This window comes from Psychroserpens mesophilus, from assembly GCF_000826645.1.
Taxonomy (GTDB): domain Bacteria; phylum Bacteroidota; class Bacteroidia; order Flavobacteriales; family Flavobacteriaceae; genus Psychroserpens; species Psychroserpens mesophilus.
The window spans coordinates 173,015-230,685 of sequence record NZ_JXJP01000014.1 but is presented as its reverse complement, the minus strand read 5'-3'; the positions used below and the strand labels follow the sequence as shown (position 1 = coordinate 230,685).

Annotated in this window: 54 protein-coding genes (2 of these 54 running past the window's edge); 9 read left to right on the top strand and 45 right to left on the bottom strand. The window is 32.9% G+C overall.

Annotated features, from left to right (window positions below; genetic code table 11):
* From atpB to TD18_RS12170, 7 genes are all read right to left on the bottom strand, one after another.
* Positions 1 to 725, bottom strand: the 5' portion of a protein-coding gene (gene atpB / locus TD18_RS12195; RefSeq protein WP_040252949.1) for a F0F1 ATP synthase subunit A. The gene continues 397 nt to the left of window position 1, outside the view; 725 of the gene's 1,122 nt are visible here — the first part of the coding sequence; its start codon is at positions 723 to 725; its stop codon lies off the left edge, out of view.
* A gap of 117 nt (positions 726 to 842) precedes the next feature.
* Positions 843 to 1,229 carry a DUF6168 family protein gene (locus tag TD18_RS12190; protein ID WP_040252947.1) on the bottom strand — a complete coding sequence of 129 codons (387 nt, stop codon included), beginning with the start codon at positions 1,227 to 1,229 and terminating at the stop codon, positions 843 to 845.
* Positions 1,230 to 1,502, bottom strand: a complete 273-nt coding sequence (locus TD18_RS17530; protein WP_084205914.1) for an AtpZ/AtpI family protein — start codon at positions 1,500 to 1,502, stop codon at positions 1,230 to 1,232. It abuts the gene before it with no gap.
* Positions 1,420 to 1,881, bottom strand: a complete 462-nt coding sequence (locus TD18_RS12185; protein WP_040252945.1) for a bactofilin family protein — start codon at positions 1,879 to 1,881, stop codon at positions 1,420 to 1,422. The genes TD18_RS17530 and TD18_RS12185 overlap by 83 nt, the downstream gene beginning before the upstream one ends.
* Before the next feature lie 12 nt (positions 1,882 to 1,893).
* Positions 1,894 to 4,434, bottom strand: coding sequence for a type IX secretion system periplasmic lipoprotein PorW/SprE (gene porW / locus TD18_RS12180; RefSeq protein WP_040252943.1), 2,541 nt, complete (start codon positions 4,432 to 4,434; stop codon positions 1,894 to 1,896).
* A gap of 178 nt (positions 4,435 to 4,612) precedes the next feature.
* Positions 4,613 to 5,320, bottom strand: a complete 708-nt coding sequence (locus TD18_RS12175; protein ID WP_040252940.1) for an ABC transporter ATP-binding protein — start codon at positions 5,318 to 5,320, stop codon at positions 4,613 to 4,615.
* Positions 5,321 to 5,344: 24 nt separating this feature from the next.
* On the bottom strand, positions 5,345 to 6,817 hold the full coding sequence (locus TD18_RS12170; protein ID WP_040252937.1) for a DUF5687 family protein: 1,473 nt from the start codon (positions 6,815 to 6,817) through the stop codon (positions 5,345 to 5,347).
* A gap of 133 nt (positions 6,818 to 6,950) precedes the next feature.
* Between TD18_RS12170 and TD18_RS12165 the strand changes: the two genes are divergently transcribed.
* On the top strand, positions 6,951 to 8,006 hold the full coding sequence (locus TD18_RS12165) for a ferredoxin--NADP reductase (RefSeq protein WP_040252935.1): 1,056 nt from the start codon (positions 6,951 to 6,953) through the stop codon (positions 8,004 to 8,006).
* A 204-nt stretch (positions 8,007 to 8,210) separates the two neighbouring features.
* On the opposite strand, the gene TD18_RS12160 is transcribed toward TD18_RS12165, so the two are convergent.
* The gene (locus TD18_RS12160; protein ID WP_052461157.1) at positions 8,211 to 9,230 is read right to left on the bottom strand and encodes a glycosyltransferase family 9 protein; all 1,020 of its coding nucleotides are present in this window, start codon (positions 9,228 to 9,230) and stop codon (positions 8,211 to 8,213) included.
* Between the two features lie 93 nt (positions 9,231 to 9,323).
* Positions 9,324 to 9,932, bottom strand: coding sequence for a DUF4254 domain-containing protein (locus TD18_RS12155; RefSeq protein ID WP_040252929.1), 609 nt, complete (start codon positions 9,930 to 9,932; stop codon positions 9,324 to 9,326).
* Positions 9,933 to 10,003: 71 nt separating this feature from the next.
* On the opposite strand from TD18_RS12155, the gene upp reads away from it, so the two are divergent.
* A complete protein-coding gene (gene upp, locus TD18_RS12150) occupies positions 10,004 to 10,663 on the top strand; it encodes a uracil phosphoribosyltransferase (RefSeq protein ID WP_040252926.1) in 660 nt (219 codons plus the stop codon).
* Here upp and TD18_RS12145 read toward each other — a convergent pair.
* Positions 10,652 to 11,575 carry a DUF6427 family protein gene (locus TD18_RS12145; RefSeq protein ID WP_040252925.1) on the bottom strand — a complete coding sequence of 308 codons (924 nt, stop codon included), beginning with the start codon at positions 11,573 to 11,575 and terminating at the stop codon, positions 10,652 to 10,654. The two genes, upp and TD18_RS12145, sit on opposite strands and share 12 nt — an antisense overlap.
* A gap of 126 nt (positions 11,576 to 11,701) precedes the next feature.
* Between TD18_RS12145 and TD18_RS12140 the strand changes: the two genes are divergently transcribed.
* Complete coding sequence (locus TD18_RS12140) at positions 11,702 to 11,929, top strand: DUF6341 family protein (RefSeq protein WP_040252923.1); 228 nt, start codon at positions 11,702 to 11,704, stop codon at positions 11,927 to 11,929.
* Here the strand turns inward: TD18_RS12140 and purD are convergent.
* Entirely contained in the window at positions 11,924 to 13,195 is a 1,272-nt protein-coding gene (gene purD / locus TD18_RS12135; RefSeq protein ID WP_040252922.1) for a phosphoribosylamine--glycine ligase, read from the bottom strand. The two genes, TD18_RS12140 and purD, sit on opposite strands and share 6 nt — an antisense overlap.
* An 84-nt stretch (positions 13,196 to 13,279) precedes the next feature.
* Between purD and TD18_RS12130 the strand changes: the two genes are divergently transcribed.
* Both TD18_RS12130 and TD18_RS12125 read left to right on the top strand, forming a co-directional pair.
* Entirely contained in the window at positions 13,280 to 14,599 is a 1,320-nt protein-coding gene (locus tag TD18_RS12130; RefSeq protein ID WP_040252919.1) for a phenylacetate--CoA ligase family protein, read from the top strand.
* A complete protein-coding gene (locus tag TD18_RS12125; RefSeq protein ID WP_040252917.1) occupies positions 14,599 to 15,759 on the top strand; it encodes a glycosyltransferase family 4 protein in 1,161 nt (386 codons plus the stop codon). The genes TD18_RS12130 and TD18_RS12125 overlap by 1 nt, the downstream gene beginning before the upstream one ends.
* Here TD18_RS12125 and TD18_RS12120 read toward each other — a convergent pair.
* The 8 genes from TD18_RS12120 to TD18_RS12085 form a co-directional block, all read right to left on the bottom strand.
* A complete protein-coding gene (locus TD18_RS12120; protein ID WP_040252915.1) occupies positions 15,756 to 17,114 on the bottom strand; it encodes an undecaprenyl-phosphate glucose phosphotransferase in 1,359 nt (452 codons plus the stop codon). The two genes, TD18_RS12125 and TD18_RS12120, sit on opposite strands and share 4 nt — an antisense overlap.
* Position 17,115: 1 nt before the next feature.
* A complete protein-coding gene (locus tag TD18_RS12115) occupies positions 17,116 to 18,105 on the bottom strand; it encodes a UDP-glucuronic acid decarboxylase family protein (protein WP_040252913.1) in 990 nt (329 codons plus the stop codon).
* 1 nt (position 18,106) lies between these two features.
* On the bottom strand, positions 18,107 to 19,414 hold the full coding sequence (locus TD18_RS12110; protein WP_040252909.1) for a UDP-glucose dehydrogenase family protein: 1,308 nt from the start codon (positions 19,412 to 19,414) through the stop codon (positions 18,107 to 18,109).
* A gap of 38 nt (positions 19,415 to 19,452) precedes the next feature.
* The gene (locus tag TD18_RS12105; protein ID WP_040252905.1) at positions 19,453 to 20,703 is read right to left on the bottom strand and encodes a hypothetical protein; all 1,251 of its coding nucleotides are present in this window, start codon (positions 20,701 to 20,703) and stop codon (positions 19,453 to 19,455) included.
* Entirely contained in the window at positions 20,687 to 21,778 is a 1,092-nt protein-coding gene (locus TD18_RS12100) for a DUF1972 domain-containing protein (RefSeq protein ID WP_040252903.1), read from the bottom strand. The genes TD18_RS12105 and TD18_RS12100 overlap by 17 nt, the downstream gene beginning before the upstream one ends.
* Positions 21,753 to 22,850 carry a hypothetical protein gene (locus tag TD18_RS12095; protein ID WP_152611369.1) on the bottom strand — a complete coding sequence of 366 codons (1,098 nt, stop codon included), beginning with the start codon at positions 22,848 to 22,850 and terminating at the stop codon, positions 21,753 to 21,755. Before TD18_RS12095 ends, TD18_RS12100 begins: the two co-directional genes overlap by 26 nt.
* Positions 22,851 to 23,058: 208 nt before the next feature.
* Positions 23,059 to 24,225, bottom strand: coding sequence for a glycosyltransferase family 4 protein (locus tag TD18_RS12090; RefSeq protein ID WP_040252898.1), 1,167 nt, complete (start codon positions 24,223 to 24,225; stop codon positions 23,059 to 23,061).
* 23 nt (positions 24,226 to 24,248) lie between these two features.
* Positions 24,249 to 25,004 (bottom strand): glycosyltransferase family 2 protein, encoded by a 756-nt coding sequence (locus TD18_RS12085; protein ID WP_052461156.1) that lies wholly within the window; start codon positions 25,002 to 25,004, stop codon positions 24,249 to 24,251.
* A 165-nt stretch (positions 25,005 to 25,169) separates the two neighbouring features.
* Here TD18_RS12085 and TD18_RS12080 point away from each other — a divergent pair, with 165 nt between their 5' ends.
* Positions 25,170 to 26,096: a sulfotransferase family protein gene (locus TD18_RS12080; protein WP_040252895.1), complete on the top strand. Its 927-nt coding sequence runs from the start codon at positions 25,170 to 25,172 to the stop codon at positions 26,094 to 26,096.
* Between the two features lie 3 nt (positions 26,097 to 26,099).
* Here the strand turns inward: TD18_RS12080 and TD18_RS12075 are convergent, their stop codons facing one another.
* The 17 genes from TD18_RS12075 to TD18_RS11995 all read right to left on the bottom strand — a co-directional run bounded on the left by TD18_RS12075 (position 26,100) and on the right by TD18_RS11995 (position 42,889).
* Positions 26,100 to 27,419, bottom strand: coding sequence for a flippase (locus tag TD18_RS12075; protein WP_040252893.1), 1,320 nt, complete (start codon positions 27,417 to 27,419; stop codon positions 26,100 to 26,102).
* Positions 27,420 to 27,508: 89 nt separating this feature from the next.
* On the bottom strand, positions 27,509 to 28,045 hold the full coding sequence (locus TD18_RS12070) for a hypothetical protein (protein ID WP_040252891.1): 537 nt from the start codon (positions 28,043 to 28,045) through the stop codon (positions 27,509 to 27,511).
* Between the two features lie 10 nt (positions 28,046 to 28,055).
* A complete protein-coding gene (locus TD18_RS12065; protein ID WP_040252888.1) occupies positions 28,056 to 29,312 on the bottom strand; it encodes a sulfate adenylyltransferase subunit 1 in 1,257 nt (418 codons plus the stop codon).
* 17 nt (positions 29,313 to 29,329) lie between these two features.
* The gene (gene cysD / locus TD18_RS12060; protein WP_040252885.1) at positions 29,330 to 30,235 is read right to left on the bottom strand and encodes a sulfate adenylyltransferase subunit CysD; all 906 of its coding nucleotides are present in this window, start codon (positions 30,233 to 30,235) and stop codon (positions 29,330 to 29,332) included.
* Positions 30,235 to 30,831, bottom strand: a complete 597-nt coding sequence (gene cysC, locus TD18_RS12055) for an adenylyl-sulfate kinase (protein ID WP_040252883.1) — start codon at positions 30,829 to 30,831, stop codon at positions 30,235 to 30,237. Before cysC ends, cysD begins: the two co-directional genes overlap by 1 nt.
* Positions 30,806 to 31,261, bottom strand: a complete 456-nt coding sequence (locus TD18_RS12050) for a DUF2061 domain-containing protein (protein WP_040252882.1) — start codon at positions 31,259 to 31,261, stop codon at positions 30,806 to 30,808. Before TD18_RS12050 ends, cysC begins: the two co-directional genes overlap by 26 nt.
* Positions 31,261 to 32,067 (bottom strand): 3'(2'),5'-bisphosphate nucleotidase CysQ, encoded by an 807-nt coding sequence (cysQ, locus tag TD18_RS12045; protein WP_040252880.1) that lies wholly within the window; start codon positions 32,065 to 32,067, stop codon positions 31,261 to 31,263. Before cysQ ends, TD18_RS12050 begins: the two co-directional genes overlap by 1 nt.
* Positions 32,045 to 33,091, bottom strand: a complete 1,047-nt coding sequence (locus tag TD18_RS12040; RefSeq protein ID WP_040252877.1) for a GDP-L-fucose synthase family protein — start codon at positions 33,089 to 33,091, stop codon at positions 32,045 to 32,047. The genes cysQ and TD18_RS12040 overlap by 23 nt, the downstream gene beginning before the upstream one ends.
* A gap of 8 nt (positions 33,092 to 33,099) precedes the next feature.
* Positions 33,100 to 34,218: a GDP-mannose 4,6-dehydratase gene (gene gmd / locus TD18_RS12035; RefSeq protein WP_040252875.1), complete on the bottom strand. Its 1,119-nt coding sequence runs from the start codon at positions 34,216 to 34,218 to the stop codon at positions 33,100 to 33,102.
* Between the two features lie 177 nt (positions 34,219 to 34,395).
* The gene (gene rfbD, locus TD18_RS12030; RefSeq protein ID WP_040252873.1) at positions 34,396 to 35,262 is read right to left on the bottom strand and encodes a dTDP-4-dehydrorhamnose reductase; all 867 of its coding nucleotides are present in this window, start codon (positions 35,260 to 35,262) and stop codon (positions 34,396 to 34,398) included.
* On the bottom strand, positions 35,256 to 35,804 hold the full coding sequence (gene rfbC, locus TD18_RS12025) for a dTDP-4-dehydrorhamnose 3,5-epimerase (RefSeq protein WP_040252871.1): 549 nt from the start codon (positions 35,802 to 35,804) through the stop codon (positions 35,256 to 35,258). The genes rfbD and rfbC overlap by 7 nt, the downstream gene beginning before the upstream one ends.
* Complete coding sequence (gene rfbA / locus TD18_RS12020) at positions 35,804 to 36,670, bottom strand: glucose-1-phosphate thymidylyltransferase RfbA (protein WP_040252869.1); 867 nt, start codon at positions 36,668 to 36,670, stop codon at positions 35,804 to 35,806. Before rfbA ends, rfbC begins: the two co-directional genes overlap by 1 nt.
* A 2-nt stretch (positions 36,671 to 36,672) precedes the next feature.
* A complete protein-coding gene (rfbB, locus tag TD18_RS12015; protein ID WP_040253049.1) occupies positions 36,673 to 37,728 on the bottom strand; it encodes a dTDP-glucose 4,6-dehydratase in 1,056 nt (351 codons plus the stop codon).
* Complete coding sequence (locus TD18_RS12010; RefSeq protein WP_040252867.1) at positions 37,718 to 38,791, bottom strand: hypothetical protein; 1,074 nt, start codon at positions 38,789 to 38,791, stop codon at positions 37,718 to 37,720. The genes rfbB and TD18_RS12010 overlap by 11 nt, the downstream gene beginning before the upstream one ends.
* A gap of 12 nt (positions 38,792 to 38,803) precedes the next feature.
* Positions 38,804 to 40,492, bottom strand: a complete 1,689-nt coding sequence (locus TD18_RS12005) for a DUF6909 family protein (RefSeq protein ID WP_040252864.1) — start codon at positions 40,490 to 40,492, stop codon at positions 38,804 to 38,806.
* Between the two features lie 28 nt (positions 40,493 to 40,520).
* On the bottom strand, positions 40,521 to 42,023 hold the full coding sequence (locus tag TD18_RS12000) for a GH3 auxin-responsive promoter family protein (RefSeq protein WP_040252861.1): 1,503 nt from the start codon (positions 42,021 to 42,023) through the stop codon (positions 40,521 to 40,523).
* Positions 42,023 to 42,889, bottom strand: coding sequence for a M23 family metallopeptidase (locus TD18_RS11995; RefSeq protein ID WP_040252859.1), 867 nt, complete (start codon positions 42,887 to 42,889; stop codon positions 42,023 to 42,025). The genes TD18_RS12000 and TD18_RS11995 overlap by 1 nt, the downstream gene beginning before the upstream one ends.
* Positions 42,890 to 43,005: 116 nt before the next feature.
* Between TD18_RS11995 and tatA the strand changes: the two genes are divergently transcribed.
* A complete protein-coding gene (tatA, locus tag TD18_RS11990) occupies positions 43,006 to 43,197 on the top strand; it encodes a twin-arginine translocase TatA/TatE family subunit (RefSeq protein ID WP_040252857.1) in 192 nt (63 codons plus the stop codon).
* Between the two features lie 48 nt (positions 43,198 to 43,245).
* Here the strand turns inward: tatA and TD18_RS11985 are convergent, their stop codons facing one another.
* The 3 genes from TD18_RS11985 to TD18_RS11975 all read right to left on the bottom strand — a co-directional run bounded on the left by TD18_RS11985 (position 43,246) and on the right by TD18_RS11975 (position 47,154).
* Entirely contained in the window at positions 43,246 to 44,223 is a 978-nt protein-coding gene (locus tag TD18_RS11985; protein ID WP_040252855.1) for a DUF4837 family protein, read from the bottom strand.
* Between the two features lie 16 nt (positions 44,224 to 44,239).
* Positions 44,240 to 45,832 carry a LysM peptidoglycan-binding domain-containing protein gene (locus TD18_RS11980; RefSeq protein ID WP_052461155.1) on the bottom strand — a complete coding sequence of 531 codons (1,593 nt, stop codon included), beginning with the start codon at positions 45,830 to 45,832 and terminating at the stop codon, positions 44,240 to 44,242.
* A gap of 134 nt (positions 45,833 to 45,966) precedes the next feature.
* Positions 45,967 to 47,154 (bottom strand): phosphoglycerate kinase, encoded by a 1,188-nt coding sequence (locus tag TD18_RS11975; RefSeq protein WP_040253045.1) that lies wholly within the window; start codon positions 47,152 to 47,154, stop codon positions 45,967 to 45,969.
* A gap of 117 nt (positions 47,155 to 47,271) precedes the next feature.
* On the opposite strand from TD18_RS11975, the gene TD18_RS11970 reads away from it, so the two are divergent.
* A complete protein-coding gene (locus TD18_RS11970) occupies positions 47,272 to 48,423 on the top strand; it encodes a DNA polymerase III subunit (protein ID WP_040252853.1) in 1,152 nt (383 codons plus the stop codon).
* Positions 48,424 to 48,463: 40 nt separating this feature from the next.
* Here TD18_RS11970 and TD18_RS11965 read toward each other — a convergent pair whose 3' ends face one another.
* The 5 genes from TD18_RS11965 to TD18_RS11945 form a co-directional block, all read right to left on the bottom strand.
* Entirely contained in the window at positions 48,464 to 48,982 is a 519-nt protein-coding gene (locus TD18_RS11965) for an OmpH family outer membrane protein (RefSeq protein WP_040253043.1), read from the bottom strand.
* 212 nt (positions 48,983 to 49,194) lie between these two features.
* Positions 49,195 to 50,052, bottom strand: a complete 858-nt coding sequence (locus TD18_RS11960; protein ID WP_040252851.1) for a class I SAM-dependent methyltransferase — start codon at positions 50,050 to 50,052, stop codon at positions 49,195 to 49,197.
* Positions 50,053 to 50,130: 78 nt separating this feature from the next.
* Entirely contained in the window at positions 50,131 to 52,002 is a 1,872-nt protein-coding gene (gene mnmG, locus TD18_RS11955; RefSeq protein WP_040252849.1) for a tRNA uridine-5-carboxymethylaminomethyl(34) synthesis enzyme MnmG, read from the bottom strand.
* Between the two features lie 78 nt (positions 52,003 to 52,080).
* Positions 52,081 to 52,491: an rRNA maturation RNase YbeY gene (ybeY, locus tag TD18_RS11950; RefSeq protein ID WP_040252847.1), complete on the bottom strand. Its 411-nt coding sequence runs from the start codon at positions 52,489 to 52,491 to the stop codon at positions 52,081 to 52,083.
* On the bottom strand, positions 52,478 to 55,960 hold the full coding sequence (locus TD18_RS11945; protein ID WP_052461154.1) for a DUF4175 family protein: 3,483 nt from the start codon (positions 55,958 to 55,960) through the stop codon (positions 52,478 to 52,480). The genes ybeY and TD18_RS11945 overlap by 14 nt, the downstream gene beginning before the upstream one ends.
* A gap of 120 nt (positions 55,961 to 56,080) precedes the next feature.
* Here TD18_RS11945 and TD18_RS11940 point away from each other — a divergent pair, with 120 nt between their 5' ends.
* Entirely contained in the window at positions 56,081 to 57,121 is a 1,041-nt protein-coding gene (locus tag TD18_RS11940) for an alkane 1-monooxygenase (protein ID WP_040252845.1), read from the top strand.
* A 45-nt stretch (positions 57,122 to 57,166) separates the two neighbouring features.
* Here TD18_RS11940 and TD18_RS11935 read toward each other — a convergent pair whose 3' ends face one another.
* Positions 57,167 to 57,671: the 3' portion of a toxin-antitoxin system YwqK family antitoxin gene (locus tag TD18_RS11935; RefSeq protein ID WP_040252843.1), read on the bottom strand. The gene runs 584 nt beyond the window's last position; 505 of the gene's 1,089 nt are visible here — the last part of the coding sequence; the start codon falls outside the window, past its right edge — the gene reads right to left on this strand; its stop codon occupies positions 57,167 to 57,169.

Below are 57,671 nucleotides of genomic sequence, written 5' to 3'. Positions count from 1 at the left end.
GTCAGTAAAAATGTTAATATCGCTAAAGAAGCAGTTACTGCTAAATTACCAGTAACATTAACTCCTAATGGTGTTAATCCAAAAATGTTTAAAAACCAGATAAAAAAGAATACCGTTAATAAAAATGGCATATACTTCATATATTTTTTCTCACCAATATTTGGAATCGCGATATCATCTCTAATATATAGTACGATTGGCTCGAAGAAACGTCCAAATCCTTTTGCAATTCCACCATTATTAGCATAAGATTTAGCTAAGCCTCTAAATAACAAGAACATTAGCAAACCCGTAATGATGATCATTACCACACTTTTAGTGATTGAAAAATCTAAAGGTTTTACGTTTGTTGGATGATGCTCTTCATCATAATTGATTGTGCCTTGAGCGTCTGTTTTGTAAATTTTGCCGTGATATTGTTTGTAATAATTACCATCAACCTCAGCAAGTGTTTCACCATGATGAAATTTTGAAGATGAAAATACTTTCAAACCATTATCCCAAAGAATAACAGGCAGAGGAAATCCCCAATGCACTTTTTCTCCAGCATCATTAGTGTATGATGTTAAACTAAAATCATACGAATCTTTCAAGTGATGTTGAATGTATTCCTTAATTTCAGTTTTTTTATCTCCTTTAGCAGCATCCTTGTTTTCGCCAAACGAAACGAATGAAACTAAACACAGTAATAAGGTAATTGTCTTAACGGTCATTTTTCTTTGCATATCACTCAAAATAATAGTGGCCTAAAAATCGCTGCAAAGGTAGGTTTTTATCTCAAAAACAAAAACAATTTTAAACTTTATTTTCGGGTGGTATTTTTAGAATTAGAAAGAAAGTAATTATTCCATTTTATTGAGCCATTTTGCCAGACTAAGTGTTTCGAGAATCAAGCTCAATATATAAGGCACAAAAAAAGCGGCAAACTCCAATTTTGAAATCGACCCATCGGCTTTATAAACTGGATAAAATACAATAAAAAAGACAGCAAATTTAAGAACACTTCCTCCTAAAAACAGAAAGCCAAGTTGTTCTTTGTATTTGTCTTTCATTTTAAAAAGAAATCCGAATATTACGATTGCCAAGAGTGCATTAATAATGTAAGCAAGCACAATTTTGTTGTCGTATAAAGGCAATGATTTTGAGCTTAAAACAAACAAATGAATTGCTAAAGCAAATGATAGTATTAGAATAAGCTTTATAGCGAATAAAGTAAATGCGTTTTTCATTTAATATTTAATTCGGTTGAGTTGTTTTATGACTACAAACAATGAAATCCCAACGCCTAAGAGCGTGCAGATGACGACGAAAAGTTTACCATTATCATTATATGAAGTGTCCAGCCATTTTCCGAGCATCACAAAGACATAGATGATGACACCCATTTCGATGCCAATTCCAGATAGGATGGCTACGTTTTTAAGCGGACTGACCTTTTTCTGGTTGTCCTCCTGTTTGTTCTGGTCTTTGAGTTGTGGATTGCTGTCCTGTTCTTGAGCCATTATTAAGTTCTTTTAGAGCACCTTTCATCGAGCAAGTTGCATTAAATGTGGCTCCAGGCTCGACTGCTAATTTACCCACAATAACTTCTCCTTCGACGTGAGCAGAAGATTTTAAAGACAAGGTATCTGATAAAAATAATTTACCAGAAAATTTACCTTCAATATCTGCATTTGCACTTTTAAGTGTTCCGTTGATATTTCCTGTTTTGCCGATTACAACTTTTCCTGGTGTTTTTATATTACCTTGAACTGAACCTTCAATTCTAAAATCGCCTTCACTAATAATATCACCTGTAATGGTTGTTCCTTTAGCAATAGTATTTTGCTGTGAGATAGTTTCTGTTGCCATTTTTCCTGTTTTTTTATCTGAAGAAAACATAGGTTTTTTGTTTTATTGAGATGCTAAATAGTCATTTAAGTTTTTATGTCTTTGAATAATTTCATAGTTAGGTGATGAAATTGAATAGAAATCACGAACGATTTTATGTTTGTTCTCTTCAAGAATTTCTGCAAATCCGGAAGCTCCTTCCGCACTTTTAAGTCCGTGAACCACCACAAAAACTGTGTTAGCATCGTAGACATCTACAGAAGTTGTAAGATCAAAATACGTTACTTTAGAAACAGCGTCGTTAAGTTTTTTAACAAACTCATTGATCGCTTCTGTTTGACCAGCTTCAAAAGGATACAACACATTAAAGTGTTTTGCCACATTATTATCAACAAATTCTTTTCTTGCTAAAACAGGAATCACTTCACTTAATATGGTTTCTGCTCGTTTTCCTTCTACGGAATTAGGATAGGTTAACGCGATATAATTTACCCCTTCCTGATAAGCTTCAAAACCGTATAATCGTCCTTTTGCTGAAGCTTTTAAAATTTCAAATTTTGGAACAATTGGATCACCTTCAAAATCTATGATATTCTTTTCTGCACCACTAATGACCTCGGCATACTCTTGGTTATTGAATTTCTCATACAAGGATTCATAAATACGTTCCGGACTGTTTTCGTCTTTAGAAAATTCTGAAGAAGGATTTAATAAAATCTGAGCATATCTCGAATCTGAATGATTGGTGATAATCTCATTTTTCATGTTGTCTGCTTTTGCATCTAAACCAAGTTCAACATAAATTTTATACAAATTATACTTGGACGGAAGTATCAAACGCTCTTCAGGATTATTGAGTAGTAATTTTTCAAGCTTGTCCTGTGCTAATCCGTACTCTTTAAACTTTTCCTTATAAATAGACCCTAATTGGTAATACGCAAAATTTCGGTCTTTACTAATGCTGTCTATTACTTTTTGGTCTGTAGGAATTTGTGAAATGTAAAATTCAGGATCAAATAACTCTTCATTAGAAGCCAAGGCATCTATAGCATTTCCTTGTTGACCTTGAGCTTTGTTAATCGCTTTGCTTGAAAGCCTCCAATTATCCTTAAGTTCACGATCTCCCCAAATCTTTACAAATTCATTTCTTCCAAACGACAACGTCGTTTCATTGTAAAAATAGAATTCTTGTTTTCCACCAGGATCTGCTCTTTGAGTTTTATTTCCAACTTTATTTGTGGTTTGAGTCATTCCTGAGTTGACACGTTCGGCAGCTTCGGCTTTTTCTTTAGCTTCTTCTGCTTTTGTTCTTAGTTCGTCTGTATATGCTGTGAAAACGGCTAATCGATCAGCTTCAGATAAACTTACTAAATTTAAAATACTATCATTAACCTGAGCAATGTCTTCGTAATAGATGACATCATCTAAATTTTCTCGTTTCTTCTTAATAACTCGATAAGGCTTGGAGTTTAATTTCTGATTGGTCATCGTACTATCGTAATACGCACCTGCTACTCTATAGTTAGCACTATCAAAATTCATGTCACCAAGCGTAGAATAATCATACGCTTTTAATTGCTTGTCACCAGTATTAGTTCGTAATGATTTATTGTAATACACAACAGCCAAGGAATCTGAATTATTAGCTCTGTGGTATTCTGCAATACGATAGTAGATTTTATCCAGAAACGGTCGGTTTTCACGATTTTCTTCCAAGTCTGTCAGATACTCTTCAAACTCCAGTTTGTCACCGCTTTCAATATCAAAGTTTACTATTTTCGCTAAATGAGCGTTCACATAGTATGGTCTTGGAATTTTACGATGCATATCAATAATTTTATCAAACACTAAGTTGGCACTATCTTTTTGTCCAAACTCATTGTATAGTTGTCCGATGATAAAATTATATCGTGCTTTTTCTCGGTTCTTCTTTGTGTATTCTGCAGCGACCTTTAATTGTGCTAAGGCACTATCTTTTGCTTTAATATTAATGTATGCCTGAGCCATCATTGCTGTAGCATCAGCCAAATCCTGGTCCTCTAGCTCTTCCTGATCTAAAAGACGTTTTAAGTTTTTAAGAGCAAGTTCATTATTTTCTAATCGAATGTTTGTTTTTTCTCTCCAAACTTTAGCTGTATTGATTTTATCACTTGCAGGATACTTGTATAAAATATAATTAAAGGCTTCTAAGGCAGGAACAAATCGTTGATCAAAATAACGCGCTTCACCTAAAAGTAAGTAGGCTTCATCAATTTGCGGATTGTATTCTTTCCCTTTGATGTTCATACCATGCTTTTGCACAGCCTTTATGGCTTTTTCTTCAGCACGTTCAAAATCCTGATTTCGTGATTGACCTGGAAGAAAAACATCTTCCTCTAATTGCATGCGTTCAACAGGAAGTAGTTCCCAGAAGTTATCGGTTGCTGCATTATCAACGGTCTCACGGCCTTGTTCAAGTGCGATATAACCATTATAAAGAATATTATATTTGGTGCCTAAGGCATGAAAATTTCTATTTATGAATGTATTGTTTTTTCGAGAGCAACCTGTAACAAAAAGGGTCACGAAAAGTATAAAAATTATAATTTTAAACGATGTATTCAACGTGGTTGTATTTGGTTAAGTATAACTAAAAACGACTACAAATATTATGTAATGCTGTAAAAATAAGCATCTTTTTGAATTATCGGTATGTTGTGGAGTTGTTTTTTGCTGCGTTGATTGTTGCTAAGGAATTGTTTTACACCTCAACAACAAACAACTTTACAACAGGATATTCAAATTATACAGCTTCAGAACCTGCAAAGTGAGCCTCAAGTTCTTTTAATGTTTCAGTGCTAGTTGCTAAATCTTTAACTACTTCACCTTTTTCTAATACAACAATACGCTCGCAAACATCTGTAACATGTAGTAAATCGTGACTAGAAATTAAAACGGTTACACCTTGCTTTTCGGCTAAATTTTTAATGATGGATTTTAGTCTGATTTGTGTGGTTGGATCTAAGTTAGCAAAGGGCTCATCAAGAATGATAACTTCAGGATTACCAATAAGTGCGGCAACAATTCCTGCTTTTTTCTGATTTCCTTTACTTAAATCACGTAAGTATTTTTTCTGATTTAAAATTTCACCATGGAAAAAATCAGCAAACTGAGCTACTAAGGCATCGACATCAGCTTTGTTTTGTCCGCGAAGTTCTCCAATAAAATAAAAATATTCTTCAGCAGTTAAATAGCCAATTAAAAAACTCTCATCAATAAAAGATGACGTAAACGGTTTCCAGTCTTCACTTTCATGAACCAGAACATCATTATTTTTTATGTGTCCCGTTGTAGGCTGAATCAAGTCTAACAACAAACTAAAATACGTTGTTTTTCCTGCACCATTATTACCAACTAATCCGAAACTTTGACCTTTAGGAATCTCTAGGTTTTCGATATGTAGAACTGTTGTGTCGTTATATTTTTTTGATAGGTTTGATGTTATAATCATGGTTTGTTGTAATTAAATTTATATTTAGCTTTTTTCAGCAAAAGCAGCGATAGTTTTATACTTTCCTTTTTGGTAAATGTTTTCGATGAACGTGAAAATCTGGTTTTTAAAAATAATTCCTAAAACGCCACTTAAGGCGATTGCGATAAGACCAGCTTCAAAGCTTATAAATTTATAAGGAATGTAAAATAAAATGATTGGCAGCAATATTTTAGGCATCGCAATAAGCATTTGTGTTGGATTAAACCCATTGGTATTACTAAATGCTTTTGCTTTGACGTTTAATTCAATAGGAACGCGATTAAGTGCACCTCCAAATAAGGTGATAAATGAATTTAAACCGACATTAAAAATTGCTCCTGCTGCGATCATTCCGAAGATTTTCCAGCCAAAATATAAATACGGAATACTTAACACGAAAGATATAGAAACTGCAAAGACCATCAGGTACCACTTAGATTCAAGATATTGTCTATATGGAATATTCTGGCTCATTAATAATTTGTAGTATTCACTATCCCAAGAAGGTACTAATTGTCCGAAACTCATTAAAAATCCACCAGTAACAAACATAGACGCAAAGGCTAAAAATGCAGGCATCTCTTTATAAGCATCTTGTGTGTAAAAAATCAATCCGTAAAACAAGAATAAAAATGACATCATCATCACTTGTTTTGGTCTAGCATTTCTCCAAATCAACTTCACGTCATTTTTCAAGAAAGGAGCCACGTTGCCAAAGCGATCCATCCAGGATAAATCTGTTGCATTAACTTCTTTAATTTTTTTAGAAACCGCATCATCTAAGTAAAATCCTTTTCTGATGTAAATAAAATTCACATAGTACAATCCAATAACAAGCATGAAAGGCACAATCATTAAATAAGGCTGATTGTAAAGCGCATTAAACGCTACTCCTATAGGTTTTGAGATCGCAAAAATGCCATAATATTCTAATCCTATTAGTGAAATAAGGGAAATGGCTATGATATAAAAAATGGTATTGTTTTTATTAATTAAAAAATTAAGATAGTTGACCGAAAGTGTCAGAAAAACAATCGATATAAACCAACACAATACATTAAGCACAGCATAACCTTCAACTAAGAGTACCACACAAAATGGCAGAAAAAGAAAAATAGCTAAAAAGTTGAAAAATGAAACACTGGTTTTTCCTAATAGGTAATGAATAACTGTGTTTCGTTTGATGGGAATCGTCATTAAAGGCTTCACATTCATTACTGGAAGCTGTTGCATGAAAAACCTAAAGACCATTTCAAACAAAAACCAGTAGATGATAAAGTTATTTATAGTCACTATTGGATCGAGATCTGGAAATGCCTTTTCAGCAATGAAAAACATAGCAACTCCTCCTCCAATTGCAAAAGCTCCAAAATAAATCGCAGCCAGGACCAGTAAAATTTTTATGGCAATACCTTTTTGAAAATAGGAGGCTCTGAAAAACTGTTTCCACTCTAAGCGTATAAAATGTTTAATCATGGTTATGGTCGATTTTTATAGATTAGTAATAATAATATCTTTTTTGTTACAAACAAAACCAAATTCAGTATTCGATTTCTTATTTTTGAAAGTCTGAAAAAGAATTAAAAATTAATACCTTAAAAACAAAACAATGTCACAATTTCATTCTTTAACCATAAAACAAATTGATCGCATAACTGATGAATCTGTTGCAATTAGTTTTGAAGTTCCTCAAGCTTTACAAACTGACTTTAGCTTTAAAGCGGGACAATATATTACGCTAAAAACTTCAATAAACGGCAATGAAATTAGAAGAGATTATTCCTTATGTTCATCGCCTAAAAGTGGTGAACTAAAAGTGGCTGTTAAAGAAGTTGAAGATGGCACATTTTCTTCATTTGCTAACAACAAGCTCAAGGTTGGCGATGTTTTAGATGTTGCAACACCTAAAGGTCACTTTGTCTTTGAGCCTAATGATTCAAAAACAAAACACATTGCCGCTTTTGCTGCAGGAAGTGGAATCACACCTGTGTTGAGTATTATAAAATGTGCTTTAGAAGAAGAGGTACAAAGTCATGTGGTACTTGTTTATGGAAATAAAACGACTAATGACACCATGTTTTTAGACGAATTATTACAATTACAGCATCAATATAGCCAACGGTTTTCAATTCAGTTTGTATTTAGTCAAACTCAGGAAGATGATGCCATATTTGGTAGAATTGAAAAAAGTACGGTCAATCTGATTGTTAAAAATAAATACAAACATTTAGATATTGATGCGTTTTATCTTTGTGGACCTGAAGGAATGATTCACACGATAAAAGATGTGTTAGAAGAGCATAATATTGATAAAAGCACTATTTATTACGAACTTTTTAAATCCTCTAAAGTAGCACCAATTACCAGTGAAAAAATTGCTAGTGGAAATTCTAAGGTCACTGTGATTTTAGATGATGAGACCACCACTTTTGAAATGCCTCAAAAACAAACCATTCTTGAAGCTGCCTTAGATAAAGATATTGATGCACCTTACTCTTGTCAAGGTGGAATTTGCAGCAGTTGCATTGCAAGAATAACTGAAGGTAAAGCTGTGATGAGACAAAATAATATTCTAACTGATGGTGAATTAGCCGAAGGTTTAGTTTTAACATGCCAGGCACAACCAATAACAGAAACACTAACTGTTGATTATGATGATGTTTAATATCTTGAAATCGGACTTCGTCTGATAAATTTGCGTTTAATCCCATAAATCGTTCTTTTTGTCGAATATATGGAAGTTATTCTTACAATCATTTGATGCTAAAATTTAAACAAAATACCTTAGCGCAAGATTAGGACGCTATTTATATTTGGGATTATCTAAACGTTCTCAATCAGAGCCTTACTCTTTGGAGTGAGGCTTTTTTTATTTTAGAATCGTTTTTACTTTTTCAAGGATCATTTCTGGCGTAATTGTACTGAATACATCTTCGTATCCTTCTGGAAATGTGTTTCCGTAAACCGAAGTTGGTAGTTTAGGAAACCTTGCACGATCAGCTAAAACTGCATAATTATCATGTTGGTGAAACGGATAAAACCCAGCATAAGGATGCGTAACTCCCCAAATGGTTAACACTTTTACACCTTGCATTGCCGCTAAATGTGCATTACCTGAGTCCATGGAAATCATCAGTTCTACATTTGAAATCACATCTAGTTCATCACTTAAGTTTAGTTTTCCAGCAAGATTAACAATGTTCTCATAGTTGTTTGCAATTGTTTCAAGTTGATATGCTTCATCTCCTTTGGCTCCAAAGAGCAGTATTCTATAATCCTTTGAAAGCGCTTCAATAACTGTTTCCATGTGATGCAATGGGTAAGCTTTCCCCTTAAAGGCGGCAAAAGGTGCAAATCCAATCAATGGTTTAGAATCCCTTCCAAGGAGTTGAAGACAATTCGAATTTAATTGTGAAGCTTCAGGAAATGTTGGATTTGATAAATCTATTGTATAGCCTAACTGTTCAAAAACATCAGCATAGCGTTCGTGAGTCGTTTTTAATTGCTGAAAAATTTTTCCTGAAGTTAAAGCCTTTTTCTCAGCTCTTCCTTTATCTATTTGAACGACGTTCTTTCCGAAGAAAAAGAACTTCAAAATATTGCTTCGTAATACATTATGCAAATCTGCAACACTATCAAAACCTGTTCTTTTTAATGCTTTTGAAAGTTTATACAAACCAAAAACACCTTTGTGATTTCCTTTAATGTCTGCTTCAAAAACAGTGACATTAGGAAGATTTCTAAACAACGGTTTAAAAAATGCTTTGGTTAAAACGGTAAGCTTAAGATCTGGATATTGCTCAGTTAATGCTCGTAACACAGGAACAGTCATGGCAACGTCACCCATTGCAGAGAGACGAATGACAAGGATGTGTTTCGGTTTTGACATGTTATAACTCTCGTCACACTGAGCGCAGTCGAAGTGCTTTTGAGCATTTTACCAAATAGTCTTCGACTGCGCTCAGACTGACAATTAAGTAATTTATTTTTGCGAACGTAGTACAGGATTCAACTCGTCGTCGTTGTACATTTTCATTTGCTTGTACACTTTCATATACTTATCACCTTTACTTATGTCGTCTAAAAGTGTATCAATAGCAGTTGATAAATCGACACGCTGTTCAAGTAATACGTCTAATTTTTTCTGACAAGCAGCTTTATGAGCTTCTGAAGCATCTTCACGAGTTGCTTCTTCTTCCATATGATATACTTTAAGTGCTAAAATAGATAATCTATCAATTCCCCAAGCGGGACTTTCGGTATTGATAGTTGCGCCAGGCTTTGCAGTTACATTTTTATATTTTTCAAGGAAATAGCTGTCAATAAATTCAACCATATCTGTTCTGTCTTGATTTGAAGCATCAATTTGACGTTTCAATTTTAAAGCAGCCACAGGATCAATTTGAGGATCGCGAATGATATCTTCATAATGCCATTGAACCGTATCTATCCAACATTTTCTGTATAATAAATGCTCTAACAAGTTAGAATCTTTGTCATATACATTCGTAAACGGTTGGTCAACAGTATTAACGACATGGTATTTTTTAATAACCTCCTGAAATATTTTATTTGCTTTTTCTGAAAACATAATCTTTGAATTTAAAGTGCAAATATAGAAGTAATTATTAACTTTAGCTTCCAAAAAAGTTACAACACACTATGCATATTCATAATCTATCTGAAGAAAATTCTATTTTAAATTCCTTTATCGCTGAAATAAGAGATGTTACGATTCAGCAAGACCGAATGCGTTTCAGACGAAACATAGAACGTATAGGTGAAGTTTTAGGTTATGAAATGAGTAAAACTCTAGCGTTTAAGTCTAAAACCATTCAAACGCCTCTAGGTGAAAAACCAACAGATATTTATCAAAATGATATTGTTTTGTGTTCTATTTTAAGAGCAGGTGTGCCACTTCACAACGGTTTACTTAATTATTTTGATGATGCGGAAAACGCGTTTATTTCAGCATACAGACATCATAAACACAATCCTGAAACTTTTGAAATTATTGTAGAGTATCTTGCGTGTCCGGATTTAAACGGAAAAACCTTAATCCTTGCTGATCCTATGCTTGCAACCGGACAATCTATGGTGGCAACTTTTGAAGCATTAAAACCTTTTGGAACGCCTAAAGAAATCCATTTAATCAGCGTTATTGGTGCTCAAGCTGGTGTCGATTTTGTAGCTTCACATTTTAATAGTGATTCGCATTTATGGATAGCAACCATTGATGAACAATTAAATGATAAAGGATATATCATTCCAGGCCTTGGAGATGCTGGTGATTTAGCGTTTGGTAAAAAGCTACAACAGTAATGTGATTACTGGTGTTAAAATAAGAACCCAAAGCAAGCTTTCTTTAAACCATTTTTCAGAGATAACTTCCAGATAGTTCGTCATAATAATAGCTAATGGCGCAAATAGAAAAATAAATTCACTGCCATTTTTTACAGGAGCAATAATAACTATAGAAATTGCAATAATTGCTGCAATGACAATGAGTGAAAATGAAGGCCTAGAGCTTTTGGTTTTAGACTTCAAATTTTTGAGGTAATAAAACAGCGACCATATACCAAAAGACAATAAAATTGTGGCTCCAATGATAATTCGTTTTGAATTAAGTGAACTAAAATCGAAACTTATGTCTATTAGCTCATTAAAGAAATTATAGATATCTACATTTAAAATAATCATTATTGATGCACTAATAATAGCTACAGTTAAAATACCTAATACTGGAATTAACCAGTTTTTGACATCAGTAATCACATATACAATTAGTGCTGCAATAATTAATATAAAAAATAATAACGACCAGAAGTATAATAATGAGGCTATTGTGATCCAGAAAGCAGCATCAAATAGTTTCTTTTTTACGTCTTTTTTTGATCTTAAACTAATGATTCGTCGTAATGCAAAAAGTATAAAAAGGTTGGCAATTAACGTTTTAGAATTGAGTAAGGTTTCTGGCAATACTGCAATAAACAATACAAACAATAAGATTTTATAACTGTTTTTTTTTGTGAGATTATTTTTATTCACCAGAAAATCCAACACAAAGACCGAAAATAAACACACTGCAAAAAAAAGGATTTGCTTAACAATTGAAAACGTATTTAGTTCGATATCAAGCGTCACATACTTTGTAATACTAAATATTATTAGCAGCATCACGCTTACTACTACAAAGTTTATGGGTTTTGACTGGCTAAAAAAATTAGATATCATTAATTAAGTTAAAAAGTAAAAAGACACTACTAATATTTACAGTTTTTTTCAATTTTAATTTGAAAAAACGTAATTTTGTACTGTAAAGATATAATTTAAACCTACAACAGAATTAATTTTAGACTAATGAAAGACTTTTTTTACGCTATAGAGGATTTATTTGTAAACGTTTTATTTGCTCCATTTGATGCTTTAAGAGCACTAGAATTAGAAAATTGGTGGTCTGCAAATTTTATATCCTGGATATTTATTATCATTGGCTTAGTGGCCTTTACCTACTGGATGCTTGAATTGAAAAAATACAATGCAAACGGTGAAGAAGATAAGAGCATCACATCGCATTCTTATTTATAAATCGAATCCGATATCCTTACGATAATACATCTTATCAAAATGTAATTGATTTATATTTTGATACGATTTTTTTATGGCTTCTTCATACGTATTACCATAAGACGTAATCGCCATAACACGACCACCAGAAGTCACAACCTGATTCGCTTTTATAGTTGCTCCAGCATGAAACACCAGAGAATCTTTTATGTTTTCTAAACCAGATATTGCTTTTCCTTTTTCATAAGCTTCAGGATAACCTCCAGAAACCAACATGACAGTAGTTGCAGCTCTGTCATCTATCTCCAAATTAATTTCATCAAGACGTTCTTCAGAAATTGCTTTAAAAATTTCAACTAAATCTGTTTTCAATCTTGGTAAAACCACTTCGGTTTCAGGATCTCCCATTCTAACATTATACTCAATGACTTTTGGGTCATCGCCTACTTTTATCAATCCGATGAATACAAACCCTTTATATGGTAAATTGTCTTTTTGAAGTCCGAGAATGGTTGGTTTCACAATACGTTCTTCAATTTTATTTAAAAACGCTTCCGTAGCAAAAGGCACTGGAGACACAGCTCCCATTCCACCAGTATTTAAACCTGTATCGCCTTCGCCAATGCGCTTGTAGTCTTTGGCTGTTGGCAAAATTTTATAGTGCTTACCATCGGTTAACACAAAACAACTTAGTTCTATTCCGTCTAAAAACTCTTCGATCACCACTTTAGAACTCGCATCTCCAAACTTAGCATCAACCAGCATGTTTTTAAGTTCGGCTTTTGCTTCATTTAAATCATTCAGAATTAAAACGCCCTTACCAGCAGCCAATCCGTCAGCTTTTAAAACATAAGGAGGTTTTAAGGTTTCAAGAAAGGCATAACCGTCTTCAACATTAGATGCATTAAAACTTTGATATGCAGCAGTAGGAATGTGATGTCTGTATAAAAATTCCTTCGCAAATTCTTTACTTCCTTCTAATTCTGCAGCTGCTTTTTGAGGTCCGATTACTGCCACATGGCTAAGTTGCACATCATTTAAAAAGTAATCGTGAATACCTAGAACCAATGGATCTTCTGGCCCAACAACAACCATGTCAATTGTGTACTCTAAGACAGCAGTTTTGATGGCATTAAAATCTGTAACCTTAATATCTAAGTTTTTAGCAATTTTTGCAGTTCCTGAATTTCCAGGAGCGACATAAAGCGTTTCACATAACGGACTTTGAGCTATCTTCCAAGCGAAAGTGTGTTCTCTTCCACCAGAGCCAAGAATTAAAATGTTCATGTAATTTGTTGTTTGCACAAAAATAATTGGTTTTAAGTTGAAAAAACAATTATTTTACACAAACCTTAACTGTAGTTCACAATCTTGCGATTATTCGATTTTTCTTTAAAAATGAATGGCTTTCCGATAGATAAAGCCAAGCTTGCTTTGTCAAAAATTCAGAATACAGATAAAACCGCTTTTGAAGATTATGTCAAAGACAAAAGAAAAGCAATCGTTCAGCATCACTTACAATACACGTCTTTTTACAAAACATTAGGAACATCAATTACATTAGACGACTGGAATACGGTTCCTATAATGACCAAATCAGATTTACAGCAACCACTTGAGCAGCGATTATCACAAGGTTACACAAAAGCTAATGTCTATATCAATAAAACGTCTGGTTCGTCAGGAGATCCTTTTATTTTTGCTAAAGATAAATTCTCTCACGCCTTAACTTGGGCAGTTATTCAAGATCGATTCAGCTGGTTTGGATTAGATTTCAACAGCTCAAAACAAGCGCGTTTTTATGGCATTCCATTAGACAAAAAAGGGTATTACAAAGAACGTTTTAAAGATGTGTTGAGCAACCGTTTGCGATTTTCAGTATTTGATATGAGTGATGAGGCTTTTGAAAATCTTTTGAAGAAATTTAAAACCATTCCTTTTGATTACATCAATGGTTATACAAGTGCCATTGTACAATTTGCTAAATTTTTGAACCGTAAAAATCTTGTTTTGAAAAGCGTTTGTCCAAGTTTGAAGGCTTGTATCGTCACTTCGGAAATGCTATTCGACAATGACAAAATCTTACTTGAAAAACAGATGGGCGTTGCTATTGTAAACGAATATGGAGCCTCAGAGCTTGACTTGATTGCGTTTCAAAATAAAGACGATGAATGGCAAGTGAATAGTGAAACCTTGTTCGTTGAAATTTTAGATGAAAAGAATCAATCTTTACCAAATGGTGAAGAAGGCCGTATTGTAATTACGTCGTTATATAATAAAGCACATCCTTTTATCCGTTACGATATTGGTGATGTTGGAATACTTTCAAAAGCAAGTACATTTAAAACTCCTATTCTTGAAAAACTTGTTGGACGAACAAATGATATTGCTATTTTACCTAGTGGAAAAAAGGCTGCAGGACTAACCTTCTATTATATCACCAAGACCCTAATTGAAAATGATGGAAATGTAAAAGAGTTTGTTATTGAGCAGTTAAAGAAAGACACCTTTAAAATCATCTATTCCAGTGATGTTGAATTATCTCATGAAAAAAAGAATATTATAAAAAAAGAAATGGAACGCTATCTAGAACCTGGAATTACAATTATTTTCAATAGAGAACTAAAATTAAAGCGTTCTAAAAGCGGAAAATTAAGACAGTTCACTTCGCATATAAAACTAGATTCTTAATGAAGAATGTGCTCATCATTACCAGCTACTTTCCACCTGAAACAGGTGCAGCTTCAAACAGGATTTTTCATTTGGCTGAAGGTCTTAAAGATCATGGTTTTAAGGTTTCGGTGTTAACGCCTTTACCTAATTATCCTACAGGTGAAATTTTTAAAGCTTATAAAGGCAAATTTAAAGATACTTCAACTGAGAATGGGATTATAATTCACAGACTTTGGATTTATGCTAGTAATTCTAAAAACAAATTATTAAGATTAATGGCCATGTTATCTTATAGTTTAAGTCTCATCTGGTTTTTTATTTGGAATAAGATTCCTAAGACAGTCATTGTGCAATCGCCTCCTTTATTAGTCGCCTTTACCTGCATGCTATGTCTAAAATCTAAGAAACGACATTTGATTTTAAATGTGAGTGATTTATGGCCAATAGCTGGTTTAGAATTAGGTGCCTTCAGGAAAAATTTTAGTTATAAAATGCTTGAGCGTATTGAGCGCTTTAATTATAAAAGAGCTGATTTAGTGTTAGGTCAAAGTGAAGAAATATTGCTGCATGTTAGATCAATAGTATCTGATAAAAAGACCTTTTTGTATCGCAACTATCCAGAATTTGAAGTTCCAGAATTGAATCATAAACCTTCAAATGGAACCTTAAAAATCGTTTACGCAGGATTATTAGGTATCGCACAAGGCATTTATAAACTATGTCAGGAATTAGATTATGAACATGTTGAGTTTCATATTTATGGATCAGGAGCAGAACAGATAAACATTGAAACCTATATTTCGAATCATCCTGAACTACCGATTACTTATCATGGTCAGGTTTCAAGAAGTGAGTTACATACTGTTCTTTTAGAGTATGATATTACGATTATTCCTTTATTAAAACGAATTTATGGTTCGGTGCCTTCTAAAATTTTTGAATATGCAAAATTGGGATTACCAATGTTGTATTTTGGAGGTGGAGAAGGCGAAATGATAATAAAAAAGCATAAATTAGGTTGGGTTGCCGAAGCTGGAAATTATGAAAAACTAAATGCAGTAATTTCTTCAATAGAGAGTGAAATGCTTTCAAAATCAATGCGTCAAAACATTAGAGAAAATGGCAAAAAAGAATTTGACTTCAAAACACAGCTTGTTCAGTTGAAAGAGCTTATCTAATAAGCTTTATCTTCTCCTTTAATCGCATTAATGAAAGTTTTAAGAATAATTTTAAAGTCTAAAAGTAAGGACCAGTTTTCAATATAAAAGATATCATATTTGACACGACCAATAATATCTTTATCAGACTCTACTTCGCCTCTAAATCCGCTTATTTGTGCTAGTCCAGTAATACCTGGTTTAACAAAATGTCGTACCATAAACTTGTCTATTTTTTTTGCATACATATTGGTATGACTTACCATGTGAGGACGAGGCCCAACTACAGACATATCTCCGAAAAGCACATTAAAAAATTGAGGTAATTCATCTATACTCGTTTTACGGATAAACTTACCAATTTTAGTAATTCTATTGTCACCTCTAGTTGCTTGATACAAATGTGCATCTTTGTTAGGAGTCATAGATCTAAACTTATAACAGTCAAATTCTTTATAGTTAAATCCGTTTCTTGACTGTTTAAAAAACACAGGACCTCTAGATTCTAGCTTTATTAAAATTGCGATTAAAGGCGTTAGCCAAGAGAGTAAAAATATTATGACTAAACTAGAAAAGACAATGTCGAAAGTTCTTTTAAGAACCATATTAATTGGTTCTTCAAGAGGAATATCTCTCAATGTTAATATTGGGATGTAATCGTAATACTCGTATTTTAACTTTTTAGAATATATTTCTTTATTATCTGGTAAAAACTTTAGAATTTTTAAATTGTTATCTGCAAAGTCAGCGACCTCATTGATCTGGCTATTAGTGAGTTCGGATATTGAGCAATATATCTCATCAATAGCTTCATCTTTTATGTATTGAAAACAACTGTCTAGGTGTGCTGCTTTTTTATCTTTAAAATTAAATGTCTTCTTATGAATGTAGCCATATTCGGGATTTTTATTAAAGAAATTTTCCAGTGCAAGGGTTTTCTTATTTACACCAAAAATCACTGTTTTTCTATAGTTACCACCAAAAGAAACCCGATACTTTTGAAGTAAATAGTACAAGGCGAATTTGAAAAATATAATACCTAAAAAACTCACCAAAACATAATTAAAAACAGTAACAGGATAAATGTCTAGGTCATGATAAAATCCTGCAAAAGCAAAAACAATTAAGGTAAAAAGCACCATTTGTCTCAAGGCTAAAGAGAAAATAGTTACCTCTCTGGTATATCGATACACACCATAAAATCCAGAATAAATTGAAAGGATTATCCAGGACACTGAAACAAATAGGATAAACATTTTAGGATCTATATCCTTAAAGAAATAGAATATGGCGAGCCCATTTATAATACTTAAATCGATTAAGTATGAAATGGGTCTTAAATATCCTGAATATCGTCCTTGTTTAAATAAACTCAACTTATGTCTTTATATGTTTAGAAAAATCTCTGTGTTCACTCTTGTACAACTCCTCTTTGGTTAGTCCTTTGAAGTAGTTGAATGTTATTTCCATCCCTTCTGATCTTTCCACTTTAGGCTCCCATTGCAATAATTTTCTAGCCAAGGTAATGTCTGGTTTTCTTTGCATTGGGTCATTAACCGGTAGATCTTTGTAAATAACTTTTTGAGTTGTATTAGTCAGCTTAATAATTTCTTCAGCAAAATCTGATATAGAAATTTCATTTGGATTACCAATATTAACAGGGTATACGTAATCACTAAAAAGTAATTTAAAAATTCCTTCAACTTGATCATCTACATAGCAAAATGATCGCGTTTGCGATCCATCTCCAAAAACCGTAAGATCTTCACCTCTTAGTGCTTGTCCCATAAATGCAGGAATAACTCTTCCGTCATTGAGTCTCATACGTGGACCGTATGTATTAAATATACGAACAATTCTTGTTTCAAGACCATGAAATCTATGATATGCCATGGTAATAGATTCTTGAAATCGTTTTGCTTCATCATATACACCTCTGGGCCCAATGGTGTTCACATTTCCGAAATAATCTTCAGTTTGTGGATGCACTAAAGGATCTCCGTACACTTCAGATGTTGAAGCTATTAATATCCTTGCATTTTTTGCTTTTGCTAATCCCAAGAGATTATGAGTTCCCAAAGAACCTACCTTAAGTGTCTGGATTGGTATTTTAAGATAATCTATAGGGCTTGCAGGAGAAGCAAAATGAAGGATATAGTGCAAATCTCCCTCAATAGAAATATGCTCAGTGACATCATGTTCAATAAACTCAAAACTTGAATTATCATTTAGATGCTTGATGTTTTTAATATCTCCTGTTATGAAGTTGTCCATTCCAGTCACATGAAAGCCTTCTTTCAAGAACTTATCACACAAATGAGAACCTAAAAAACCAGCAGCTCCAGTTATGAGTACCTTTTTCTTCATCTTATATACTTTTTCGTCCTATTGAAACATAATTAAATCCCTCGTTTTCAACATCGCTGATATCATAAAGGTTGCGACCATCAAAAATCATAGGCGCATTCATACTAGCCTTTAATTTTGTGAAATTAGGTGTTCTAAATATACTCCATTCGGTACAAATAATCAATGCATCAACGCCAGTAACAGTATCGTACATATTATCTGCATATTGCAATTGATCGCCGTATTTTCTTTTTACATTGGGCATCGCTTCTGGATCAAATACATTTACTTTAGCACCATGTTTTAATAATTCATCGATCATATATAAGGCAGGAGCTTCTCTAATGTCATCTGTTTCAGGTTTGAATGCTAATCCCCAAATTGCAAAAGTTTTCCCTTCTATTTCATTATTATATTTAGATAATATTTTAGGAATTAGAATTGTTTTTTGCTTACTATTAACTTTAATAACTGAACTTAAAATCTCGAAATCGTGATGATGTTCTTGTCCTGATTTATGTAAAGCTTTCACATCTTTTGGAAAACATGATCCACCGTATCCTATTCCAGGAAACAAGAAACGTTTTCCTATTCTGGAATCTGTTCCCATACCAATTCTTACCATGTCAACATCTGCTCCAACTTTTTCGCAAAAATTAGCAATTTCATTCATGAAAGTAATCTTTGCTGCCAGAAAGGAATTGGCGGCATATTTGGTTAATTCTGCTGAACGTTCATCCATTATTAAAATTGGATTTCCAGATCTCACAAAAGGTTTATATAGTTTCTTCATGAGATTTGTTGCTCGTTCCGAACTTGACCCAATAACAATTCGTTCTGGTTTTAGAAAGTCGTCTACTGCAAATCCTTCACGTAAAAATTCGGGATTGGAGACCACGTCAAATTCCACATCCGTTTCATTAGCTATTGTCGCTTTTACTTTGTCTGAGGTTCCAACAGGAACAGTACTTTTATCAACGATTACTTTATATTCATTTAACTGATTGCCTATTTCTTTGGCTACGCCTAAAACAAAAGACAAATCTGCAGACCCATCGCCTCCTTCAGGTGTTGGTAATGCTAAAAATATAATTTCACCATGCTCTAAGCCTTCTGCTAAAGAGGTTGAAAATTTGAGTCTGTTAGCCTCTATATTTCTCTCGAATAATACGTCTAAATGTGGCTCATAGATAGGAACTTTCCCATCTTGCATTTGTTTTACTTTTTTAGCATCTATGTCAATACACAAGACTTCATTACCTGTTTCTGCCAAACAAGTTCCTGTTACTAATCCAACGTATCCTGTTCCTATTACTGATATTTTCATTTTTTATCTAAATTGTTGAGCAAAAGTATAAAATAATACTAGTTAATTGTATTTGGTTTATTTAAAACAGTAAATTCAGTTCTACTGAACATACAATGTACTATTATAAATAGAAATAAGCCTCGTTGAACCCATAAGAAAGATTCGGTTAAAAACGTCATAGTCATAAGTAAATAAAATGCAAAATATATGAAATATTTAGTGTTAATAGCTTTAATCATTCCAAGAACTAAAATTAATAGTAAAATCGACAATCCAAATATGCCTAATTCAGATAATATTTGAGCATACATGTTATGATAATTATAACCATGATATCCATAATAGGTGTTGAACGCTATGTGTCGTTCTCTTAGGTTTTCTCTAGATGCAAACAAACCAAATCCTTTCCAGAAAATATCATCTTCTTCAAGTTGTCCTTTTAAATTTCTTAATTGTAAAATTCTAATGGATGTTCCTGTCCAAGGATACACTTTATTAAATTTTTCTTTATTAAACACCTCCTCAAAACTAGTAGTTGATTCTACTAAAAACCTTTCAATCACTTGTTTTGATGCAATGGTAGCAATACCAATCGATAACACAATTAAAGCAATAGTTTTGGGGCTTTTTAAAGTTTGTATTCCTTTATAAAAGAGAATATAAATCAAATTGCATAAGATAAATGAGATAATTATCATCTTAGAGGAGAGTAAAAAAATTAGTATCCCTAAAAAAGCCAGGCTCAAAAAGTCTCGTTGCTTTTTCTTTTTCTTAGTTAATAGAAAGAGAAAGCTCAGGGAGTAAAACACAGACACATATATGGCGTTTAGGTCTAAAATTTCAACTAGATTATGATAGGTAAAAACAGATAGCTGACCTGTTTTTAAGTACTTTAAAAGAGCAACAATAATAAAAAAAACACCTAATAAGACATTAGAAATTGAAAACCAATTAAAAATTAAACGAACTGATCTAATAGAAAATTTTGGAATGCAACTAAACGCTAAAGGAACGACTACAAGGGCAACTAACCTGCCTATTCCTTTTAACGTAATTTGTTGATCTACAGACCAAAAATAGGACACACAGCATAAAATATAAAGTGTAATAGGTAACAGAATCATAATTTCAAACCTAAACTTTACTTTATTAATAATGGCATGTCTAAAAGCAAAGAACACAAATATTCCAAGTGATATACTACTTGGTGCATAGCCAATTAGTAAAGTAGATAATACTAAGACAATTAAATACGATAAAAAGTCTCTATGGTTAATCGTGTGTGTTATTTTATCTCTTACACTCATAAAAGAAGTCTAAATACTTTTTATTAATAATATTCCAACTAAATTTTTTATCAATTTGATTGTAACAATTTTCGATTTTTATACTATGCTCCTTTTTATGTGTTTCTTCTAAATGAAATTTTACGTCTTCAGGACTTTCAAAATAAAAGGCATTATCCTGTAATATTGATTTATTAAATTCATTATTATTAGCAACTATTAAAGCTTTTGAAGACATCGCTTCTAATAATGAAGGATTGGTTCCGCCGACAGAATGACCATGAAAATACAAATTAGAAAAATACCTCAAGTTATTAAGGTGCTCTAAGTTATAGATCCCACCAATAAACTTAATGTTCGTCGTGTCTTTAAATTTTTTCTTTAAGTATGCTCCAAATGAATTAACATCGTGTTTCCCTACCACTAAAAACGTTGACTTTTCCTTTGCTAATGCGACACCGTCTAAAATAGTTTCAATGTTGTTTTCTGGCTCTAAACGAGCAATTAGCATGTTATATTTATAAGGTTCAAGATGATATTCCTTAATTAAATCAATATTTGGAGTATTGAAAAGTTCTGCACCATAAGCTATATATTCTGAATCTACACCATACTCTTTTTTCAGATAATTTTGAATACCAATGGAGTCTGAAATTAAATAATCACTTGATTTCACACCCAACTTTTCAGCATATTTTAAAAACCTTTGTACTTTCTTAGAATATTTTGAACGTTTCCATTCAAGACCATCCATATTCGTTATAATAGTAGCATTTTTTGGTAAAAATTTATGCCAAATTGTACTACTGGTATATCCTAATTGCAATAAAATATCAAAATTTTGCTTTCTCGCATCTAGAATACAATTCAAATCATAAATGAATTGTCCAGCAGTTCCTACTCTGTCTTCTGGGTCTTTACAGTGAATAATATTAACTCCTTTAAACACCTTATTTTGATAAGGGTGTTTACTGGAATTATACACATAAACCTCGTGATTGTTTTGTGTTAGATAAACCGAAAAGAATTCAGCAAATTGCTCAAAACCTCCATGATAATTGGGTATACCTCTAGTTCCTAATATGCCTATCTTCATTCGTTTGATGCTGGTTAGAATAATAGAATTGTAATGCGAATAAACCTCCAAGAATAAACACTATAATGTCACTTGAATTGTAAATTCCTGTAATAATTAATGATGTTAGCATAAAAAACAATGCAATACCAGAAATAAAATTATTTATGACACTTACATGGTAATTTCCTTGTTTATAGGATTGCATGTAGGTAATTAATAAAAATACCAAATAAATTATAAGTCCGATAATTCCAGACTTAAATATTACATAAACATAACCATTATGGATGATAGGAATGTATTGAAATTTTTTACCGTCTAAAGGTGCCTCAAAACCCAAATCAACTTGTGCTCCGAGTCCTTTTCCAAAAAGCCAGCCTAGTTTATATTTTGTGTCACTTATTCCTTCAATGGCCTTTAAGGCTTCGTATGCTCTCCAATGATCCCAAAGACTCCTGTGGTTTTTGGTGTTAATATCAATATCTGGAGAAAAAATCTCAGAAGGTGCCATTTTAATTTTGTAGAAAAATCCTTCAACTCCCTTACTTTCTCTTTTCAAATCCGCAAATTGAAGCGATGTAAATAAAGCAATGGTTAATAAATTGAATATTGTAATGTAAATTAAACCACGACTAGAAATTTTGGCGTAACCATTTAAAGCAATGATGACAATAAAAAATGAGATAACCATTGTTCTCGAAAAGTAAAAAACAAAAGACACCAGAAGGATGAATTTAAATATATTTATTCGTTTTAATATTGCTTCAGAATAGAAAACTCTTGTTGATTTTACAAAAAGTAAGACTAAGGCAAAAAGTTCTATAAAATTATCTCGACCAAGATCTCCTCTAATTCTGTTTACTGAAAACGGATGATTTATGGTAAATATTAGTAATTCTACTAAATGAATCGTAGCAGATATTACTGCCGTATAAATTAAGGCTCTAAAGATAAAATTCTTGTCCGTAATTCTAGAAATCAATAAAAACCCTAAAACAATAAATAAAATGGGTTTAAGAAAAAAACTAAAGTCTTTAATGACGTCGTAAAGTTTCGCATCATAAAACAGGCCAGAGGCAAAAGAAATCAACAGGATTAAAAGAAGAGGAGTTATTACATTTATTAATGTCGTTGAATATTTATTTGACGTAAATGATGAAATAAAAAAGAATATTAAAAACCCTGCAAGTAGATTTAATTCAATAGATTTAATAAATAAACTAAGAAAAAGCAATATATAAAATGAAGCCTTAAATAGTTTTTGGGTTTTAATTTTCATCCGTTAGAATCTATTGTTTTCAAATACCTGAGTATAATTTAGTAAATTCTTCCATATAGCCATAAAGCGAAAACTTTTCCTTGGCTCTTTTTTCTCCCTCTTGCCCAAACTCAATGCACTTTGCTTTGTCAGTAATTAATACTTCTAAAAACGCCATTAGCTCATTCATGTTGCCTGGTTCAAAAAGAAACCCTGTTTTATTATGTCTTACAATTTCTCTAATTCCACCATGATTAGAAGCTATAACAGCTTTGCTTGATAACATCGCTTCAAGTGCAACGAGTCCAAAAGATTCTGGCTCAGTAGAGGGAACTACAACAATATCCATGCTGTCATAAATTCTCCAAATATTGGTTTGAAACGGTAATATTATACATTTACTTTTTAAGTTTTTTTCAGCTATTAGATTTTGTAAATCATCAACAATAAAATCTTGACCAGGAGGAGCAGATCCAACAAAAACTAGCTTAATATTATCATACTTAGTTAATAGATTCTCAAAAGAGTTCAGCAATAAATTATGACCTTTTCGCTTATTTATTCTTCCAACTAATCCAATAATAATATCATTCTCATTAGCCTTAAAGCGTTCTTTTTTAATACTCATTTTAACATGTAACGGTGTGATTTGCTGATCTCTATCTAATCCATTTAAAATTGTGTTTGATTTTTTTATGAGTTTTTTATTCTCATTATTATAAAAACTCTTTGTGGCTTCAGAATTATAAACAACCTTGTTTGAAAAATAATGCATCAACACAGGGTAAGCCAACTTCACAGGCTTTGGTTTTTCAATAATTTCATGAATATGCCAAATATGCTTAATATTATAAGTTTTAGAGTAAAAAGCTCCAACTAATACCGCAACAGTATTAGAATGTATAATATCTATTTTAACGTTTTTAAGAGATTTTCTTAATTTCCAAACCGATGATACAATTGTAAAAGGCAGTAAAAGTATATTTTTAAAATTAAACATACTACGAGATACTTTTACTATTGGTGTTGTTAAGACTTTAATAGCGTTTTCTTCTAATAATTTTTTCAGTGGACCATCATGAGGAAGAACTACTATAGCATTAAATTGAGGGTTTTCATTAATGCATTTTGCTAAATAGAATAATGTTTTATCCGAACCGTATAATTCTGAAGACTGGTGTATAAATAGAATTGTTTTTTTACTCATGTTTTGCTTGCCTCATAAAGAGATTAATACAGAATCTTTTTAATCATATAGATTAAGTATTCTTTTAAGAAATCTACATAACACAAAAGGATATGTACTCTACCTGTTTCGTGCTTTGCTCTTATTGATTCACTAAACACCTTAAATATTTGATTATTACTTATACCTCCATAACCCATCATAACTGTTACCAAATCTAGCTTTGCTGTTCTTAATGTTTTTCTGGCTCTTAACAGTAATTCATAATCTCCTGCAATTTTATAATCTGTATTAAATTTTCCATATTTTTCAAAATACTTCATATTATGAAATGAGCCAACATGAGCAATATTCATTTTCCTTCTAAAAACTTTCCAAGACCATTTCCCGTTAATTTTTCTTAATACATCGCCATTGTCATTAATAATATTAACATTAGAATATACTAAATCAATCTCTTTTTCCTGTTGAGATATAAACTCACTATAAGACTTTAGAGCATTGTCAACATAGATATCGTCAGAGCCTAAAAATGAAATCCATTCGCCTGTTGATAATTGTAAGCCCTTGTTCCAAGCGTCATAAATGCCATTATCTTTTTCTGAAATCCATTTGAAAGTGATCCCTTTGGATTTAAACACTTCTTCAAAACTTTTAATAATATCAATTGTTTGATCTGTTGAAGCTCCATCTACAACAATATACTCAATATTAACTTGGGTTTGTTTCAAGATTGAGTTAATTGTTGCAGCAAGTGTTTTCTCACTATTAAATGTTGCTGTTATTATAGAGAGTTTCATTGATATTCCATTTCTAAACAATAGCAATTTATACCAATTACTATTGCGCCAAAGATATTAATTTGATTACTATTATTCTGATATTTGCATTATAAATAAATATCTTTACAGTCTGAAACAAAGCGTTATTTCATTAATGTTTTGTTGGGTTAAATTACGCTTTACATGAAAAAACCAAATATTAATTTATTTATTGTTGGTGCTGCCAAATCTGGAACGACATCTTTATATAATTATTTAAATCAGCATCCAGAGGTGTTTTTCCCAAAAGTAAAAGAACCTAATTATTATTCAAATATTGAATCTGAAGATCCTTTGGTTTACAATAAGCCAAAAGAAGGCGTGTTTTACCATAATAAAATTATAAATGATCAAGCAGTCTATTTTTCACTTTACAATACATCAAATAAATTTAAAATAGTAGGTGATTCTAGTCCATCCTACCTGTGGGATATAGAGGCTTCTAAGCGAATATATTCAGATTTTCCCAATGCAAAAATTCTTATCATATTGAGGAATCCAGTCATGAGGACTTTTTCTCATTATTTGATGAATTTAAAAAGCGGCACTGAAACCGAAACCGATTTTTTTAAAGCTGTTAAAAGAGATGAAACCACCCAACCAAAGGTATGGGGAAATGGTAAAGTTTTTCTTTACAAAGAATTAGGTATGTATCACAACCAAGTTAAAACCTATTTTGACACATTTAAAAAAGAACATATAAAAGTTATTATTTATGAGGAGTTTTTTAATGATTTGGAACAAGGCTTACTCGACGTTTTTAAATTTTTGGAAATTGACTCATGTCAAAACATTAATATTGATGAGATACACAATAAGTATAGTGCTCCTAAAAATGGTTTATCTAAATATGTTTTACAATATAAAACCAAGTTAGGTTTTATTAGAAATATTGCGCCTCACAAACTCAAAGCATTTTTTAATAAAAACGTTTTTTACAAAGAAGGTGAAAGACCTGAAATACGGGACGACGCTAAATTATATCTAAACAATGTTTTTAAGGATGACATTAAAAAATTAGAAGTTCTCTTAAATAAAAAATTAGATAGCTGGAAGTCGCAAGATTATTAAAAGTTATTTTGTAAAAGGATTATAAAAAGTCCAAAATCCTAATTTTGCTTTAATGATAAGCACCAAAGCTATATTCCAAAAAATCATAGATAAACTACTTGCAATGGCCGCTCCATCATAACTGTATTTAGGTATTAACAAATAATTTAATAGCAAATTGATTACAAAGGCTATTATAAGGATGTTTTGAAATACTTTTTGTTGATCAGTCATCTGCATTATATACCCTACAGATCCCGAGATAGCATTTACAAATCTTGAAATGCACAAATATATCAATGCCAAGTAACCCAATCTAAATTCATCACCAAAAAATCCGAGTATGGGTTTTGAAAAAATAATTAGAACTAAAAGAATTGGTAAAGATGTTAAGAAAATCATTTTGGTAGATTTTTTTACAATTTCTTCTAATCCTAACATATTCTTACTCGTATAGAACTCAACAAATTTAGGTGTTGCAATGGCGTTTACTGCCATTAGAGTAATACTAGACAAAGCAGCCAGTTTTAATGTAGAATTATAGATACCAATATCTGTTGCGGTTTTGTAATAAGACAACATAAAAATATCTGACCAACCCATGAGTAATGCAAATGAACTCGACATCATCATTGGGAAAGATACTTTACAAATTTTAGTATATGAGTAGTCTGTTTTTTTCTCACTTTTTGTCGAATTCTTATTAAGTGATTTAAAAGTTTTGAACAAAAACAAAAAAGAAATTAATAGAACAACAACAACAGAAATTACATATAAGTTAAACGTTTTAAGATCAATTTCTAAGGATTTATAAATAAGTAAAAAAATAAAAAATACCACATTGATTAATGTCGTTTGAAACAACATAAAAAGCGTTGTTTTTTTTAAAGCTTGAAATACTGCACTAATTATGGTTAGCAAAGCCATAGGAATAACGGCTATATTTATTATTTTAAAATAATAAACCATCTCTTGCTGCTTTATAACTTTAGTGGCTAATAGTTCTGAAAACAAGGTGACTATAACAATAACAGTTAAAGATAAAGCTATTGAAATCATTATAGATTTAAACAAAACCCCATAAATATTGGATTGTTTATTCTCATTATTCAGTTCTGCAATAATTCTCACCAAAGAGCTATCAAAACCAAATCTGGGCAGCAAAAGTGCGACACTTAAAACAGTTAAGCATAGCGAATAGATTCCCCATTCTTCAGCGCCATAATATTTGGTTATAAAGAGCATTATAACGTAACCAAAAAGCATGCCTACAACTTTTAAGACAAGCGAAATAGAGCTGCCTTTAATTAACTCTATAAAGTTTTCGTCTCTAGCTTTTGCCATTATTGGTTATTTGAGTATTACTAATCTTTTGGCAAATTACATGTTATAGCAATTTTAAAAAGAAGTAACACATTACTGTTTATTGTAAACTAAAACTCTAAGAGCATTTTTTGAAGAAGTACATCTCTTGAGCTAAATCTTGGTAGATATTCTCCATCGATTTCCTTAGTTGTAGCCTTAAAATTGTTGACATCATAATCAACAAATTTATTAGGCATAAAATATTGGTAAAACAAGCTATCTTGAATAACTATAGATTTTTTACCATAAAATAGTGATGTGGTTTTAACAGTAATTGTTTGTTGTTTTTCATCATTTACAAATCTTAAAAACAACTTATCGGGAATAATTTCATCTCTTATTGTAAATGATATTACTTGAGGCTCTGCAGAACCCTTGACCTCAGTGGATTTTGAATTTTTTAAAGTAATTTGTTCTTGTCCTTCTTCCAGATAAAATAATGTGAATGTCCCGCTATTTTCAATTATAGCCTCTAGCATAAATGATAAGGCTTCTTTGCTTTTGACCAGTTGTTTTTCCTGAGTGCTTTTAATTTCTACTTGTTTCTCCTCTTTACAAGCAAAAACAGATGCTACTAAAAAGAAAACTAATAAATAATTTCTCATAATTAAATTATTAATATTTAATCATTCCTGCTGCAACAGTCTCATTTGTTGCGTCATCAATTAAAATAATACTTCCTGTGGTCTTATTATCTCTATAAGAATCAATCATCAAGGGTTTCGTAGTTCTTATTTTAACTTTTGCAATATCGTTCATTCTTAGATCTTTGTTTTCAGTATTTCGATCTAAAGTTTCAATATTTATCTTATAAACCACCTCTTTAATCATGGCCTTTTGCTCATTAGAGGTGTGCCTAATACTATATTTTGCTCTTGGTTTTGCGCTATCATTATGCAACCAGCATAACATAACTTCAATATCTTGAAGAGCTTCTGGTTTATTGTTAGACCTTACAATCATATCGCCTCTACTGATATCAATATCGTCTTCTAAAGTTATCGAAACCGACATTGGTGCGTAAGCTTCATTTAATGATTTATCTAAAGTATCTATACTTTTTATTACAGATGTAAATCCTGATGGCATTACAGTAACCTCATCACCAACTCTTAGAATGCCACTTGCAACTCTTCCTGCGTAACCTCTGTAATCTCTATGTGTATCATTCTGTGGTCTTAAGACTGTTTGAACAGGGAAACGTGCATCAACTTTATTAATATCACTACTAATGTGCATGGTTTCTAAGGTATGTAATAAAGGAGCTCCTTGGTACCAATCCATATTTTCAGAGCGATTCACAACATTATCACCTAATAAAGCACTGATAGGAATAAAACGTACATCTCTTACGAGCATTTTAGAAGAAAATTCTTCAAACTGATTAATGACTTTGTTGTAAGCTTCTTCAGAAAAATCAACCAAATCCATTTTATTTACACAAACGATAACATGTGGTATTTGTAATAATGAAGCAATAAATGAATGTCGTCTAGTTTGTTCAATAACACCATGGCGTGCATCAACTAAAATAATAGCGGCATTAGCTGTTGATGCTCCTGTTACCATATTTCTGGTGTATTGAATATGTCCAGGCGTATCAGCAATGATAAATTTACGTTTTGGTGTTGTAAAGTATCTGTAAGCTACATCAATGGTAATTCCTTGCTCTCTTTCGTCTCTCAGACCATCTGTAAATAAAGCCAAGTCAACGCCTTCATGACCTTTCTTTTTACTTGTATTTTCAATAGCCTCTAATTGATCTTCAAATATAGATTTTGAATCGTATAGCAAACGACCTATTAAGGTACTTTTTCCATCATCTACACTTCCCGCTGTAGTAAAACGTAATAATTGATTGTTATCTAACATTGGTATAAGTTTAATCTTTAAAAATAACCTTGACGCTTTCGATCTTCCATGGCAGACTCAGAGCGCTTGTCATCACTTCGGTTTCCCCTTTCAGTCTGACGCATTCCAGAAACTTCCTCTGCAATTTTCTCTAAAGTATCTGCATCAGATTCAATTCCTCCTGTAATGGTTATATCACCAAGTGTTCTAAAGCGTATTTTTTTAGTGACGATTTCTTCGTGGTCTTCAAGAACTAAGAACTCAGAATTTGGTATCCAAGAGTCTTGTCTCCAAACCACTTCACGTTCATGAGCGAAGTATAAGGATGGAATGGCTATATTTTCACGTTTGATGTAATTCCATACATCCATTTCTGTCCAGTTACTTATTGGAAATGCTCTAAAGTGTTCGCCTTCAAAATGTCTTCCGTTAAATATATTCCAGAGTTCAGGTCTTTGGTTTTTAGGGTCCCATTGTCCAAAATCATCTCTGTGTGAAAAGAAACGCTCTTTAGCTCTTGCTTTTTCTTCATCACGACGACCTCCTCCAATTGCGCAATCTATTTTATTAGATTCAATAGCATCAAGTAGAGTTGTAATTTGAAGTGCATTTCTGGTTGCGTTTTTCCCTCTTTCTTCAGCAACACGTCCTTCATCAATAGACTCTTGAACAGAACCTACAATAAGTTCAACTCCTAGATCTTTTATAATATCGTCTCTAAACTGAATGGTTTCAGGGAAATTATGACCTGTATCTACGTGCATTAAAGGAAACGGAATTTTAGCAGGATAAAATGCTTTTTTTGCTAAATGTGTTACAAGAATTGAATCTTTTCCTCCTGAAAACAGAATTACAGGGTTATCAAATTGAGCCCAAACTTCACGTAATATGAAAATAGCTTCGCTCTCTAATTCGTCTAAATAATTTAAATAATATTTACTCATTATTGCCTTGACAATTTTGGTGTTATATAATCTACTATTCGTTTTGCAGCGTCTTCAATCGATTCCGTTTCTGTGTTTATCTCAATATCTGGATTTTCAGGTGCTTCATAAGGTGCAGATATTCCAGTCATGTTCTTTATCTCACCTGCTCTTGCTTTCTTATAAAGTCCTTTTACATCTCTACGCTCACATTCTTCAACACTTGCATTGATATAAACTTCGACAAAGTTAACATCTTTAACGATAGTTCTAATATTCTCTCTGTCTTTTTTATATGGCGAAACAAATGCGGCTAAAACCACCAGACCAGCTTCTACCATTAAATTTGAAACTTCAGCAATACGTCTTATGTTTTCTGTTCTGTCTTCTGGCGAAAATGATAAGTCGTTATTTATGCCTTTTCTAATATTGTCACCATCAAGCGTATAGGTGTTTATTCCTTTTTCAAATAATTTCTGTTCAACAACATTGGCAATAGTTGATTTACCAGAACCTGATAATCCTGTAAACCACAATAAAAAAGCGTTGTGTTTGTTAGCTTCTAATCTATCTTCTTTAGAAATTTTATAGCTATGAGGTATGATGTGTTTTGCCATTACTTAATTTTTTTCTATCCGATAGTCCGTAATTTACTTTATACCAAGCTCTCTCGTGCAGATAATATAATAACATTTTCGTTACGACTTCAGCAAATCCAATTTTTAAACCAGTTAACGGGTTTCCAGAAATTGCCCAGGCCAGAATCATAGTGTCAATAGTTCCTATAAGCCTCCATGTAAATGTTTTGGCTAAGTGGCGTTTTCTGCTCTCAAGCAATTCTCCGTCTTTTGATAAATTAATTTTGAACCATGCTCTTTCATGTAAATAGTAGAGCAGCATTTTTGTTATAACTTCTGCTAATCCAATTTTCAATCCGGTTACAGGGTTTCCTGAAATGATCCATGAGAGGATTATGGTATCTATAGTCCCAACTATTCTCCATGTAATCGTTTTTGCGATATGCCTCTTATGGGATTGATCTTTCATTATTTACTTACAATAAACCAAGGGTTGAGTAGGTTTTCTTTATTGTATAAAAGTGGTTTTTTAGTCGCTTCGGAAATGACCTCAACTCCAACAGCATTACAAATAGCCTGACCAGCTGCAGTATCCCATTCCATAGTTGGTGCAAATCTCGGATAAATATCTGCATTACCTTCAGCAACAAGACAAAACTTTAATGAACTTCCTTTAGAAACGATTTCAACTTCATTTCCAGAGGCCTTTAAGCCTTCGACAAAATCTAATGTTTCCTGACTCATATGCGACCTACTTCCTACAACTTGTATTGTATTAGTTCTGTCTTTTACAAGCAATTTTTTTGCATTACTTAATACGTCTTCAATTGCTGTGTCATGAGAATTTAATTCTGTTTTATAGGCTTGCTGATTTAAAACATCAGCGAAGTATAGTGTTTTAGAAGCTGGAACGTAAATAACTCCTAATTCTGGTTTTCCATCTTGTACCAATGCGATATTGACGGTAAATTCGCCATTTCGCTTGATAAATTCTTTTGTACCATCCACAGGATCTACAATCCAACAGCTTTTCCATTCCTTTCTAATAGAATAATCTAATTGTTTATTCTCTTCACTAATAATTGGAATTGGTGTCGGCTTCAGAAATGAATTAATAATATCATTTGCTTTTTTATCTGCTTCGGTTAAAGGTGATTTATCATCTTTAATTTCCACATCAAAAGCAGTGTCGTAAACCTGCATAATCACCTCTCCAGCTTTTAAAGAGGCTTCTATAGCTGTTTTTAAATTTTTATTTAGTTCTATACCACGCATACATATTCTTTATTCCATCTTCCAATGACATTTTATGTTTCCATCCTAAGGCATTCAATTTTGATACATCTGTCAACTTTCTGAGTGTCCCATCAGGTTTCTCTGTATTGTAAACCAGATCACCTTTAAATCCTATAATGTTTTTTATCGTTTCAGCTAACTCAGCAATAGAGATATCTTCTCCAGTTCCAATATTGATGTGTGTGTTACGGATTTCTTTTTGACCTTCAGAATATGTATCCTTAAAATCTCTGTTTTCCATAATAAAAACACAAGCATCAGCCATGTCTTTAGACCATAAAAACTCTCGTCTTGGCTTACCTGTTCCCCAAATTTCAACTTGATTTTTAGAAACTCCAAAAGACGATAAATAGTTTTTTGCTTCTTCTATAGATGAAAAACCAGTGTCTGTTAACACCTCGTCATCATTGTTCTCGTTTAATAATTTAGCCAGATGTATTTTTCTGATTAATGCAGGAAGCACATGAGATTTTTCTAAATCAAAATTATCATTAGGTCCATACAAATTTGTAGGCATTACTGATATGAAGTTTGTATTGTATTGCAAATTGTAACTTTCACACATCTTAATACCAGCAATTTTCGCTATGGCATAAGGCTCATTGGTGTATTCTAAAGTATCCGTAAGCAGTTCGCTCTCTTTCATGGGTTGCGTTGCATTTTTTGGATATATACAAGTGCTTCCTAAAAACAATAGCTTTTTTACATGGTTCACATAACTTTGATGAATCACATTGTTTTGAATCATCATATTATCGTAGATAAACTCTCCTCTGTAAACATTATTAGCTACAATTCCTCCAACTTTTGCAGCTGCTAAAAACACATATTCTGGTTTTTCAGTTTCAAAAAAAGTAGCAACTTCAAGTTGATTTGTAAGATCTAATTCTTTGTGAGTTCTTGTGACTATGTTTTGGTATCCTTTATTTTTTAGGTTCTCCAATAATGCGCTTCCAACCAAGCCTCTGTGTCCTGCAACGTAAATTTTAGATTCCTTTCGCATAAGATATTCTACTCGAAGTAATTTTTGATTCTATATCCACCATCTTTAAGGTATTGCTGCTTTTTCATAAGATTTAAGTCACTCGACATCATATCTTCAACAAGAGCTGGTAAATCATATTTAGGAATCCAACCTAGTTTTTCTTTCGCCTTAGTTGCATCACCAACCAGTAAGTCAACTTCAGTCGGTCTGTAATACTTTTCGTCAACAGCAATAACTTCTTTGCCGATTTCTAAATTATATTCAGTATTACTACATGATTTTACGTATCCTTTCTCATCAGATCCTTCGCCTTTAAACTCTAATTCTACTCCAATATGATTGAAACACATCTTTACAAAGTCACGAACTGTAGTTGTTTTTCCAGTAGCAATAACCCAATCTTCTGCTTCATCAGCCTGAAGAATCATCCACATCATTCGAATATAATCTTTTGCATGTCCCCAATCTCTTTTAGAATTAAGGTTTCCTAGATAGATTTTATCTTGTAAGCCTAAGGCTATTTTTGATGTGGCTCTTGTTATTTTACGAGTTACAAAAGTTTCTCCACGTATCGGAGATTCATGATTAAATAAAATTCCGTTACAAGCATAAATACCGTAAGCTTCTCTATAATTAACTGTTATCCAGTATGCGTACATTTTTGCAACCGCATAAGGGCTTCTTGGGTAAAACGGCGTTGTTTCTGTTTGAGGTACTTCTTGTACTTTTCCGTAAAGTTCAGAAGTTGAGGCTTGGTATATTCTTGTCGTTTTTTCTAAGCCCAGGATTCTTATGGCTTCCAAAATTCTTAAAGTACCTATGCCATCTGCATTTGCTGTATATTCAGGAGTTTCAAATGAGACATGAACATGACTCATTGCTGCTAAATTATAAATTTCATCAGGCTTAATTTCCTGAATAAGTCTAATTAAATTAGTACTGTCTGTTAAGTCTCCATAATGAAGAAAGAAGTTTCGATTTTCTTCGTGAGGATCTTGATATAAGTGATCAATTCGGTCTGTATTAAATAATGATGATCGTCTTTTAACTCCGTGAACTTCGTATCCTTTTTTTAAAAGAAACTCACTTAAATATGCGCCATCTTGTCCTGTTACTCCTGTAATTAATGCTACCTTTTTTTGCATTTTATTATTATTTAAAATCTTAAATGATTAAGTATTGCCAATTAAATTTGTGGCTTGTATTGATTTGCAAATGTAATGTTTTTGAACAGAAATTAAACAATTACTAGCGAGGCTTAGTCTATTATTTAATTGAACTGAATTTGCATACACATTTGCTGTACTAGTTCGTTTCTGCATCTATATTTTAACTAATTCTAAATTAGACAAAGCATATTTTAAACTATCTCTCCAATACGGAACTTCTATATTAAACGTGGTTTTAATTTTAGTTTTATCTAATACACTAAAATGTGGTCTTTTTGATGGCGTTGGATATGACTCTGTGGGAACAGGAATCACTTTAACAGTATTGCTGTTTAAATCAAATATAGCTTTAGCAAAATCATACCAGCTAGCCACACCTTCATTACTGTAGTGATAAAGGCCGTAATCTGAACTATCCCGATTAATAATAAGCATAATAACTTCTGCTAAATCTCTAGCATACGTTGGTGACCCAATTTGATCAGAAACAATATTTAATTCCTCTTTATCTTTTGCCAAACGAAGCATTGTTTTCATAAAATTCTGATTAAATTCAGAATATAGCCATGAGGTTCTAATAATGAAATGCTTTGAACATATTTTTTTCAACTCATTTTCTCCTCCAAGTTTTGTGTTACCATAAACTCCTAAAGGATTAGTGAGCACATCTTCTTTATAAGCTCTATTTTGTGTACCATCAAATACAAAATCCGTTGATATATGGATTATTTTTATGTCATGTTTAAGACACGCTTCAGCCAAATTTTTAACGCCAGTAACGTTAATTTTTTTAGAGGATTCTATTTCACTTTCTGCTTTATCTACTGCAGTATATGCTGCACAATTTATACACCAATCAAAATTATTAAGTGTAAAAAAATCATCGATATTAGTCTTTTGAGTTATATCAAGTTCTGTTTTATTTGTAAATAAGAATTGAATGTTTTCAAACCTTTCTGTTATGGCTCTTAAGCAATGACCTAACTGTCCATCTCCTCCTGTGACTAAGACCTTTACCATAATTTTGCGTCTTCAAAATTAGGTAATAGCATATCTTTTTCTGAAACAATGAATTCGTTACTATGTAACTGCCAGTCAATATTTAGTGTTGGATCATTGTAGAGGATGCCTTCCTCAGATTCCTTATGGTAATAATTGTCACATTTATAGGAAAAAATTGCAGTATCACTTAACACAATAAATCCATGAGCAAAACCTCTTGGAACAAATAATTGCTTTTTGTTATCATTTGATAATTCTACCGAAATGTGCTCTCCGAAGGTTTTAGAATTCTTTCTCAAATCAACCGCAACGTCCAAAACTGAGCCTTGAACAACACGAACTAATTTTGCTTGAGCATGCTCTCCTATTTGATAATGTAATCCTCTAAGTACTCCTTTTGTAGAATAAGACTCGTTATCTTGAACAAAGACAGACGTCTTAGAAACAAGTTTGTTAAAACCATTTTGATTAAAGCTTTCAAAAAAATAACCCCTTTTATCTTCAAAAACTTTAGGCTCAAGAATGAAGCATCCTTCTAGTTTTGTTTCTGTTACCTTCATTATTTGCCTTTAAGTAATGCTAATAAATTTTTTCCATATCCACTTTTCATAAGTGGACGAGCTAAGTTTTTAAAATCTGATTCTGAAATGAAGCCCATTTCAAAAGCTGCGGCTTCTATAGATCCTATTTTTAGTCCTTGGCGTTCTTCAATAACCTCAACAAACTGTGATGCCTGCATTAAAGATTGAAAAGTTCCTGTATCTAGCCATGCTGTTCCCCTGTCTAGTATACTAACATGTAGTTTGTTACGGTTTAAATATGCTTTATTAACGTCGGTTATTTCAAGTTCTCCACGATGACTAGGTGTAATGTTTTTTGCTATATCAACAACTGAATTATCATAGAAATAAATACCTGGTACTGCAAAATTAGATTTTGGCTTTTTCGGTTTTTCTTCGATAGACATCACTTGTCCTTTCTCGTCAAACTCAACCACACCATAGCGTTCGGGATCATGAACTCTATATGCATAAATAATACCTCCATCAGGGTCATTATTAGCCTGTAAAAGCTTAGATAAGCCAGAGCCGTAAAAAATATTATCGCCTAAAATGAGAGCAACTTTATCGTTTCCAATAAAATCAGCTCCAATAATAAAAGCCTCGGCTAAACCATTTGGAGCACTTTGCTCTGCATATTCAAATTTACACCCTAATTTTTTTCCATCTCCGAGTAATTCTTTAAACAAGGGTAAGTCTTTTGGAGTCGAAATAATTAATATCTCATTTATTCCAGCGTAGATTAATGTTGAAAGCGGATAGTAAATCATTGGCTTGTCATAAACAGGCATTAATTGCTTACTGATAGTCAATGTTAATGGATGAAGTCTTGTTCCTGATCCTCCTGCTAAAATAATTCCTTTCATTTCTAACTGTATTGATTTTGATAATACAATTTATAAGATCCACTGGTTACACTATTTAACCAGTCTTCATTATTTAAGTACCATTCAATTGTTTTTTCCAAACCTTCCTCAAAAGTAACAGAGGGTTTCCATCCTAATTCCTTATTAATCTTAGAGGCATCTATAGCATACCTTAAATCATGTCCAGGTCTATCTTTCACAAATGTTATTAATTTTTCTGAGCTTCCCTTTTTACGATTAAGCTTAGTGTCCATTTGTGTACACAATAGCTTTACCAAGTCTATATTTTTCCATTCATTAAATCCTCCAATATTGTAGGTTTCACTTTCTTTACCATTATGAAAAATCAAGTCTATAGCTATAGCATGATCTTTAACATACAACCAATCTCTTGTATAGTTACCGTCTCCGTAAACTGGCAAAGGCTTGTTGTGAATGATGTTATTTATAAACAACGGAATCAATTTCTCAGGAAATTGATTTTGTCCATAATTATTTGAACAATTAGAAATTACATAAGGCAAGTTATAGGTTTCTCCATAAGCCCGTACAAAATGATCAGAACTAGCTTTTGAAGCAGAATAAGGAGAGTTTGGGTCATACGATGTGCTTTCGGTAAACAGCCCAGTATCTCCTAAGGTACCATAAACTTCGTCGGTACTAATATGATAAAAAAGTTTATCTTTGAAGTTTTCAGACCAACATCGTTTGAAGGCGTTGAGTAGAATCATAGTTCCGATAACATTGGTCTTAACAAATGCCAATGGATCTTTGATAGATCTATCTACGTGAGATTCAGCAGCTAGATGAATAACACTATCAAACTTATGGGATTCGAAAATTTTTTCTATGAAATTTTCGTCTGTTATATCTCCCTTTATAAAAGTATAATTAGGAGCTTTCTCTATATCGGTTAAATTTTCAAGATTTCCAGCATAGGTTAGAGCATCTAAATTAAATATATGATAATTTGGATACTTTTTAACAAATAGTCTCACAACGTGGGAGCCAATAAAACCCGCACCTCCAGTTATTAAAACTTTTTTTTTAATGCTCATAATTATTAACAAATCTTGTTGTTTGTTTTGCAATATAAATTAGGCATAAAACCAAAAATGAAAGCAAAGGAAATATGACTGAATATCTTTGATATATGTTTTTAGAGATACTTCCTATTTCTTGAAAACCTGAAACAGTATCAAAAAACACATCTTCTTCAACTTTTTGTTCGTCTAAAACTCTTAATTGTTTTCTAAGGTCTAATTCCTTATTTAGAAGTTCAAACTCTCTAGTTTTACTTTCAGCAGGTTCGATTGTAAACCCTTCTCCAATACCAATTTTTTGACTTTTAGATTTTGATTCTTCTTCTAAGACCCTAATGTATACTTTCTGTAAAGAATCTACAGACCCAATAGAGGCTAATATATTTTGTTTCTGAATGTATATTAACGAGTCTCTTTTTTTCATTTTCTTTTCAGAATATGTGTTCTCAAAGGACGAATTAAGACCATTCTCTAATTTTTTAAAAATATCTTTTTTCATCGATTCTACTGAGATTTCGAAGAAATTTGATGAAAAAATATTTCTGTTTTCAATAAAATCAGAATAAGATATTTCTTGTGCTCGTACACTATCAAGAGACTTTAAATATTCGTCATATTCTTTTACTTTGTCATTTTCACTTTCTGGACCTATACCAATATCAAATGATAAAACTTTTCTTGCTTCCTCTTCTTCAATATCAAATATTTCCGAAAATGCTTGGTATTCTCCATTTTCTAATAAGCCATTAAAGTATTTAATGTTATTAACCAATTGATATTTAGAATCAAAATATGGTTTTACAAACATTGAAGACACATAAATATTAGGTTTTATTTTTTCTAAACCATAACCTATGGCTGCAGAGACAAGCACAACAATAGATATAATTTTTAAATTATTAATAAAAGCTCTTAAAATGAATACGAAAAATGAAATAATAGATTGAAAAATCGATTTAAAGAAGTCGATGATTTTTAAAAAGAAATTCCCTATTAAATTAAAAAAAACAACCAAATCTATCTCTTCCGATTTATGAGTCTTGGCCTTCTTTTTTTTATCATGTGTGTTTTCGCTCATTTTTTGAGAATTTTAATTAAATATTTGTTGTAATATCTTTCTTGTTATTAAATACGTGGGTTTTACACCTGAAGTTCCTAACCCTCCAGAAGCTAATGTGCTTCCGGTTTCTAACGGATTATCACTAGCGTAATAAGCGTATCTTACTTTTACATTTGGATTGATACTTCCTCTAACTTTTGAAGCTGCCTGAATTGCTTTTTGGTAATGAGCTCCTTCCATCTCAAGTCCAATTACATTCCATGTTGAATTGAAAAAGAACTTTAAGATTTCTTTATTTTGAAGTGATGTTCCCAAAACGGTTATCATTGATCCTTCATATACATTTACACCTTGACCTTCAAGATCTGATTTAGATAATTCATTTTTGAACGGATAATTATCTGCTGTTCCTTCAAAAATATGTGCTGAAGGTATCATAATATCACCTTTACCTCCTTCTAAAATACCGGCTTTACCCATTATTGAAACCGATTCGACATTAAGATGAACCTTTTCTCCATTAGCCTTAACGGGCTTGAATAACTCATCTATGGTCTCATAAGCCTGTTCTCCAAAAGCGTAATCCATGACGAAAATAACTGGCTTTTCGCTTTTGTCAAAATCTTTTCCAACCTCAATATCTGTTTTAGAAAAATCAATTTTGTCGGTATCAAATATCTGGACATCAATATTAGTTCCTGAGGTATCTTCAATATAAATCATTCCTTTCTGCAACGCTTCTTTGGTGACTTTATTGCGTAAGGCCTGATTATCTTTTTGACTCAAGGCTTCATAAACCTCAAAAATACTCTTTTTAGCCGTTAAACTCTTCAATGCCATCGGTGCAAAAACAGAATTCATTACACTGTGCATATTAGCACTTATAACATGTATTGGTCGCTTTAATAGACCGTTTTTATGTAAGACTTCCTTAATGTTATCTGCCCAAACTTCTCCATGAATATGATGCCCTAAACGCTCTCTTAAAACTGGACTAAAAGTAACCGTTCGTTTATCGTTATTTATAACTTCTTCTATAGCTAATTTTCCAAGCCAGTATATGATATGTAATAAGCGATCTGGCTTTGTACTGGACGTGAATTGTTTATGAGCTTCGGTGAGCTCATTAAAAGTTCTGCCTAATATGTTAGCAGTATGTGTAATTGCTATTTCTCGTTCTTTTTGACTAAGCTTACCTTCTGAAAGCACTGCTTTTTCCAATTTAATCCAGTCACGAGTTGTTGTTCCCTGTTCGTCGATTAAAACTCTTTTACTGATTTTGTGCGACTCAACAAATAGAAATGTTAAGTGGGTTAAAATGTCATAAATTTCTGAACGGCCTCTTGTAATTTCGATGTTCATCTGCTCATCGTCAATGCGATAACAGTTACGTCGCCTTTTTGGTGGTATAATAACCTTGAAATGAGAATTTCCATAACCCTCATCACTTGTGAGATTGATAAATCGACATTCTTCAATGCCTTCTGGCAATCTATCGATTACATATAATAATCCTTCTAACTCAGCTTTCTCTTCTGAAATAGAACCATAAATTTCTGGTCTTAAAAGCAAAAGCGCTTCTCGTAAGGTTTCACCAGAAACTCCCATGGGTTTGTAAAATCCTCGATTAAACAAATGCCTCATGGTAATGTACATTCTTTCAATGGCATTTGAGCTCTCTTGAGCTCTCGTTCTAGCATGAAGTTTTTTCTTACTCATATACAATGTTTAGCGAGCAAATATAACATTATTTAGTCAATTTTAAAGCGTATAAAGTGTCTGCAATTTTTCGGTCATTGGAAAGTCTTGGAAGCTTATTTTGCCCTCCTAATTTTCCTATAGATTTCATATAATCCTGAAATCCATTTTTCTGGACACTTTTAATTTTTAAAGGTTGAAGTACTTTACCTTTTATTAAGTCCAAATAGTAACTATTTTGCTGTTGCAAGGATTTGTCTATTTGTTCTGCCAATGCGGAAAGGTTCTCAGGTGCGTTTTCAAACTCAATAAACCACTCGTGAAAAGGTAAACCTGAGTCTGGATTAATTTGAGGTGCCACTGTAAATTCAGAAACTTGGATGTTTGTATCTATTATTGCGTCCTGAAGTGCTTGTTCAACTTCTTTTCCAATCACATGTTCTCCAAATGCTGAAATAAAGTGTTTGATGCGACCAGAAACGATAACACGATAGGGTGCAATACTTGTGAACTGAATGGTATCACCAATGTTATAAGCCCATAATCCTGCATTGGTTGAAATAATCATCACATAATTAATACCAATTTCAACATCTTTTATGGTTAATCGATTTGGACTTTCATTAAAAAACTCATCAGCTTTAATGAATTCATAAAAAATACCTGAATTTAGCTGTAGCAACATACCTTTCTCTCCTTGTTTATCCTGATAAGCGAAAAATCCTTCACTTGCAGGAAACAACTCAATGCTGTCCACTTTCCTTCCGATAAGGTTTTCAAATTTAGCACGATAAGGCTCGTAGTTGACACCTCCAAAAATGAACAGATTAAAGTTTTTGAATACCTCTCCGACTTTCTGTCCTGTACGTTCCTGAATTTTTTCAAAATACATTTGCACCCAGGATGGAATTCCGGAAATTACGGTCATATTCTCGGGTAAAGTTTCGTCAACTATAGCTTCTACTTTAGTTTCCCAATCCTCAATGCAATTGGTTTCCCAAGAAGGCATTCTATTTTTTTGAAGGTACTTAGGTACGTAATGGGCAACTATTCCTGATAATCTTCCTAATTGAATTCCGTTTTCTTCCTTTAAAACCGGACTCCCTTGCAGGAAAATCATTTTTCCATCTACAAATTTGCTGTTTCTGGTTTCGGCAATATACATCAGTATGGCATTTCTTGCGGCTTCAATATGAGTTGGCATACTTTCTTTCGTAATAGGAATATATTTTGCTCCAGACGTAGTACCTGATGTTTTTGCAAAGTAAATAGGTTTTCCTTTCCAAAGGATGTTCTCCTCTCCAGCTACAACACGTTCAACATAAGGTTTTAATTCCTCGTAATCTCGAATAGGTACGTGTTTTACAAAATCCTCATGTGAAGTGATCTCATTAAATCTGTGATCTACTCCAAATTGTGTTTTAGTCGCATCTTTTATCAATTGCTGAAAGACTTTGTCTTGCGTTTCAATGGGCTTATTAACCCATTTCAACACTGACTTTCTAACAGATTTAGCAAAAGGTACTGCGAGTAAAGATTTTATAGATAGCATTAATTAAAGTCGATAAAATTAGTTGGATTAACAGGATAGCCTTTATTCCAAAGTTCAAAATGCAGATGAGGACCAGTGGTTAATTCACCTGAGTTCCCAGCCAAAGCAATCACTTCGCCTGCTTTTACTAAATCTCCTTGTTGTTTGGTAAGTGAGGCATTGTGTTTATAAACAGATATGAGATCGTTACTATGTTCTATAATAGCCACATAGCCAGTTTGTGTTGTCCATTCAGCAAAAATAACAGTACCATCAGCAGTTGCTTTTACTGGTGTATCAATAGCAACTACAAGATCGACAGCGTAATGTTTTTCTTTGATATTGTACGGTTCAGAAATGGTTCCGTTAACAGGGGGAAAAAGCACAAAATTGGTGTTAGATAAACCCGACTCAAATATATTATACTTATCCTCTTTTTCTACTGCTTCGCGTAAAAGTGAATCCTCTTTTGTTGGTGTAAGATTTAATTGTTCGGCATCAATGCTTGCGGCATCTATTATAGAGTCTCTGTTAAACTCAACAGTACTCACATCTCCAGTTAACACTCGCTTGATTGAAGCATAATATTGTTCATTTAAATCAATAACCTGTAAAAGTGAATCGGTTTTATAATTGAGTTCTGTTGCCTTCTTTTTTAAAGCGGTTGAGGAATAACCTGGAATATATTCTTTTAGCGATGTAAATGCAATTAAAAAGATAGTTCCAGCAACGAGTAAAATTGTAGAGATTGATACAATAACAAAAACATTTAATCGCGTTAATTTGATAGCAAAGCGCTCTTCGAACGTATCCTCATTTAAAACAACCAAACGGTACTTATGAAGCAGTTTTCTAGCTATTCTTTTTTCTTTCTGTTTTTTTGCCATTGTGTAACAAAATTAAATAAAATTTAGAGGACATGAACAAGCAGTATCTTAAAGTTTGCATTAAAACGTTTATTCTTAAGTTTAATTATTAAATTTGCAATTCAAAATTTATTATTATGATAGCATCTAGCATATTTTTGGCTTTTGGAGCATGGCAAATTGTTTTAATCGTTGTTGTGGTATTATTATTGTTTGGAGGGAAGAAAATCCCTGAACTTATGAGAGGTCTTGGCAGTGGTATTAAAGAATTTAAAGATGCCAGCAAACAAGAAGACGACAAGCCTTCAACTACAGATAAAAAAGACTAAGGTTTATAAAGCAACAAAAAAGCCAACATTTAAAATGTTGGCTTTTTTTTATTTAATGCTGATAGATTTTATAATGGCTTCTAATTCGAACATATAATCTCGTTTATTAACTGAAGGCGCAAAGACGTAGCCTTCTACAATTATCATTCTATTGTTAACCTTGTCTTCAATAGCATAATTTATAAAAGGTCCAGACATGTATGCATTTTTAACATCCCAAAGTCCTTTGGTTTCAAAAGCCGGTTTGTTATCTAAAATGGTTTCAGAGATGAATGGTGTAAACGCACTTTCTGTTCCCATATAAGACCCTTCTAAAGGGCCTTCAATATGAATTTTACCTACAGAATCTCTTAGGCGCACGACATCAACGACTGTGCTATCTCCTTTTCTAACTGAAGACAAAGGCACTTCGTACAACATCATGTCAACAGTTCCGGTTTCAATATCTCTTCGCAACCAGAAAAAGTCATCCTCATTTTTTGCAATTCTGTAAGCCGTAGGAAACTTCAAAGACAAACCTAATTGCTCTTGAATATCTTTATCGTTGAACAGTGATTTTTTTATTCTGCGCTGTTTTTCTTTTAACTCTTCCTTTTTAAAAGCATCAACAATTTTAGCAGAATTAGTATTAATTTGATCTATAATTTCGGTATTTGTGTTCCCTGAAATTACAACAACTGTTTGAGGTTTAGCAAACTCATCTGATAGAAATAAAGTTCCTGCAGGCTTTCCTTTTTCAATTTTTAAAACGGTTCTGTTCTTAGTAGCAAAACCCGTAAATACCGAAGGAGGCATTTGTCTTAATCTAAATTGAGGTTCATCAATTGAAAGACCTTCTACAGAGGCTGCCAGTGTATCTCTAATAACTTCTCCTACATTATTTTCCCATAGCAAATTATCAACCACAACAGTAATATCATTGAGGCTACCTCCTGAAGATTTTGGAACAATTCGTTTAGCATTTTCATCATTACATCCATAAAACAGAGTAAATGTTAATAGCAATAATGCGAGTATATTTTTCATTGAATCTTTGTATTTACTAATTAGACACGATAAGCGTCATTCCTATTTTTAGCTTATTACTGCTAATATCATTCCAATCTTTAATATTTTGAACAGAAACACCTGGAAATTTTTGTGAGATGCTCCAGAGTGAATCTCCTTTTTGAACTTTATATGTAGATTTTCCTTCAGTATTAATCGTTTTCTTAACAGTTGACGTCGTTGCTGTTTTTTGAGAGACAACTGGTTTCCTAGGGTAAATTGTTAAACGTTGTCCGATTTTAAGATTATTGCTTCGTAAGCCGTTCCATTGTTTTATCTGACTCACGCGTACACCATATTGTCGTGCAATTTTACCCAAATAATCACCTGAACGAACCCGATATCTTACCTTTGAATCTGAGTCAAAAAATTGAGGAAGTGGCTTTTCACGTTTATTAAATTCTTTTTCAGCAAAGGCATAAATCTGATCTTCATTGGTAACAAATTTCCCAACAACCTCTCTCGGTAAGCGCAACGTATAGTCCTCTCCTTTAATATAAGGTATAACATCTAATTTATAGGATGGATTTAAAAACTGTAACTCTTCAATGGGAACGTCTAGCAATTCTGAAACCTGATCTAAAGAAATCATTTTTTTAACGTGAATAGTATCGGTTTCTACATAATGAAAATTAGGGCGTTCTTTTTTAAAACCGTGCTCCTCGGCAAATTCAAAGATATACATCGTGGCTAAAAATGCTGGTAAATATCCAGCTGTTTCACGTGGTAAATATGGTCTTATATTCCAATAATTCTCATAACCTCCAGAGCGTCTGATAGCTTTACTAACATTACCTGGACCTGAATTGTAGGCTGCTAAAGCCAAATCCCAGTCGCCAAAAATCTTGTATAATCTCGCGAGATATTTACTGGCTGCAACTGTAGATTTCACAGGATCGCTTCGTTCATCAACAAAGCTACTCACATTAAGTCCGTATTCTTTTCCTGTTCCGAACATAAACTGCCATAATCCCGTCGCACCTACTCTCGATTTTGCCCTTGGTTTTAATGCAGATTCTACAATAGCTAAATATTTGACCTCTAATGGAATGTCATAATTATCAAGTGATTCTTCAAATAAAGGAAAATAATAATCGCTTAAAGACATTAGTCGCTCCATGGATTGTCTTCGGTTTTTTAAATACGATTTTATGACGCTCTCCAGTGAAGGGTTGTACTCAATGTTAAAAGGCGTTCTGGCATTTAAAATTTTAAGTCTGGCTTTTAGCGTATCTGTAGGTAATTCTGGATAATCAACAGGCTCGTATTTAAGCTCTGAAACCGACTTGTAAATCGTATCAAAAAGATTATTACTGTAGAGTTCTTCTAACCATTTTTCGTCTATTTCAGAGGCAAGTTGGTGGTCTTGCAGATTTCGTATTGAAATAGAATCTGGTTCTGCCTTAATTTCAGTTTTTAAAATGTTCTTGCCATCGATAAGTGAATCAACACGTACTGTGCTATTGACAATTGAGTCAGATACTATGGGCTGTTTAACCTTGGTTGATTTAGGTATACTATCCTGACCAAAACTAAATATACAACTCAACAGAATTCCAAAAGTTAGTGTTTTAAGCTTTAGGTTCATTGGTAGATTATTTAACTATCAAAACGATAGGTCAGCTAAAATCGTATTTTTTTAGTTAAAATGAAAGTTTGACGACACAATTTAACAAGAGATGAGCAATTCTTCCGTAATTGTAAACGAGCCTAAAATTGCAGCTATTCTAAAATTGCAGCTATTCCAGGTAATGTTTTCCCTTCAAGACTTTCAAGCATGGCTCCTCCTCCTGTACTAACATAACTAACTTTGTGTTCAAATCCGAATTGTTTCACGGCAGCCACAGAATCACCACCTCCAACTAAGGAAAATGCTCCATTTTTAGTCGCTTCAGCAATAGAATTACCAAGAGCAATAGTTCCTTCAGAAAAGCGTTCCATTTCAAAAACACCTAAAGGACCATTCCATAAGATGGTTTTACTCTGCATAACAACATCGTGAAAATTAGCTATAGACTTTGGTCCAGCATCAAGACCTTGCCATCCATCAGGAATTTGAGTAACATCCATAATTTCAGTATCTGCATCATTACTAAAGGCATTGGCAGCAACAACATCTACTGGTAAATGAATCTGAACATTTTTTGCTTTCGCTTGCTTCATAATATCTAAAGCCAGTTCCATTTTATCATCTTCACAAATTGAATCACCAATAGAACCTCCTTGTGCTTTTATAAAGGTGAATGTCATTCCACCTCCAATAATTAAATGATCAACTTTATCCAGAATATTCTCAATAATGGTAATTTTTGAAGATACTTTTGCACCTCCAAGAACCGCTAAAACTGGCTTTTCGCCGGTTTCCATAACTTTTTTGATACTGTCTATCTCTTGGGCAAGCAGATGTCCGAAACACTTGTGGGCAGGAAAAAATTGGGCAATTATTGTTGTAGACGCGTGAGCTCTGTGTGCAGTACCAAACGCATCGTTAACATAAATATCTCCAAGTTTCGATAAGGCTTCTGCAAAATTAACATCACCTGCAGTTTCTTCGGGATAGAAACGTAAGTTTTCTAATAAGAGGATCTCTCCTGGTTTTAAGTTTTTTGAAGCGTCTTCAGCATCTTGTCCAATGCAGTCCGAAACAAATTTTACTTCCACACCTAAAATATCTTCTACCTTATTTACAATATGACGCAGTGAAAATTTATCCTGTACACCTTTTGGCCTACCTAAATGCGACATTAAAACACAGCTACCTCCATCTTCTAAAATTTTAATAATAGTAGGCTTAGCAGATACAATTCGAGTGGCGTCGGTCACTTCAAATGCATCATTCAAAGGCACATTAAAATCTACTCGGATTAGTGCTTTTTTATTTTCAAAATTAAAATCGTTCAAGGTTTTCATAAGTCTGCGTTTAAAGAATTGTTTAGCAAATGTAACCAATAAAACAAAGTGATAAAAGATGTTTTTATACGAAAACGTTTGCATAAATTAATCGTATAAAAAAAGTATCTTTGCGGCATGCTGTTTTCAGAAATATTAGGACAAGAACACATTAAAAACCACCTCACGAAAAGTGCAGATCATGGCCGTGTACCACACGCACAATTGTTTGTTGGTCCCGAAGGATCTGGAACGCTTCCCATGGCAATTGCTTATGCACAATACTTACTATGTAAAAATACCGAAGGAGAAAACACTAAAGGCAATGAGGCTTGCAACATGAAGTTCAAACAGTTGTCGCATCCCGATTTGCATTTTGCTTTTCCTGTTGCTACGAATGATAAAGTGAAAAGTCACCCTGTCTCTAATCATTTTATGGAAGAATGGCGACAACTCATTGATAGACAGCCTTATGGAAACCTATTTGATTGGTATCGGATTTTGGGTATTGATAATAAACAAGGTCAGATTGGCGTAGATGAAGCTCAGGATATTGTTAAGGCTTTATCATTAAAATCATACGAAGGTGGTTACAAAGTGATGTTGATTTGGATGGCAGAAAAAATGAATACTCCAGCGTCTAATAAACTTTTGAAGCTTATTGAAGAACCACCAAATAAAACCATCTTCATTCTCATTGCTGAAGATGAAGAACAACTTATAAATACCATTCGTTCTCGTTGTCAAGTTTTACATTTTCCACCTTTAGCCGAAGATGTTATAAAAGAGGCTTTAATTAAAAACTATCAGCTTCCTGAGGCAGATGCTGTTAAAATTGCACATCAGGCTAATGGAAATTATAACAAAGCTTGTGACTTAGTTTATAGTGACAGCGAAGACACGCAGTTTGAAGATTGGTTCGTATTTTGGATTCGATCTGCTTTCAAAGCTAAAGGAAATAAAAGTGCCATTCACGATTTAATATCATGGAGCGAAACCATTGCTAAAACAGGTCGCGAAACTCAAAAGCAGTTTTTAAACTTTTGTCTTGATTTTTTCAGACAAGCTTTATTACTCAATTACCAAGCAGAAGGATTGGTTTATATGGAACCTAAAACGTCTTTTAAACTTGAAAATTTTGCGCCTTATGTTCATGGAAATAATATCGTTGATATTTCAAACGAGCTTCAAGAGGCTATTTACCATATTGAGCGCAACGGAAATTCTAAAATCATCCTTACAGATCTTTCCATAAAACTCACGCGTTTATTACACAAAAAAGCCGATTGAGATTCAATCGGCTTTTTTGTGTTTATCATGAACTAAAAAACTATTCCTCGTTCTTAGCATCTGCATTTAAAGCATCAATAACTGTTTGAGTAATATCATTAGACTCTTCACCATACATAACACTTCCAGCATCATTAGCACCTAGAATGTATGTATAACCATTTTTCTTACCGTATTCCTTAACAAAAGCTTTGACTTCTTTAATAAGTGTATCAATTTTCTTTTGACCTTCACCTTGAAGACTTTGCTCTTCTGCTTGCAACTGATAATCTTGCATTTGTTTTTTCTGAAGTAGGGCTTGATACTCAGTTTCAGCGTTTTTTTGAGACATCTTAGCTGCCTTTGCTTGAAATAGTTGAGCTTCCATTTGAATGGCTTTATCTAAACTATCAGCTTTTTTGTTGAATGCTGTGACTTTCACTTGAAATGTCTTTTCGAAATCTACTTTCTTCTTAAATTCATTTACAACTTTGGCGTTATCGATGTAAGCAATTTTTTGCTGCTCCTGACAAGATGTTAACACAAATACTATTACAAGTACTCCAAATAATTTTTTCATTTTATGTTCTTTTAAATTTTTGCAAATGTATGAAAGTGCTGCTATTAATTTTTTAAAATCTTTCACTATAAATAATACATATAGTATATAAAAACAACATTAATTATATCAATAGAAAATCAGGTGCAAAAGCTCTTATAATTTGAACTATAAAATTTTTGAAATACAATTTGACTTCTTCATAACAAAAGAGGCCTTAAATCGCTTAAAAATCATTTTTGAGTCTTTTCTATAATATAAATCAAAGAAGAAAACTCTTTTGAGCCCTTTGCTTTAAAATTTGATTGCCAACCAATCCAAAAGGCCTTAATCGGATTCATAAAACCATTTTTATATTTTTCTGAAAGCAGAGATACGTAGTAGGCATCAAATAGCATGGGTTCTTTTTTTATCACGCTCATTCCTTTTTGACTTACAAGTTTTGAAATAGCCTTTTGGGAAAAGTGCCAAAGGTGTCTCGGAACATCAAAAGCTGCCCAGTAAGTTTTATAATATTGAGCATCGAAACTTTTATAATTAGGCACAGCAATTATTAATCGTCCATAGGGCTTTAAAAGTGATTCAAAAATTTCAATATGGTCTTCTAAATTTGGTAAATGTTCTAAAACGTGCCAGAGTGTAATGACGTCAAAACTTTGTTTTTCAAACGTTAATAATTGCTCGATATCATAAACAGAATTATTAGTTTTTTGATTAGCAATTAATCTAGCACCAGGATTTGGTTCAACTCCAGTTACCTTCCAATAATTATCTTTTGCAACTTTTAAAAAATCTCCTGTGCCACAACCAATATCTAAAAGTCGTTTGTCTTCAGTTTCAAATGAATTAATCAACTTTAGTTTTTGCTTTAAGGCTATTGATTTTACAAAATGGTAGACTTTTTCGAACACATTTCGTTTAGCATCTGTATGGGAAATATAATCTTCGCTTTGGTAATATTTTGGCAATTCTGATTTAGAAGGCTGCGGAAAAGTCTCCAACATTTCCAACTTTTCATTATAAACCAATTGAAATTCTTCTCCTGAAACGGAGTGATCTTTTACGTTAAGATAAGTTGAATTATGTTTCATTGAAAGAGATTCTTCAGTGTGTTCTGAATGACAAAATTAAATATAGAATTTAGTGTTCCACGTGAAACATTATCAAAATTATCGTCCCAAATAAACTAACAATACGGAAACATCTGCTGGAGAAACTCCTGAAATTCTTGACGCTTGAGAAATAGTTACCGGTTGTATTTTTGAAAGTTTTTGTTTCGCTTCAGTACTCATAGATTTCAATTTTTCGTAATCAAAATTCCGTGGGATTTTTACGTCTTCTAAACGATTTAATTTATCTGCGTTATTCTTTTCCTTATCAATATAACCTGAATACTTAATCTGAATTTCAGTCTGCTCAATTACTTCGCGATTTAATTCATGCTCCTGAATGTAGTGTTCTACAGCTTCAAACTGCCGCATGTCCTCAATAGTAATATTCGGGCGAGAAAACAATTTAAACATCTTATCTGATTGTTTAACAGGTGATGAAGATTTAGCTTCTAAAACCGGATTAGCATCTTCAGGCTTCACACTAGTCTCCCTGAAAAAATTGACGAAATTATCCGATTGCTTTTGCTTTTCCTCCATACGACGCAATCGCTTTTCACTTGCTAAGCCAAGCTCATATCCTTTTGGCGTTAGCCTAAAATCGGCATTGTCTTGTCTTAAAAGTGTTCTGTATTCCGCTCTGGACGTAAACATGCGATAAGGCTCTTCAGTTCCTTTGGTGATTAAATCATCCACTAAAACTCCAATGTAGGCCTCATTGCGTTTTAGAATAAATTCATCTTTCTCTTGTACTTTAAGCGCAGCATTTATTCCTGCCATTAAACCTTGAGAAGCAGCTTCCTCATAACCCGTTGTTCCATTAATCTGACCTGCGAAATACAAACCTTCAACCAGTTTAGTTTCTAAAGTATGTTTTAATTGCGTTGGTGGGAAGTAATCATATTCTATAGCATAACCTGGTCTGAAAAATTTCACATTTTCAAATCCTGCAACCGATTTTAAAGCTTTATACTGAACGTCTTCTGGAAGCGAAGTAGAAAATCCATTAACATAAACTTCAACTGTATTCCAACCTTCAGGTTCTACAAATAATTGATGACGATCTTTGTCTGCAAAGCGATTGATTTTATCTTCAATAGACGGGCAATATCTTGGTCCAGTACTTTGAATTCTTCCGTTGAACATTGGGGAGCGATCAAAGCCTTCGCGCAACAAATCATGAACCTCAGGACTTGTATAAGTCATGTGACATGATCGTTGTTCAGTCAAAGGTTTAATGTGCTCTAAATAGGAAAACTTTTCAGGTTGTTCATCTCCTGGTTGCTCAATCATTTTAGAATAATCTAAAGATCTACCATCAACTCTAGGAGGTGTTCCTGTTTTCATTCGGCCTGATTCAAAACCTAATTGAATAAGTTCTTCTGTGATTCCCGTTGCGGCTCTTTCTCCTGCTCTTCCTCCACCAAAATTCTTATCACCAATATGAATCAATCCATTAAGAAACGTTCCGTTGGTAAGGACAACCGTTTTGGCCTTAATTTCTAATCCAAGAGATGTTTTAACACCAATTATTTTATGATTTTCGACAATTAATCCTGACACCATTTCCTGATAAAAATCGAGGTTTTTGGTTTGCTCTAAAAGTAATCTCCAATCTTCAGCAAAACGCATACGATCACTTTGAACTCTCGGACTCCACATTGCTGGTCCTTTTGATTTATTAAGCATCTTAAATTGAATGGCAGAGGTGTCACTTACGATGCCACTGTAGCCACCTAAAGCATCAATTTCTCTAACGATTTGTCCTTTCGCAATTCCTCCCATAGCAGGATTACAAGACATCTGCGCAATGTTTTGCAGATTCATTGTAATAAGCAATGTTTTGCTTCCCATGTTAGCAGCAGCTGCAGCAGCTTCACTACCTGCATGACCAGCACCAACTACTATGACATCATATACATCGTTAAACATAATTTATAGTATTGTTCCACGTGGAACATTAGATTTTATTTTTTTCAGTTTGCAAATATACATCTAAATCTCAATATACTAAGATCCTTGTTTGATGTAGTGATCTTCCTTGGATCGCATGAGTTCCTTATCCTCTTTAGATTTATCTTTGTAACCACAATAATGAAGAACTCCATGAACCATAACACGACGGATTTCATCTTTAAAATCAACCTCAAAATCCTTGGCATTTTCTTTAACACGATCAACCGAAATGTAAATATCGCCATGTAGTTCTTTTCCTACTGAGTAATCAAAACTAATAATATCAGTTAATGTGTCGTGATTGAGATATTTTTGATTGATATCAAGTAAATAGTCATCGTCACAAAAAATGTAATTGATTTCGCCTTCCTTACAATTTTCAGAAGAGATCACTTTAGAAATCCATGATGAAAACTCTTGTTCATATGGCAATTCAAAATTGGTTTCGTAATTAAAGCTGATCATTTGTTTTTTTAAAATACTCTTGGACTTTCTTTTTATAAACGTCCTGCAAAGGTAGTGCTTGCCTGTTTAAAATTTCAGTAGTATTGAAATATTCTTTTGCTGTTGGCAATTTATTATTGGTTGTATTTTTAAACGTGTTGTTATCAGTTTCAGATTTACGCTTATTATCTTCACCTTGCATGAATGTAGCATTCTCCATCTTTAATAACTGATGTTGTAAATCCATCATTTTCTGAAGCGTTTGATTTGTAAACCCTTTGTTTATTAAGTCCAATTCAACTTCTTCCATGTCCTTTAACAACTTAGCTCCTTGACCTTGTTTGCCTTGTTCTCCCAATTTATTTTCAAGAGCCTGACGCAGTTGTTGTTGTTGCTGATAAATACGATACAACTCTCCATTTAAATCTTCATTACTTCCTTCACCTTCACCTTGAGAGTTTCCGTTTTCTCCACCTTCACCTTCTTTTCCTTGTTTTCCTTCTTTCCCTTTTTTAGATTTTTCGCTTTCACCTTCCTTTTCACCTTCGCCTTCGCCTTCTTTCTCTCCTTCTCCTTCTTTAGGTTTTCCTTGCTGGCTTTTTTTCATGCCATCTTTCATTTGCTCATTCAATTGCTCCTGACTCATAATAATATCTGGTAATTGCATATCGCCTCCACCTTGACCCATTGAAGGATTCATTTGCGCATTCATATTATCGAGAATATCACTTAAAAAACTAGCGAGTTCATTGGTTGCTGTGATTGTGTATTGCTGAGCCGCAACACCTTGATATATGCGGTTTTCAGACAATTGTCCGAGCGACTTATCAATATTAAAAAAGACTTCAGTGATTTGTTTGTTAACCTGTTCCGAAATTTTTGGTTGTCGCAATGATAAGGCGAATAAGCTGTCATCAACATGTTCAAAATGTTCTCGTAGATTACTCTGTTTTCTTAAGAATTTACCATATTCATTATGGTTGATTTCAATGCTTTTGAATTGATCCATTAAATTTTCCTGATCAAATGAAAACAATACTAAATTATCTAAAATCTGTCTGAGCATTGTCGCATCTTCCTGAGCCTGATCGCCTCCACCCATTTGCATCATTTGGGCCATTTGACCACTCATCTCTTTCATTTTTTGTGCAGCTTGTTTCTGTTTTTTCTTAGCCTTTTGTTGTGAATCTTGTGGCTGACTTTCCTGCTGCTCTCCTTGTTCTTGTTTTTCGCCTTGCTCTCCTTGCTCTCCTGCTTCCTGCTGTTCTTTATCTTCCTGTTCCTTTTGTTCTAATGCATCTGTGGCTTCCTGCTGATCCTGTTTTATAGATTCCTCAGTTGGTTTGTCCTGAGGAAGCTCCATTGGCTTCTTAAGCTCCTTATTTTCTTTTTGAAGTTCATCCATTTCTTTCTGGAAATCTTCAAACTTTTTATTTAATTTTTCTTGCTCTTCTTTCGTATTATTTTCTTCATTTTCTTCGGAAAGTTTTTCTTGCTCTTCAGCCAATTGCTCTAATTCTTGCTGAAGTTTTTCAGCCTTCTTAGCTACATAATAGCGTTTGGTTAACTCTAAGAGTTGTTTCAGGCTTCGCTCTTTATTTTTATTTTGTTTTGACAATTCTTCAAGCTTTTGAGAAAACTCTTCCTTCTGAATTTTCTCCTGCATTTTTTCAAGCTCTTCTAACAGCTTTTCATCTTGTTTAAGCTGTTCTTCATTTTCTTCAAGACGTTGTTGTAAGTCTTCTTTAAACTGGTCTTTTTCTTCATTTTCATTTTGAAACTCTTCAAGATTTTCTTTCAGCTTTTTGTTGAAGTTCTGCATCAACTGTTCTTGCTCCTTCTGACGTTTTAAGAAATTCTCAAACTTCTTTTTATCATTAAAATTGAGCTCCTCTTTTTCCTTTTGGGTTTTAGAAAACTCTTCAAGTTGTTTGTCCTGTTCTTTAAGTTTATCAAAGGTTTTACCTATATCTTTGATGGTTTCATTTTGCTCCTGAAGTTGTTTCTGCTCTTCCTCTTCTTTTGTGAGTTTTCTGTAGTTGAAAACTGTGCTTTTTGTGCTTTTATAATTATGAATGGCATCATTATCAAACACCTGAAAATAGAATTCATAATCAACTCCATCTGTCAAATTCAACTGATTTGGAAATGCACTAACAAACTCATCAAAATTTGATTTCGAAACAGGTATTCTTTCAAAAGATTTTTCATTCGGATTGGTCGAAGGATAATACACCAATTGCAGTTTGCTAAGTCCGTAATCATCACTAACCTGTCCAAAGAAATACAGTGTTTGATTATCTAAAGAATCCTTTTCCATCTTCAGATTAAGTTCTGGATAATTGTCTTTAATTACACTCAATGAAAACGCAAGGTTCTCATAATCTTTTAAGTTTTTATTGCTTGTACTAATGCTGTAGTCTGTGTTATTATAAATGCGCTTCGAAGCTTCAAATTTACCTTGTGATTTATTTTCGAAGTTGATTGTGTCTTTTGCATAGAGTGCCACTTCGTCTGTAGAACGTGTAGAAACTTTCCAGGTCACATTTGTACCTTCAGGAATTGTTGAGTTTCCTGTGCTTTTTAGAACCTCATCCTTCTTTTGCGTATAAGCTGGATAATCTAATACCATTTCAAAATTCACTAAAGTAGGCACCTTAGTTACTTCAATGTTGTAATCTTTAGAACGTACGTCGTTGGCTGATAAATTAAAACTCAGTGCATCTTTAAATTGTGGAAACACATATTCAAACTGTCCAGGAGCTGTTTGCTGTAAAAAATATGATTGTCCGTTGTAATGAATTTGAGCATTTTCAGGAATGACTTCACCAGCCGTTTTAACCATTAATTTGAACTCTTTATTTTCAATAGCATTCATCTCTTCATTCGCTACATAGAACTGAAAAGGTGCAGGAGGCTCATAAGCTGTTTGATAATTGACAACACGCTCATAACTATCACTAAACCAGTTGATTTTACCTGTAACATAAGAAATAAGCAATATCGCTATTGGTATGGCCGCATATTTTAAATATTTGGTGTTCTTTTTAAAATTTATAGCTAATTTGAAGGGAATCGGACTTAATTCCAAAGACTTCTGTTCGATACTTGCCTCAAGGAGTTCTGATTGTGTTTTATTGTGGTTTAGTTGAAGCACATTAAGGAGCTTATCACTCACTTCAGGAAAATGGTTTCCTATAATTTGTGAAGCTTTTTCGTAATCTATTCCTTTTTGAAGTTTGAATAATTTCGCAAGTGGAAATGCAATAAACTTAGCAAATAAGGCCAATTCTACAGCAATAAATACCCAAAATAAAATTGTTCGTGCTGTTGGGTTAAGCCACAAAAAATATTCGATTAACAAGGTAACAATTAAATACAGCAAGCCAATGGCAAAAAACAAAATAGCGCCTTTCACCAATTCATTAGTGTAATATCTTCTAATAAATTGCTCTAATTTAGATTGTATGTTCTTGAAATTATTCAACATTAACTATTTAACTCACTAAACTACAATTTTATTTTAACCTGCAAATGCCTAAATTTGGTAAGATTCTGTTAATTTCGAGGAGTTGTGCCAAAATAAAGACCAACTCGCAATAGTGTTTCTATGAAAGACCTTAAATATCTCACTGCATTCTCCATACCAATTGCTGCCTTTTTGGGTTTATATTTTAAGGGAAATTTTGTGTTTTTAACTCCTGTTTACGCTTTTGTAATCATCCCTATATTAGAGCTTATTTGTCCGGTGAGTACTGAAAATTTATCTTCTGATGAAGTCGATGATAAACTAAAAAGAAGGGTTTTCGACTGGTTGCTTTATCTTAATTTACCTATTGTTTACGGATTAGTAGGCTTCGGAATCTACCAAGCTTCAATGACAACTATTGCAAATTATGAACTTGTCGGAATGATACTTTCTGTTGGAATCGTTTTAGGTGTAAACGGAATAAATGTCGCTCACGAACTTGGGCACAGACAAACTACTAACGAGCGATTTATTGGAAAGGCTTTACTTCTACCCTCACAATACATGCATTTTTATATTGAACATAATTTTGGTCATCATTTGCATGCTGCAACGCCTGAAGATCCTGCAACAGCAAGATATAATCAAAGTGTGTATTCATTCTGGTTTACCTCTATTTTTAGACAATATGTAAAAGCATGGAAAATTCAGCAAAAACTACTAAAAAACAGTAAAAAGGGCTTCTTTTCGGTAAAAAACGACATGTTTTGGTTCATTTTACTTCAAATTAGCTATTTACTGACTGTCTTACTTGTCTTCGGAACAATGGGATTATTGTTCGCCATATCTTCTGCTCTTGTTGGGATTTTACTACTGGAATCTGTAAATTATATTGAACATTACGGATTATTGCGTCTCAAAACAAAATCTGGCAGATATGAGCGCGTAAAAGAAATGCATTCTTGGAATTCAAACCATGTGATTGGAAGAATAGTGCTATACGAACTAACCAGACACAGTGATCATCACTTTAAGTCTTCAAAAAAATATCAAATTTTAGATTGTCATGATGAGAGTCCGCAAATGCCATATGGTTATCCTACATCTATGGTTTTGGCAATGATTCCTCCTTTATGGTTTAAGATTATGAATAAGCGTGTCCCTAGAACTATGGTTATTTAAGACATATATAGTGGCTTTGACAAGTCAATTACTATGAAGTTGTAATTAGCGCTGTTTTTCACCTTCATCATAATACTCAACTTTAGATATGTCTCCATTTTTATCGTAAAATGTCCATTCTCCATTTGGTTGATTATTGCTATAATTACCTTTTGATTCAGGAGTTCCATCTTCATAAAAACTATAAAAAGAACCTTCAGCAGCCCCATTTTTGAACGAAGTTTTTTTACGAACATTACCATTTTCATAATATACTGTTGTAAAGCCTATCCTTTTATCATTCTTAAAAATTATAGACTCCTTTATGGCTCCACTTTCAAAGAACTTTTTACTTTCTCCTTCTTGAATACCATTAGTGTAAAAACTTAAATTTTCTAGTTGTCCAGATTTGTAAAACATCTTTAATTCTCCTGAAAATCTATCATTTTTATAAAAGCGTGATATTTTCAAACTCCCGTCGGAATAATAAACTTTTGACTCTCCTTCTAACTTTCCGTTATTGTAGTTTTTTAATACATTCAACTGACCGTTATAAAAATAATTCAGACTG

Excerpts from the sequence above, each read along its gene's own strand:
- TD18_RS12050 (WP_040252882.1), bottom strand. The coding sequence starts at position 31,261 with ATGAAAGATCAATCCCATAAGAGGCATATCGCAAAAACGATTACATGG.
- rfbC (WP_040252871.1), bottom strand. The coding sequence starts at position 35,804 with ATGAAGGTAACAGAAACAAAACTAGAAGGATGCTTCATTCTTGAGCCT.
- TD18_RS12100 (WP_040252903.1), bottom strand. The coding sequence starts at position 21,778 with ATGAAGATAGGCATATTAGGAACTAGAGGTATACCCAATTATCATGGA.
- TD18_RS12115 (WP_040252913.1), bottom strand. The coding sequence starts at position 18,105 with ATGAAGAAAAAGGTACTCATAACTGGAGCTGCTGGTTTTTTAGGTTCT.
- TD18_RS12085 (WP_052461156.1), bottom strand. The coding sequence starts at position 25,004 with ATGAAACTCTCTATAATAACAGCAACATTTAATAGTGAGAAAACACTT.
- TD18_RS11965 (WP_040253043.1), bottom strand. The coding sequence starts at position 48,982 with ATGAAAAAATTATTTGGAGTACTTGTAATAGTATTTGTGTTAACATCT.
- TD18_RS12140 (WP_040252923.1), top strand. The coding sequence starts at position 11,702 with ATGAAAGACTTTTTTTACGCTATAGAGGATTTATTTGTAAACGTTTTA.
- TD18_RS11995 (WP_040252859.1), bottom strand. The coding sequence starts at position 42,889 with ATGGCAAAAAAACAGAAAGAAAAAAGAATAGCTAGAAAACTGCTTCAT.
- gmd (WP_040252875.1), bottom strand. The coding sequence starts at position 34,218 with ATGCAAAAAAAGGTAGCATTAATTACAGGAGTAACAGGACAAGATGGC.
- TD18_RS12145 (WP_040252925.1), bottom strand. The coding sequence starts at position 11,575 with ATGATATCTAATTTTTTTAGCCAGTCAAAACCCATAAACTTTGTAGTA.
- upp (WP_040252926.1), top strand. The coding sequence starts at position 10,004 with ATGCATATTCATAATCTATCTGAAGAAAATTCTATTTTAAATTCCTTT.
- TD18_RS17530 (WP_084205914.1), bottom strand. The coding sequence starts at position 1,502 with ATGGCTCAAGAACAGGACAGCAATCCACAACTCAAAGACCAGAACAAA.
- TD18_RS12160 (WP_052461157.1), bottom strand. The coding sequence starts at position 9,230 with ATGTCAAAACCGAAACACATCCTTGTCATTCGTCTCTCTGCAATGGGT.
- TD18_RS12110 (WP_040252909.1), bottom strand. The coding sequence starts at position 19,414 with ATGAAAATATCAGTAATAGGAACAGGATACGTTGGATTAGTAACAGGA.
- tatA (WP_040252857.1), top strand. The coding sequence starts at position 43,006 with ATGATAGCATCTAGCATATTTTTGGCTTTTGGAGCATGGCAAATTGTT.
- cysC (WP_040252883.1), bottom strand. The coding sequence starts at position 30,831 with ATGGCAAAACACATCATACCTCATAGCTATAAAATTTCTAAAGAAGAT.
- cysQ (WP_040252880.1), bottom strand. The coding sequence starts at position 32,067 with ATGCGTGGTATAGAACTAAATAAAAATTTAAAAACAGCTATAGAAGCC.
- TD18_RS11970 (WP_040252853.1), top strand. The coding sequence starts at position 47,272 with ATGCTGTTTTCAGAAATATTAGGACAAGAACACATTAAAAACCACCTC.
- TD18_RS12155 (WP_040252929.1), bottom strand. The coding sequence starts at position 9,932 with ATGTTTTCAGAAAAAGCAAATAAAATATTTCAGGAGGTTATTAAAAAA.
- TD18_RS11945 (WP_052461154.1), bottom strand. The coding sequence starts at position 55,960 with ATGTTGAATAATTTCAAGAACATACAATCTAAATTAGAGCAATTTATT.
- TD18_RS12080 (WP_040252895.1), top strand. The coding sequence starts at position 25,170 with ATGAAAAAACCAAATATTAATTTATTTATTGTTGGTGCTGCCAAATCT.
- TD18_RS11975 (WP_040253045.1), bottom strand. The coding sequence starts at position 47,154 with ATGAAAACCTTGAACGATTTTAATTTTGAAAATAAAAAAGCACTAATC.
- TD18_RS12165 (WP_040252935.1), top strand. The coding sequence starts at position 6,951 with ATGTCACAATTTCATTCTTTAACCATAAAACAAATTGATCGCATAACT.
- purD (WP_040252922.1), bottom strand. The coding sequence starts at position 13,195 with ATGAACATTTTAATTCTTGGCTCTGGTGGAAGAGAACACACTTTCGCT.
- TD18_RS12070 (WP_040252891.1), bottom strand. The coding sequence starts at position 28,045 with ATGAGAAATTATTTATTAGTTTTCTTTTTAGTAGCATCTGTTTTTGCT.
- TD18_RS12190 (WP_040252947.1), bottom strand. The coding sequence starts at position 1,229 with ATGAAAAACGCATTTACTTTATTCGCTATAAAGCTTATTCTAATACTA.
- rfbD (WP_040252873.1), bottom strand. The coding sequence starts at position 35,262 with ATGGTAAAGGTCTTAGTCACAGGAGGAGATGGACAGTTAGGTCATTGC.
- TD18_RS11980 (WP_052461155.1), bottom strand. The coding sequence starts at position 45,832 with ATGAACCTAAAGCTTAAAACACTAACTTTTGGAATTCTGTTGAGTTGT.
- TD18_RS12075 (WP_040252893.1), bottom strand. The coding sequence starts at position 27,419 with ATGGCAAAAGCTAGAGACGAAAACTTTATAGAGTTAATTAAAGGCAGC.
- TD18_RS11960 (WP_040252851.1), bottom strand. The coding sequence starts at position 50,052 with ATGAAACATAATTCAACTTATCTTAACGTAAAAGATCACTCCGTTTCA.
- TD18_RS12185 (WP_040252945.1), bottom strand. The coding sequence starts at position 1,881 with ATGTTTTCTTCAGATAAAAAAACAGGAAAAATGGCAACAGAAACTATC.
- TD18_RS12090 (WP_040252898.1), bottom strand. The coding sequence starts at position 24,225 with ATGAGTAAAAAAACAATTCTATTTATACACCAGTCTTCAGAATTATAC.
- TD18_RS12010 (WP_040252867.1), bottom strand. The coding sequence starts at position 38,791 with ATGAGCGAAAACACACATGATAAAAAAAAGAAGGCCAAGACTCATAAA.
- TD18_RS12175 (WP_040252940.1), bottom strand. The coding sequence starts at position 5,320 with ATGATTATAACATCAAACCTATCAAAAAAATATAACGACACAACAGTT.
- TD18_RS12040 (WP_040252877.1), bottom strand. The coding sequence starts at position 33,091 with ATGCGAAAGGAATCTAAAATTTACGTTGCAGGACACAGAGGCTTGGTT.
- ybeY (WP_040252847.1), bottom strand. The coding sequence starts at position 52,491 with ATGATCAGCTTTAATTACGAAACCAATTTTGAATTGCCATATGAACAA.
- TD18_RS12065 (WP_040252888.1), bottom strand. The coding sequence starts at position 29,312 with ATGTTAGATAACAATCAATTATTACGTTTTACTACAGCGGGAAGTGTA.
- TD18_RS12000 (WP_040252861.1), bottom strand. The coding sequence starts at position 42,023 with ATGCTATCTATAAAATCTTTACTCGCAGTACCTTTTGCTAAATCTGTT.
- mnmG (WP_040252849.1), bottom strand. The coding sequence starts at position 52,002 with ATGTTTAACGATGTATATGATGTCATAGTAGTTGGTGCTGGTCATGCA.
- TD18_RS12125 (WP_040252917.1), top strand. The coding sequence starts at position 14,599 with ATGAAGAATGTGCTCATCATTACCAGCTACTTTCCACCTGAAACAGGT.
- TD18_RS12005 (WP_040252864.1), bottom strand. The coding sequence starts at position 40,492 with ATGAGTAAGAAAAAACTTCATGCTAGAACGAGAGCTCAAGAGAGCTCA.
- TD18_RS12105 (WP_040252905.1), bottom strand. The coding sequence starts at position 20,703 with ATGAGTGTAAGAGATAAAATAACACACACGATTAACCATAGAGACTTT.
- rfbB (WP_040253049.1), bottom strand. The coding sequence starts at position 37,728 with ATGAGCATTAAAAAAAAAGTTTTAATAACTGGAGGTGCGGGTTTTATT.
- TD18_RS12170 (WP_040252937.1), bottom strand. The coding sequence starts at position 6,817 with ATGATTAAACATTTTATACGCTTAGAGTGGAAACAGTTTTTCAGAGCC.
- rfbA (WP_040252869.1), bottom strand. The coding sequence starts at position 36,670 with ATGAAAGGAATTATTTTAGCAGGAGGATCAGGAACAAGACTTCATCCA.
- TD18_RS11985 (WP_040252855.1), bottom strand. The coding sequence starts at position 44,223 with ATGAAAAATATACTCGCATTATTGCTATTAACATTTACTCTGTTTTAT.
- cysD (WP_040252885.1), bottom strand. The coding sequence starts at position 30,235 with ATGAGTAAATATTATTTAAATTATTTAGACGAATTAGAGAGCGAAGCT.
- TD18_RS11940 (WP_040252845.1), top strand. The coding sequence starts at position 56,081 with ATGAAAGACCTTAAATATCTCACTGCATTCTCCATACCAATTGCTGCC.